This window comes from Nocardioides sp. 503 (assembly GCF_004522095.1).
Lineage (GTDB): Bacteria > Actinomycetota > Actinomycetes > Propionibacteriales > Nocardioidaceae > Nocardioides.
In genome coordinates, this window is record NZ_SPUI01000007.1 from 57,672 (window position 1) to 113,338 (window position 55,667).

The window sequence follows — 55,667 nt, forward strand, 5'->3', positions numbered from 1 at the left end:
TCTACAACCACCGCGACCCGGCCTCGACGAGCGACACCTACACCTACCTGGTCTCCATGAAGCTGCGCTACAACAGTCTCCGGCTGGCCGGCTTCAAGCCCGACGGTGCCTCGTGCCCCAACAAGGTGCGCAAGGCCTGGTCGCAGATCAGCATCGAGGCGCATACGCGCGGGTACAAGTGCAGCTTCAACCCCTCGGTCAGCAGCTTCATCGGCTTCCCGGCGAGCTTCGACCTGGGGCTGGAGATCTGGCCCAGCTGTGACACGAAGGCCAAGACCTTCCTCAAGTTCAGCTCAGAGACGAAGCGCCGCGCGGCTCTGCTGCGCAACGACGACGCGGTGCTCTCCTACGTCGGCCAGGAGCGCACCTTCCTGAAGCCGAACAAGAAGATCGCCTGGAAGTGCTACGGCGTGAACTTCGGCTTCCAGATCACGGTGGGCAATACGACGAACAGCGCGAAGTCCCGGTCGTCCCGGGTCCGGATCTGCCCCAACTGGCGGGGGAGCGTCGCGGGTTGGTGAGGTGGGCGCCCGCACCACCTCGGCCAAGGTGACGAGCACGCCCACTCCCTGTGACCCGCGCATCCCTGACCCGAGTCGGCTGGCCGACTCCCGGCCAGAGGGGCGACGCGGTGGGGGTCACTCGTCCCGAGGCACCCGGTGCGTCTCCGCCGACCCCGGGACCACCTGGCCGTCGATGAGGAGCTCGGAGGTGTACTCGCGCAGGTCTCGTGGGATCTCGAAGGGGGCGAACCCCGCGCCGTCGACCGGGTAGACAGCCAACGTCTCGGAGTAGTCGTCGGCCGTGATGCGCACCCCGGTGACGTCCGGGTGGACGGCGTAGACCCAGACGAAGGAGTCGCCGACCGCGACGCCGGAGTCCGTGTAGAGCGCCGGCCGCGCGAGGTAGCGCGTGGGGTCGATGCGGTGGCCGCACGGGAGGCCGATGGTGTCGCCGTACTCGTAGAGCGTGGTGTTCCACTCGCTGCCGAGCAGGTTCTCCCGCTCCTCGATCAGCTCGACGCCGGTGAGCGGCTCCCCGCAGCTGGTACGAGTGGTCTCGGCGAGCAGGTAGCGGCTCCCGTCCACGCTGCCCGACATCACGACCTGCTCGGGCGGGATGGTGTCGACGTACTCCGGTCCCTGCCGGACGACCGCTGCCGCAGCGAGCGTCACGGGGACGGCGACGGCGACGATGCCGAGGCCGATCCATCGCCCGCGGTGCGACCTCCGCACGACCGGGGCTCGCCCGGCACCGAAGGCCTGATCCTCGGTGACCGTGCCGGCCACCGTGCGGAGCGTGCGCCGCAGTCGCTGCTCGACGAGGTCGGGATCCAGGAGCGTGTTCATGAGAGTGCCCTTCGGAGGTGGTCCAGAGCCCGGCGGTGGTCGGAGCGCACGGTGGCGGCCGGGCGCCCCAGGACGGCAGCGACCTCGGTCAGGGGCAGGTCCTCGTAGTAGTGCAGTACGACGACGGCGCGCTGCGTCCACGAGAGCCGGGCGAGCTCGGCCCAGGTCTCGTCGATCTCGGGCGGCAGGTCCACGGCGGGGCGTTCGGGTGGCCGCGCCAACAGACGGAAGCGCCGACGCTGTCCGTCCTTGACCTGGTTGACGACCGCGCGCTTGAGGTACGGCAGGGGGTCCCGCACCTGGTCCCACCGCTCGTGGGCCGAGGCGAACACCGCCTGGACGGCGTCCTCGCTCGCGTCGTGGGAGCCGCACATCAGGTAGGCCAGACGCAGCAGCGTGAGCCGGTGCTGGCGGTACGTCTCCTCCAGGTCGGGGCCCGGGTCCTGCGCGGATGTCGTCATCACGCCCACTCTGTCGCCGAGGAGGTGGAGAACGTTGCACCCGTCGCCCGTGTGGGGTGACCGGACACGTCTCCAGCACCGCATCGACGTGTTTACACGCCCGGCATACAACGCCGCGGAACCCGTCGGTGGCGGAAACCTCGGCGCTCCTCGGGCGTAATTCCGCATCCCTAACCTGAGCCGGCTGGCCGACTCCCGGCCACAGGGACAACGAGGAGTAACCGTGCGGGTACCGCCCTCCACGCGTTGGCGCCGTCTGGCGCTGCTGCCGCTGATCGCGGCCTTGATCTCACCGGTGGCGGGGGTGACGGCGGCCTCCCAGGCGGCCGCGCCGATCGCCCCGGTCGCCGCCGCCCCCGGCGGCGAGCTGCCGGACCCGATGGGCCGGGGCGGCTACACCCCGGCTGTCATCCAGGAGAGCAAGCTCGGGCTGGCCTCGCTCCAGGAGCCGAACTCCGCCGGCAACGCGCCGACCGCCGGCTCCGCGCAGGCGCCGGAGCAGCTGGAGATCCGCGGACAGCTGTACTACCCGGCCGACCGCGCGGAGCCCTCGCCGGTGCTGGTGCTCGTGCACGGCAACCACGGATCGTGCGACGCGGGCCAGAACTCCACCACCGCGACCTGCTCGGCGTACAAGCGCAACGAGGCCGGCTACGCCTACCTCGCGGAGAACCTCGCCACCTGGGGCTACACGACCTTCTCGGTCTCGCAGGACCAGATGATGATGCGCCAGGACACCGCCAAGGGGAAGGGCATGCACCAGCGCCGTCTCCTCATCGCCGCCACGCTCGACGCTCTCAGCGCGGCCAACGCCGCGGGCGGGCTACCCGTCGACGAGCACACCACGATCGGCACGACCCTCGTCGGCAAGCTCGACCTGACGCGGATCGGCCTCATGGGCCACTCGCGCGGTGGTGACGGCGTCACCAGCTTCATCGACTACAACCGGATCCGCACCGACGGGCCGCGCTACCCCCTGCGCGGCGTGATCTCGCTGGCGCCGGTCGACTACGAGCGCAAGGCGCCGTACGGCGTGCCCTACATGACGATCCTGCCGTTCTGCGACGGCGACGTCTCCAACCTGCAGGGCGCCCGCTTCTACGAGCGCAGCCAGTACATCAACGGTGACGACCCGTTCCCGCGCATCCAGTCCTCCCAGCTCGGTGCGATCCACAACTGGTACAACTCCGTCTGGTACGCCGACGGTGACGCGGACGGGACGAACAACAACGACGCGGCGTGCGGCAACAGCGCGCCGTTCTCCGCCACCAACGTCCACCCGAACAACATCCGCCTCAGCGGTGCGGCCGACCCCGCGGTGCCGGCCAAGAACTACGTCAAGGACAACAGCGCCACCTACGACCCGCTGGTCAACACCAAGATCTCCGGCGACCCGGCGCGGATGGGCGACCAGGAGAAGATCGGGCTGGCCACCATGTCGGCCTTCTTCCGGCGCTACGTCGGCGGCGAGGGTGCGTTCGACCCCTACCTGACCGGTGAGCTCTCCGACACCGACTCCCACCTGCAGCTCCCGGCCACGGCCTGCCCGACGAGCACGTCCGGCACCCGGATCCCCTGCAAGGAGTACGTGTCCACCAGCTACTTCCCCGGGGCCGACGAGCGCGTCGACGTGATCCGTCCGGAGGTCGCGAACCCGCTCGGGCTCAACGCCCTGGGCGGGACCCTGAGCGGCAGCGGATTCGCCTACCCCTACCTCGACAACGGCGCGGTCGCCCTGCCGAAGAAGACGGCCGGCGGCTACGACTGGTGCAACCCCGAGCCCGACCACTTCGCGCCCGCGCAGCTGGGTCTCGGCACGCAGCCCACCGGCGCCAAGGCGTGCCCGCTGCCGGGCAAGGCCGAGCTCGGCGGCCAGAACGCCATCCGCGAGAACGCCCCGGTCAACCACTCCTACGGTCGCCAGCTGGCGCTCGCCTGGGAGCCGGGCCAGGACGCGCGGCTCACCGCCGACATCCCCGCCGCGTCGCAGGACGTCAGCGGGCTCAAGGCGCTGACGATGGGTGCGGACGTCAACTTCTTCGACCTGCGCAACCCCGGCGCCGACAACCGCGGCGACAACACCCGCACCGGCACGTCGCCGGACTTCGCGTGGCCCAACGAGAAGCCGACGTCGTACGACACCACGTCGACGACGCAGGACTTCGTCATCGCACTCACCGACACCGCCGGCCACGAGGCCACGGTCAAGGCCGGGGACGAGCGCTGGGGCAACGCCCTGCACATGTCGACGGGCACCAACACCGCCAACACGCACATCGTGCTGGACCAGATCCGGGTCCCGCTCAGCGAGTTCGCCGCCCAGGGCGTCGACCTCACCAAGGTGGACGAGGTCGAGCTGCGCTTCGGCGAGGAGGGGACCCCGCAGTCGGGCTCCATCCAGCTGGCCGACCTGCGCTTCCAGGAGGCGGCGGTCGACGAGCCGCTCGTGCTCTCCGACGGCACGGCGGTCGACCAGGGCGCCGGTCACGGCGCGCCGGCGACCGGCCCGGACCCGGCCGCGTTCCTCACGGCCTACGACAACACCCCGGGCAACGTGAAGCTCAACGACACCGTGGGCGACCCGTTCTCCGCCACCTCCTGGGTGGTCGACGACGACAAGGCCCAGTGCCCGACCGCGAGCTTCGGCTCGATCCAGGAAGCGGTGGACTTCGCCGCCCCCTGGGACACCGTCGTGGTGTGCGAGGGACGCTACGAGGAGTCCTCGACCCCGGTCTTCGGCCCCGGAAACCCTGTGGCCACGGGCGCGATGAACGGCCTCACGATCACCAAGCCCCTGAAGATCAAGGGCGCCGGCGCCGACAAGGTCACGATCCTGCCCGACCAGTCCCTCGACTCGCTGGCCGGCGTCACGCCGTACCTGCGTGACGGGGGCGGCAACGTCATCACGGTGTCGCGGCAGTCGCTGGGCTCGACCGACACCAACGAGCTGTTCGTCGACATCTCGGGTGTGACGGTGACCGCCGGCAGCACCTACGCCGAGGCCGGCATCGGCTACTTCAACGCGGCCGGCCGGGTCTCGGAGAGCGTGGTCGGCCCGATGCGGGTCGCGACGTCGGCCGACGAGCTCGAGGAGAGCCCGCACGGCTGGGGCATCGTCAAGACCGGCACGATCCTGGGCTCCGGTCCGGGGACGGTCGAGACCGAGCTGACCGTCACCGACAGCGTCGTCACCGGCTACCAGTCGGGCGGCATCCTGTTCGACGGTGCCCGCGGCAAGGACGGCGGCGCGGACAACGTGGTCCGGACCGGCATCGAGCAGCACGGCTACGTCGCCGACACGGTCGTCAAGGGCAAGGCCAACGGCCTGTTCCCGCAGACCGGGATCGAGTACACCAGCGGGTCGGACGGGTTCGTGAGGAACAGCCGCGTCACCGGCAACTACTTCAGGCCCGCCCCCGCCCAGTCGTTCGGCATCCTGCTGCGCGACGCGGGCTCGGTCACCGCGACCGGCGACATCATCACCGGCAACGGGTTCGCCGCCTACAACGCGAACGCCGACGGGACGGCGGTCCGCGAGGGCGCGCCGTTCGCGCTGCAGGCGAGCTTCGTGGGCCAGGGCAACCCGGTCCCGGGTGGACCGGCCGACCCCTCCGCCGGCACCGAGGCCGTCTCGGGGCCCGACACCACCTCGGCGGCGACCGTCACCACCCCCGGGCGTCTCTCGACGCCGCCGGGGAGCGTGCCGACCACGGCCGGAGAGGTGACCGACGAGGAGGCGGTGGCCTCCCTCGTCGACCCGCTGGGTGGCTCGCAGGTCAAGGTCGGGGAGACGGTGTTCCCCCTGGTCCGGGCCGCGGACGACTTCGCGGTGCGCTCGGCGGCGCTGCTGGTCGACGGTGAGCAGGTGGCGGTGGCCGACACGGCGCCGTACTCCTTCACCTGGACGCCGGGCACGGCGGACGCCGGGAAGGAGATCACCTTCACGACGGTCGTCACCGACTCCTCGGGCCAGGAGACCACCTCCGAGGGGCTCACCATCGAGGTGGCCACGAAGGAGGTGCCGCCGGTCCGCCCGACGCTGGCGCTGGGCGCGGTGACGAAGGACAAGAAGAAGGGCACCGCCACGGTGCGCGTGAGCGTCAACACGGCCGGCGCCGTCGCCTTGTCCGGCCCGAAGGTCATCGGTGTGCTGCGTCGGACCGCCGGGGCGGGCACGTTCGCCGTGCCCGTGCGGCTCAAGCCGGCGGCGCGCAAGGTGCTCAACACCCGAGGCCGCTACCGGACCACCGTCACGGTGGTGTTCCGCGCGGCGTCGGGCGGGGCCGTGACCCGCAAGAAGGTCGTGCTGCTGATCAAGAAGTAGCGCGACGCAGGTCCGAGAGTGCTGCGGGGGAGGGGTCCGACAGGGCCCCTCCCCTGCGGCGTCCGCGGGGTCCCTAGGCTTCGCCCGACCGCCCCCGACCAGGAGATCCCCGTGGCCATCAAGGTGAAGAGGCGCCGGTCCCCGGACGCGCCGAAGACGAGGTGGTGGGTCGCACTCCTCATGGTCGTGGGCCTGCTCGCCGGCCTGGTGGGGCTGGCCGTCGCCGGCCGCTGGTGGGCCATGACGGTGGCGCCGTGGCTCTACCTCGCCGCGGACGCCGACCACGCGCGGCTGGTGGCGATCCTGGTGACCCTCTGGGCGGTCTTCCCACTGGGGTGCCTGGGAGTCGCTCGAGTCTTCAAGCGCCACGGGCGGGTGGGGGGCTGGGCCGCGGTCGTGGCGCTGTCGCCGGTCGCCCTGTTCCTCTGGGGCACGATGCCTGGCCGCAACAACGGCGGTCGTCTCGCCCGCTCCCTGAACGAGGCGGTCGGCGGTGGCCTCGCCGACACCGGCGAGGTGTTCACGTCCATGGCGCTGGCCGGGCTGCTGGGCAACTTCGCGATCGTGCTGCTCGCGATGTCGATCCTCGGCTCACGCCCATCGTGGTGGCGGCGGTCCGTCGCGGCGGCGGTGCTGGTCGTCGCCTGGTCGGGCATCGGCCTGCTGGTGCTGCAGATCGTCGGTGACACCGAGCCGCGCGGCGCCTGGCTGGATCGGACGGCGGCGCAGGTCGACGGTGGCGACGAGGGGCTCACCGGGGACTTCCCCATCGGCATCGACGCCTCTGTGCTGGAGGTGGTCGACTGCGACACCGCCGCGTCCGCGCTGCGAGTCGCCGGCGACGTGCCCGAGCTCGCCGGCTGTCGCCAGGCGCTGCTGGTGTCGGCGACAGGCCGCTACGACGAGGGCGGGCAGCGGAGGTCGTCGGGGGAGCTGGTGGCCGTCGTCCTCCAGACCCGGACCGAGGGCCAGCTCGAGGACCTCGACGAGGCGCTGGACGGCGTCGAGCTGGTCGAGGGTGCGGGACTGCCGCAGGCGCCGGGGGCGACGCTGGCCACGGAGGCCACGCGCGCGCTGTCGCTGGTGGTGGCCGCCGAGGACACCGGGGACATCCCGCTCCCGTCCGAGGGGGCCGGGCTGCGCCCGCTCACCCGCGCCCTGGCGTACGTCGTCATCGGGACGGCGACGGGCTTCTACCTGGCTCCGCCGGACGAGCCGCCGGCGTCGCCGTCGCCGTCGTCGTGAGCGGACGGGTCAGCGGAAGGTGACCCCGCCGCAGCTGCAGTCGAACTGGGAGACCGACAGGCCGCCGTCGTCGTAGTCCACGGTGCTGAGCATCCATTGGTGCTCGTGTCCGCGGACGTCGACGGCGGCGGCCATCGCCTGGTCAGGCACGTGTCGCTCCGGGCTCAGATCTCGGTGCGGCGCTCGCTGACGGTCTGGCTGCCGTCGGGGTGGACGGTGGTGGCGGTGCTGCGGGCGCGGCGTCCGCTGTTCATCGTGACGGCCGAGAGGATGATGACGCCGAGTCCCACCAGCGCACAGATCCAGCCCACCATCTGCAGGTCGACCTCGTTGATGCTGTCCTGGACGGCCAGCGCCAGGACGAGTCCCACGACGAGGAGAAAAGCTCCGAGTCCGTATCCCATGTCGAGCTCCCTTGCTCCGTGGTCCCTTCCGTGGGACCAACCCCGGCCGGATACCCGGTCGCCCGTCCAGTGAAACATCGATAGAGGCCTCTGACCAGGCAAGATGCGGGTCGGCGCGCCGCCGGTGGACTAGCCCACCGGCGGGAGGTCGTCCAGGCACAGGGCGAGCAACCGGCCCGGGCGGCGCTCGGTGAAGACCTCCCAGCCCTCCTCGAAGGACACCTGGAGCAGCCGTCCGTGCCGGCGGACGAGCGCGGAGCGGGGCTGGACGTCGGCGTCGAAGTCGACCTCGACGCAGTCGTGGCGGTCCATGGCGCGCAGCAGGGCGCCGGTGGGCCGGCGCGCCTCCACCGTGCTCGCCGGCGGCTGCCCCGCAGGCCCCTCCGGGCCGGTGCCCCCGACGAGACCGAAGCCGAGCGCGACGACGGCGACCAGCACGACGGACTTGACCACGGTCAGCGCGACGGCGTGGCGTGGGGGCGGTCTGCGTCCCATGTCGGCACCTCCCGCCGCTCGCTCTGCAGTCCAACGAGGGATCCGAGGCGGGGTCACGGGGGTCACGGACCGACGCCGACCCGCCGTCGCTGCCGTCGTAGGCGAGGATGAGGCATGACCTGGTTCGCCTCACCCGCCGATGCCGCCGAGCGACTGACCGCGTCGGGCTACCTCGCCGACGCGGCCACCGCCACCACCACCTTCCTCGCCGGCGCTCTCGAGAAGCCGATGCTCATCGAGGGGCCCGCCGGCGTGGGGAAGACCGAGCTGGCCAAGGCCGTGGCGCGGGCGACGGGCGCCGAGCTGGTGCGGCTGCAGTGCTACGAGGGGCTCGACGAGGCGCGCGCGCTCTACGAGTGGAACTACAAGAAGCAGCTGCTGCGCATCCAGGCCTCGTCGGGCGACCAGGAGTGGTCGGCCACCCACGACGACATCTTCACCGAGGAGTTCCTGCTCACGCGGCCGCTGCTCACGGCGATCCGCCGCGAGGAGCCGACCGTCCTGCTCATCGACGAGGTCGACAAGACCGACGTGGAGGTCGAGGGGCTGCTGCTCGAGGTGCTCTCGGACTTCCAGGTGACGATCCCCGAGCTCGGCACGGTCGCCGCCGTACGTCGCCCGCTGGTCTTCCTGACCTCCAACGCGACCCGCGAGCTCTCCGAGGCCGTCAAGCGGCGCTGTCTCTACCTGCACCTGGACTACCCCGACGCCGAGCGGGAGCGCGAGATCGTCGCCTCGCAGGTGCCCGGGCTGGACGACAAGGTCGCCGGGCAGCTGGTCGCGACCGTCGGTCGGCTGCGCGAGCTGGAGCTGAAGAAGGCGCCGTCGATCGCGGAGTCCGTCGACTGGGCACGCACGCTGATCGCCCTCGAGATCCGCGACCTGGACGACAAGGCCGTCAACGACACCCTCGGCGTCGTGCTCAAGCACGCCTCCGACCACGACCGGGCGATCCGCGAGCTCCGGCTGAAGCGATGACTCCCGGCACCGGTCCGGCGCCGGCCGCCTCGGGGCTGGTCGACCGCCACATCGCCTTCCTCGAGGCGCTACGAGGGGCCGGCCTGCCCGTCTCGCTGGCGGAGGACCTGGACGCGATCGCGGCGCTCACCGCGCTGGACTGGTCCGAGCGCGTCGTCATCCGCGACGCCTACGCCGCCACGCTGGTCAAGCGGCAGGTGCAGCGCCCGACGTTCGAGGCGCTGTTCGACATCTACTTCCCGCGCCTCGTCGGCGCGGGCGCGGCGCCGAGCGACGAGGACGCGGCGGGGGAGGGGCCGGGCGCGCGCGACAACGCCCAGGCGCTCGCGTCGTTCCGCGAGGACCTCGTCGAGGCGCTCACCGCCGATGACGAGCAGCGGCTGCTACGGCTGGCCGCCGAGATGGTCGGGCGCTTCGGCGCCATGCCGGGGCGTGGCCCGGGCCTGTCGTCCTGGTCGGCGTACACCGCGATGCAGCGGGTCGCGCCGCAGGAGCTCCTCGACCGGATCATGGCGGCGCTGCTCGCCGAGGGCCGCACCGAGGAGGAGGCGCAGCGCACCTCGGGCCGCCGCATCGGCGCGTTCACGCGTCGCGTCGAGGACGACGCCCGGCGCCGGATCGCGGAGGAGAAGGGCCCCGACCACGTGGCCACCGTGGCGATCAAGCCCAGCATCGACCGGCTCGACTTCACCGCGGCCCGCAAGTCCGACCTCGAGGAGATGCGCCGGGAGATCTACCCGCTCGCGCGCCGGCTCGCGACGCGGCTGACCCAGGAGCACCACGCGCGCCGACGCGGGCCGCTGGACTTCCGGCGTACGGTCCGGGCCTCGATGTCCACCGGCGGGGTCCCCCTGGTCACCCACCACAAGCCCAAGCGGCCGCACCGCACCGAGCTCGTCGTCCTGTGCGACGTCAGCGGCTCGGTCGCCAACTTCGCGCAGTTCACGCTGCTGCTGGTCTTCGCCCTGCAGGACCAGTTCCAGAAGGTGCGTGCGTTCACCTTCATCGACCACGTCCACGAGGTCACCCACCACTTCCGGCCCGGCGCCGACGTCGTGGACGTGATGGCCGACCTCGCGGCGAGCACCTCGCACGCCGCCCTGTGGGGCCGCACCAACTACGGCCGGGCGCTCGCGAAGTTCGAGGAGTCGCACCCCGATGCCCTGGGTCCCAAGTCGTCGCTGCTGATCCTGGGCGACGCCCGCTCCAACTACAGCGACCTCCACGCCGACGTGCTGCAGCGCCTCGCCGACTCCACCCGGCACGCCTGGTGGCTCAACCCCGAGGCGCGGCGGCACTGGGGGACCGGCGACTCCGCGGCGCCGACGTACGGCGAGATCGTGCCGATGGTCGAGTGCCGCAACCTCACCCAGCTCGCCGAGTTCGTGCACGACCTCGCGATCTGATCGAGGCCCTAGCCCGCGAGGTAGCCGAGCGACTGGATGCGGGAGATCTCGGCGCGGAGCTCGGGGTGCGTGGCGGTGTCGGCCGCGCGGCCGCCGGTGACGTAGATGCTCTCGCCGTTGCGCCCGGCGCTGTCGAAGACCACCGTGAGCCGGTTGCTCGCGCCCGCGCTCATGAGCGAGCCGAGCACGGCGACCGGGTCGGAGCGGTCCTCCAACGACAGCACGCGGGTGCCGTCGGGGATCCGCGGCACGTGGGCCGACGGCGCCCCGGCGGTGACGACCTGGTCGATCACGAACGCCGTCGAGGGCAGCCCGGCGGCGACCTCGGCGGCCGTCACCCCGCCCTGGGCGGACCCGACCAGCATGACGTGGGCGGCGGTGTCGCCCTCCACGGCGGACTCGATGGCCTGCAGCACCTGCGCGGCGTACTCCGTGCGGTCGCCGCCGACCAGCCGCAGCCGGCGCCCGTCGCCGGTCGAGGGGCCGGGGAGGTAGGCGATGTAGCGGCCCTCGGTGACCTTGTGGACGACCACACTGGTGGCGGCGTGCTCGAGCGCGGACATCAGGTCGGCCAGCGTGCGGGGAGCCGCCGCGTCGGCGACGAGCGGCTCGGCCGTCGGCGTGGCCTCGACGAGGCCGCCGGCGGTGTCGCGGAGCGCGGCCCCGAAGTCGGCCGCCAGGGTCGGCACGCCCATGGCCCGCAGCCCGCCTCGGCCGGCGAGGCGGCCCTCCTCGCCCGACAACACGCCGGAGGTGAGCAGCGAGCGCATCTGGAGGCCGTCCAGCAGCCCGCCGCCGCCGCTGGTGACGTGCTCCATGAGCTCGGGGTTCTTCTCCGCCAGCTCGTTGAGGTACGCCGCCACGCCGTCGCGGTCGAGCGCGTCGGTCTCGATCAGGCCGGCCGACACGATCGCGCCGCCGAGCGCCACCTCGGGCGCGAGGTAGCCGATCGCGCGCCCGGCGATGGAGCCGAGGGTCTGGTAGGCCGCGACCTGCAGCTCGTCGATCCAGCGGTAGGTCAGCACGGTCGCGCGCAGGACCAGGGCGTCGGCGTCGAGCTCGATGGAGCGGGTCAGCAGGCCGCGGGTGCCGGTGGTCGCCGTGCGGATGTCCTCCTCCGCCTGGGCGTGCGTCGCGGGCGAGAGCTCGGCGGACGCCACGAGCTCGGGGTCGTCGACGATGTCGGAGCCGAGCCTGGCGCGCTCCCGCATCTCCTCGCCGGCCGAGTCGAAGTGGTCGGCCAGGCGCATCATGCGGTCGTACTTGTCGGCCAGGTCGAGGGCCTCGGCCTGCGTGGTCGGGACCTCGCGCTCCTCCCGGGCGGCGGCGGCCGTGACCGACTCCTGGCTTGTCTCGTCGTCGTTCATCGGGACACCTCCGCGAGGACCGGGGCCAGGTGGGGGGCGAGGTCGGCCGCGTCGACGCGCTGGACGCGCACGCGCAGGACCTCGTGCTCCAGGTGGGGACACAGGGCGCGCCAGCCGTCGGCCAGCAGCACCCACGAGACCACCCCCACCACGGTGGTGGACTCGGTCGAGACGTCGGCGACCATGCCGCGCAGGCGCCCCTGGGTCTCGCCGACCAGCGCGGTCAGGATCGCCACCAGCTCGGACTCGCCCAGCGCGCGGCCGGCCGCGTCGCGGGCGGCCTGCGAGTGCTGGGAGGCGAGGACGGGCAGCAGGTCGTTGCGCGAGGCCGCGGCCGCCTCGACGGCGGCGTCGACCAGCTCGTAGGGAAGGTCGACCTCGTCGGGCACGACGGAGTCGCGCAGCGCGAGGTCCTCGGGGACCACGGCGACCCGGGCGAGCTCGGAGGGCCAGTGGGCGGTGGGGAACCACGCCAGCTCGAAGACGATCCCGTCGACGGTGGCCAGGGTCGCCACCGCGTCACCGGCCTGCCGGTGCCAGGACTTGGCCTGCACGGAGTCGGCGGTGACGTCGAGGTCCAGCGCCAGGGTCGGGGTGGCCAGCAGGCCCACGGCGCCGACGAGGCCCTCGTCGACCACGCCACCGACCATCAGCCCGCGCCGGCCCAGCGAGTCGGAGCCCTCGTGCAGCGTGGCCACCGCGTCGGCGTACGCCTGGTCCTCGGAGGTCCCGCGCGTCTGGCCGAGGCGGCCCTCCAGGGGCGGCGCCTCGGGCGGGGCGGCGAGGTCGAACGGCAGCGGTGCGCCGCCGGCGTGCTCGGCGACCAGGCGCAGCTCGGCCAGCGTCAGCGTGGCCCGGCGGGGGAGGGCCTCGAGAGTCCCGACCGGCGGGGGCGGAGGCGTGCTGAGGTCGATGGTGGTCATGTGGTCCTCGAGTCGTCGCGGAGTCCGGGCAGCTCGACGGTCAGCCAGTCCCGGTGGCCCGGGGGCGGCAGGGTGACGGCGGCCAGGGCGAGGTCGTCGGCGTCGGCCACGCGGCGTACGGCGGCGTCGGCCTCCTCGTTGGCGGCCTCGACCTGGGCCACCCGGGTGCGGGCGTCGGCGACGAGCGAGGCCGCGGTGCGCTCCCGCTCGGCGATCGCGTCCTGCAGCGTGGTGACGTCCTGGGCGTGCCGGTCCAGCGAGTCGGCGGCGGTGTCGTGGGCGCCGGCGACCGCCCGCAGGTGGCCGGCCCGCTCCTGCACGCGCAGCCGCATGCTCTCGGCCGCCCGGCCGGTCCAGCCGAGGCTCTCGGTCTGCGCGACCAGCTGGTCGGCCAGCATCCGCACGTCGACGGCCTGCTCCCGCAGCTGGTCGGCGCGCCTGCGCAGCACGTCGGTGTCGCCGTACATCGTCACGCCCTCCGCCTGGCTCCGCCTGGTTGGTGCTCTGCCTGTTCGTGTCGTTCTGCGCTTTCCCTCGTTGAACTCTCCCGAAACGCTTCTGCGCGCCCGATCATGGTGTCGCCCGTCACGAAGGAGTCCCCATGCTGCGCTCCGCACCCGCTCGCGCGCTGGTCCTCGCGCTGGTCCTCACGCTGGGCGCCGCCCTCGGGCCGCTGTCCGCGCCCGCCGAGGCCGCGGCGGCCGTCGCCGCCGAGCCGCGACCCGCGGCGGTGTCCAAGCACGTGCGGCGCGTCGTGTTCGTCGGCAACAACTGGGAGGGCACGGCGGACGTGCTCGACCCGAGGACCTTCCGCCGGGTCGCCCGGATCGACGTCGTGCCCGACTACGCCGCCCGCATGCAGGAGATCGCGACCAACCCCTACCGGCTCGCCTACTTCCTGGCCATCCGCGAGCTCATCGGCGAGGGCAACGACCAGCTCGTCGACGACATGTACTCCTCACGCGACGGCCGCCTCGTCGTGGTCTCGCGCCCGTCCTTCGGTGACGTGGTCGCGATCAGCCTGCGCACGAAGAGGATCGTCTGGCGCTTCGCCGTCGCCGGGGTGCGCTCGGACCACATGGCGATCTCACCGGACGGCCGGCGCGTCGTGGTGAGCGCGTCCACGGGCAACGTCGTGCACGTGCTGCGCGTGGCGGACGGCAAGGAGGTGGGCCGCTTCCCCTCGGGCGGCTCCCCCCACGAGAGCGTCTTCATCGACGGCGGCCGCCGCATCCTGCACGCCAGCATCGGCATGGTCTACAGCCCGCTCGACGACCCGGCGCTCGACGCCACGAAGGACGACCGGGTGCTGCAGGTCGTCGACGCCACGACGTTCAAGGTCGTGCGCCGCTACGACCTGCGCAAGGCGCTCGACGCGCGCGGCCTGGACCAGGTCAGCACGGCGGTCCGCCCGATGACGCTCTCGCCGAACGAGAGGAAGATCTACCTGCAGCTGTCCTTCTTCCACGGCTTCGTCCAGCTGGACCGCCGTACGGGCCGGATCACCCGCGTACGCCGCCTGCCCAACCTGGTCCCGAACACCCCGCGCGAGCAGTACCTGCTCGACTCCGCCCACCACGGCATCGCCATGGACCCGACGGGCAAACGGCTGTGCGTGGCCGGCACGATGTCGGACTACGCGACGGTCGTGGACCCGCGCACGGGCCGGCACAGCCGTCTCATCAAGCGCGGCCTCAAGCCCTACTGGGTGACCCCGAGCTGGGACGGGCGCTACTGCTACATCTCCTGGTCCGGCTCCGACACGGTCTCCCGGATCAGCTACCGCACCGCCCGCGTCGTCAGCACCACCAAGGTCGGCGACCACCCCCAGCGCGTGCGCAACGGCGTCGTCCGCCGTGGCCTCCTCGCCCGCCTCGGCCACGCCACCTCGTCGGCCCCCACCCGCACCTCTCCCCTCTCCGCCTGGGAGCGCCCTGCGGGCGGATGAGCGCGCCGCCGGGATAGTCCCTCACGTCCGAGTGCTTTGAGAGACCTCCTACCCACGAATTTGTGAGGGACTATCCCGACGAGGCGAGCTAGGTCCAGTCGCGGCGGAGGCGGTCGAGGGCCTGCTCGATGTCGGTGCGGGGGCCGGCGAAGCTGAGCCGGACGTAGTGGTGACCCTCAGTCGTGTCGAAGTCGACGCCGGTGGCGAGCGCGACGCCGGTGCGGGCCAGGAGGTCGTGGGTGAAGGTCATCGAGTCCTGGGTGAGGTGGCCGACGTCGGCGTAGACGTAGAACGCGCCGTCGGCCGGCGCGAGCCGGGTGACGCCGAGGCCGGGGAGGGCGTCCAGGAGCAGCCGGCGGTTCTCCGCGTAGCGGCGCACGTGGCCGTCGAGCTCGGCGTACGTCGCGTCGTCGAAGGCCGCCAGGCAGGCGCGCTGGGCGATCACCGGCGGGCAGATCGTGAAGTTGCCGGTGAGGACGTCGACCGCGCGCCGCAGCCGCTCGGGCACCAGCATCCACCCGATCCGCCAGCCGGTCATCGAGAAGTACTTGGAGAAGCTCGAGAACACCACCGCCTCGCGGCTGGTCTCCCACGCCGAGCGCGCGAGCGTCTCGCCGCCGTCGAGGCCGGCGTACTCGATGCCGTGGTAGATCTCGTCGGAGATCAGCTGGACGGCGTTGTCGTCGCACCACCGCGCGATCGCCGCGAGCTCGGCGGGCAGGAGCATGGTCCCGGTCGGGTTGGCGGGGCTGGCGACCACGACCCCCTTGAGCGGCGTGCGCTCGTGGGCCTCGGCGAGCCGGGCCACCGTCGGCTGGAAGCGGGTCCCGGGACCGGTCGCGATCTCCACGACCTCGCAGCCCAGGGCGCTGAGGACGTTGCGGTAGCAGGGGTATCCCGGCCGCGCCATCGCCACGCGGTCGCCGACCTCGAACGCCGCCAGGAACGCCAGCAGGAAGCCACCGCTCGAGCCCGTGGTCACCACGACGTCGTCGGCGGTGACCTCGATGCCGTGCGTGCGGCGGTGGTGACCCGCGATCGCCTCGCGCAGCTCGAGGATCCCGGTCGCCGGCGTGTAGCCGAGCGGGTCGCCGCTGCCCAGCAGCCGCACCGCCTCGTCGCGCACCGGCGCCGGCGCCCCGCTGCTCGGCTGCCCGGCGAGGAGGTTGAGCACGTCGCCGTGCGTGCGCTGGCGCCGCGCGGAGGCCTCCAGCAGGTCCATCACGTGGAACGGCGGCACGTTGGCGCGCTGCGCCACCAGGAGGCGGTCGGTCACGGAGGTGAGGCTAACCCCCCGTGGGTTGAGGAAGGCGCGCTGGCGCCTGTCTCGAAACCCCCGGAGGTGTCCCCGACGCCGCGTTCGTCTCACCGGGTTTCGAGACGGTTGCTGCGCAACCTCCTCAACCGCCGGAGGCGGCGCGACGGGCGGCGGCCACACCAGCCCGTCGACCGAAGAACGACCCCTCGCCGAGCTGGGTGCCGGAGCAGTAGCCCTTGCCGTCCTGGGCGAGGTTGGAGGCGCAGGCGCCGGCGGCGTACAGGCCCGGGACGACCGAGCCGTCGGGGCGCTGGGCCTCCCCGTCGACGGTGACCCGGATGCCGCCGAGGGTGAAGCCGGCGTAGAGGGCGTGGCCCAGGCGCACGTCGAAGACCGCCCACGGGCCGACCGACTGCGGCGCCAGCCAGTCGGGCGCCTTGTGGAAGTCGGGGTCCTCGCCGCGCGCGGCGTGCTCGTTGTAGCGGTCGAGCGTCTCCTGCAGCGTCGTCTCCGCGACACCGAGGGAGGTGGCCATCTCCGCGACCGTCTCGAACCCGTCGAGGAGCGGGACGAGCGGCATCTTGGGGTACTCCACGTGCTCGCTGTCGACGATGAGGTACGCCGCCGAGCCGGTCTGCTCCATCACGAACTGCGACGTGCGCGAGTGGTAGCTGTCCTCGGCCACGAAGCGCCGACCCTCCTGGTTGACCAGCAGGCCCTTCACGAGCACCGACGGCGGGTAGAGCGGCGCGGTGATGAACGGCTCGTCCATGTGCTTGAGCTCGGCGCCGACCGACTGGCCCAGCCGGATGCCGAGCCCGTCGTCGTAGGTCGAGCCGAGCGTGAAGAGCTTGGACCCGAGGGCCGGGGTGTGCTCTGCGACCATGTCGGGGTTCATCACGAAGCCGCCCGCGGCGATGACGACCGCGGCGGCTGCGACGAAGCCGGTCTCGTCGAAGGAGCGCCAGGCGACCCCGGCGACCGCGCCGGCGTCGTCGACCACCAGGTTGGTCGCGCCGGTCTCGTAGCGCACGGTGACGCCCGCCTCCGCGACCCGGTCGCGAAGCAGGTCCATGACGATCCGGGTGCCCTCGGTGTCGCCGGGCACCGGGACCTTGTGGCCACGTGGAGCCGGGCGCGCCTGCTCGCGGAATGGCCAGACCTTCTCGTTGCCGGTGAACATCAGCCCCTGCGTCCCGGGCTGGATCACCGCCTTCTCGGGGTAGAAGCTGCGCTCGAACTCGAAGCCCAGCGCCTCCAGCCAGTCGAAGTGCTCGACCGAGCCGTCGCAGTAGGCCCGGATCTTGTCCGGCTCGGGGTCCTTCGACACGGCGAGCAGGTAGTCGTACATCGCCTCGACCGAGTCCTCCTGGCCGGTCGCCTGCTGCACCGCGGTGCCCCCGCCGAGGTAGAAGTGGCCGCCGGACATCGACGACGTGCCGCCGTGCACGGCCGCCCGCTCGAGCAGCAGCACGGAGGCACCGGCGCGGGCCGCCTCCAGCGCCGCGCAGCCACCGGCGATCCCGAAGCCGACCACCACGACGTCGTACGACGCGACGTCGGCGGGCAGGTCGCCCGCAGGCAGGACGTCGGGGACGGCGGTGCCCTTGGTGCTCATGGAGCAAAGGTAGAACATGTTCCAGTTTCACGCGACGGCGACCGGTCCGGGCGAGGGGCGCCGCACCGATAGACTGCGTCTCCGCCGCCCCGCCAAAGCAGGACGAGGTGACATGAGCTTCGACGTCCACCAGCTCGACACGTTCCTGCTGCTGGGCTCGGGCGTCACGTTGCTGGCCGTCCTCGCGGTGCGGCTCTCCTCGCGCGCCGGCCTGCCCAGCCTGCTGATCTACCTGCTCATGGGCGTCCTGCTGGGCGAGCAGGGCCTCGGCATCGATTTCGAGGACGCCGAGCTCGCCCACGCACTCGGCTTCGCCGCGCTGGTCCTGATCCTGGCCGAGGGCGGGCTCACGACCAGCTGGCGCGAGATCAAGCCGTCGATGCGCATCGGCGTCTCCCTGGCCTCGATCGGGGTCGCGGTGTCGGTCGGCGTCGTCGCCCTCGGCTCGCACTACCTGCTCGGGCTGTCCTGGGAGACCGCGGTGCTGCTCGGCGCGGTGACGTCCGCGACCGACGCCGCCGCAGTGTTCTCGGTGCTGCGCACGGTGCCGCTGCCACGGCGGCTGACCGGCTCGCTGGAGGCGGAGTCCGGGCTGAACGACGCTCCCACCGTCGTCCTGGTGGTGCTGGTGTCGACGGGCGCGGCCGCCGACGAGGGCATCTGGCGGATGCTCCTGGAGATCCTCTTCGAGCTGTCCGGCGGCGTGCTGCTGGGGCTCGCCGTGGGCTTCGGCGGCGCCTGGGTCATGCGGCGCGCGGCGCTGCCCTCGTCGGGTCTCTACCCGATCGCGGTCATCTGCCTCACGATGCTCGCCTACGCCGGTGGCGCCGCCGTGCACGTCTCCGGATTCGCCGCGGTCTACGTCGCCGCGCTGGTGCTCGGCAACTCCGAGCTCCCGCACCGCGGGGTGACGCGCTCGTTCTCGGAGGGGATCGCCTGGGTGGCCCAGATCGGGCTGTTCGTCATGCTGGGGCTGCTGCTGTCACCCGGCCGCATCTCGCTGGAGACGGTGGGCCTGGCCGTGGCCGCCGGCCTGATCCTCACCTTCGTCGCCCGCCCGCTCTCGGTGCTCGCGAGTGCGGTGGTGCAACCGATGCCGTGGCGGGACCTGGGCTTCCTGTCCTGGGCGGGCCTGCGCGGCGCGGTGCCCATCGTCTTCACCACGATCCCGCTGTCGGAGGGCGTCGCCGACGCCGAGCAGCTCTTCGACATCGTCTTCGTGATGGTCGTGATCTACACCCTGCTCACCGGACCGACCCTGCCGCTGGTGGCGCGGGTGCTCCGCGTGGCCCGGCGGTCGGAGCCCCGCGACCTCGAGCTCGAGGCGGCACCGCTCGACCGGGTCGCGGCCGACCTGCTGCAGATCACGATCAGCCCGGCGTCGCTCATGCACGGCGTCGAGGTGGGCGAGCTGCGACTGCCGCCCGGGGCCTCGGTGTCACTCATCATCCGCGAGGGCGAGGCCAAGGTCCCCGAGCGCCGCTCGGTCCTGCGCCACGGCGACGAGGTGCTCGTCGTGACCCCGCGCAAGCTGCGCGAGCGCACCGAGGAGCGCCTGCGCCAGGTCAGCCGGGGCGGCCGCCTGGCCCAGTGGCTCGACGAGCCGGACGTCCGGGACTAGGTCGTCGGCCGGGTCACCGGGTTTCGAGACGGTTGCTGCGCAACCTCCTCAACCCCCGGGACGGACGAAGCTACTCGACCACGCCTGTGTCGGCGTCGGCCTCGGCGGGCGGGCTGCAGATCTCGCTGTCCTGGTCGGACTGGACGGCCTTGCGGCCCTGGGCGAGCTCGACGAAGTCGTCGCCGACGATGACGTTGACCCCGGGCAGGCCGCTCTCGGTGCGGACGACCTTGGCGCGCTTGCCGAGGTAGCTCTTGACCAGGCGCACGGCCGGGTTGTCGGGGTCGTCGGTCCAGATCTCGGCGAAGGGGACGTCGGTGCCGTCGGGGGCGTTGCTGATGCCGCCCTGCCCGAAGCCGCCCTCGGTGAAGAGCTGCATGGTGCGCCCGGCCAGGCCCTCGCGGGTGCCGGCGTTCGCGACGCTCACCGTGACCTGGTCGGGGTAGACCTTGGTCTCGGCGGGGATGTCGGTGGGCCGGCAGACCGGCACCTCCTCGGAGGTGGTGAACGGCTCGGTGACCGCCCCCCAGCCCCAGGCGACGCCCAGCAGCAGCAGGAGCGCGAGCACCCCGAGGGTGATCGCGGTGCGGAAGCGCGCGAGCGCGAAGGCGGGCATCTCAGCCTTCCAGACGGTGGACGCGGGCGTGCAGGACGTTGCGCTGCTGGAGGGCCGCGCGCAGGGCGCGGTGCAGCCCGTCCTCCAGGTAGTACTCCTCGTGCCACTCCACGACGTGCGCGAACAGGTCGCCGTAGAACGTGGAGTCCTCGTCGAGCAGCGTGGCGAGCTGGAGGGTGTCCTTCGTGGTGACCAGCTCGTCGAGGCGCACCTGGCGCGGTGGCACGGCCGCCCACGCGCGGGTCGAGAGGCCGTGCTCGGGGTACGGCCTCCCGTCGCCCACGCGTTTGAAGATCACGCCGCGACTATAAACGGCGCCGAGCCACGCCCTAGATTGGCGGCATGACGCAGACCCCCGAGGACGCCGCCCCGCCGAGTGCCGTCGACGGAGCGGTGGCCCAGGCAGTGGCGCCCGGCTACGCGTTCGAGGGGGCCGTGCTCGAGCTGGGAGGGCTCATGCTGGACGCCGAGACGCTCTCGGACGTCCGGATCCGGATCCCGCTCGCCATGGTCAACCGCCACGGCCTGGTGGCCGGCGCCACCGGCACCGGCAAGACCAAGACGCTCCAGCTGCTCGCCGAGCAGCTGAGCGCCCAGGGGGTGCCGGTCTTCGCCGCCGACATCAAGGGCGACCTGTCCGGGCTCGCGACCCCCGGTGCGCCCGGGGACAAGATCACCGCCCGGGCCGCCTCCGTGGGGCAGCAGTGGCAGGCGACGGGCTTCCCGGTGGAGTACTACGCCCTGGGCGGCGAGGGCACGGGCATCCCGCTGCGCGTGACGATGAGTGCCTTCGGGCCCACGCTGCTGAGCAAAGTGCTGGGCCTCAACGACACCCAGGAGTCGAGCCTCGGGCTGGTCTTCCACTACGCCGACCGGGCCGGGCTGCCCCTGCTCGACCTCGCGGACCTGCGCGCCGTCGTCGGCCACCTCACCAGCGACGAGGGCAAGGCCGACCTCAAGGACCTCGGCGGGCTGTCCTCCTCGACGGCCGGGGTGATCCTGCGCGAGCTGATCTCGTTCCAGGACCAGGGCGCCGATGCGTTCTTCGGGGAGCCGGAGTTCGAGTCGGCCGACCTGCTCCAGGTGGCGGCCGACGGCCGGGGGCTGATCTCGCTGGTCGAGCTGCCGAACCTGCAGGACCGGCCCGCGGTCTTCTCGACGTTCCTGATGTGGCTGCTGGCCGACCTCTTCCACGACCTGCCGGAGGTCGGCGACATCGACAAGCCCAAGCTCGTCTTCTTCTTCGACGAGGCCCACCTGCTCTTCGCCGACGCCTCGAAGGACTTCCTGCAGCAGGTCGCCCAGACGGTCCGGCTGATCCGGTCCAAGGGCGTCGGGGTCTTCTTCGTGACCCAGAGTCCCACCGACGTGCCCGACGAGGTGCTGGCCCAGCTCGGCTCGCGCGTCCAGCACCAGCTGCGCGCCCACACGCCCAACGACGCCAAGGCGCTCAAGGCGACCGTCAACACCTACCCCACCAGCGCCTACGACGACCTGGGCGGCGTGATCACGAGCCTCGGCATCGGCGAGGCGGTCGTGACCGTGATGAACGAGCGCGGCGCCCCGACGCCGGTCGCCTGGACCCGGCTGCGAGCGCCGGAGTCGCTCATGGGTCCCAGCGACCCCGCCGCCATGCAGGCCGCGGTCGCGGCCAGCCCCCGCCACGCCAAGTACGCCGAGGCGGTCGACCGCGAGTCGGCCCGCGAGAAGCTCGCCGTCCGGCTCGAGGAGGGAGCGCGCAAGCGCGAGGCCGAGCAGGAGGCCGCCGCGGCGGCCAAGGCCCAGCAGGCCGAGGAGAAGACCCAGCAGAGGGCGGGCCGGTCGACCCGCCCGCGCCCCGACGCACCCGCCCGGACCTCACGCCGTACCTCTCAGCAGGAGGAGGGCGGCCTGGTCCGGGACGTGGTGCAGTCGGGTGCGTTCAAGGACTTCATGCGCACGGCCGCCCGCGAGATCGCCCGTGGCATGTTCAAGACCGGCCGGCGCTAGCCCCGGAGATCAAGCCGGGACGGGAGTACGAGCGCCAGCGAGCACTCCCAAGGGAGCGACGAAGTCGCTCCCCCTTCACCGGAAGTACGAGCGCTAGCGAGTACTTCCAATGAAGCGACGAAGTCGCTTCACGCGGTCCAGCGGACGGCGTCGTCGACCAGGTCGGCCAGGGCGTGGACGCCGCGCAGGTCCTCGCGCTCGCCCATCAGGGCGGTCAGGCCGCGTGCGTGACGCAGCTTGAAGGCGTCGCGGCGCTCGCGGGCGGCATCGGTCTCTTCGGCGGTGACGATGTTGTCTGCCATCGGGGGTCTCCCTCTGTCTCTCGGTGCTGCGGGTGGTGAGACCACTGTGGCTGCGCAAGATGCCCGGGAGGTTGACCCCGAGTTACAACGAGGTCTCATGAGCCCCGCGGCGACGTGATCCGGCTTACATTGCTCGCTGTGACCGACTACGAGGACATCTGCCAGCTCAAGTACCGCTACCTGCGCACGCTCGACACGAAGGACTGGGAAGCCTTCGAGGCCTGCTTCCAGCCCGACGCCACGGGCGACTACAACGGCCTGGTCTTCGACGACCGGGCGGCGCTGGTCTCCTACATGAAGGAGAACCTCGGCGAGGGCATGATCACCATGCACCAGGTGCACCACCCCGAGATCACCGTCGAGGGCGACGAGGCCACGGCGCGCTGGTACCTCGAGGACCGCGTCATCGTCGAGGCCTTCCGCTTCATGCTCGAGGGCGCGGCCTTCTACTCCGATCGCTACGTGCGTACGCCGGAGGGCTGGCGGGTCGCGCACACCGGCTACCGCCGTACCTTCGAGCTCTCCTACAACCTCGACGACCTGCCCAGCCTCAAGATCAACGGCCCGGGCGTGCACACCCACACCTGAGCGGTAGTCCCTGACGTTCGTGTCATCAAGAGCGCCCTCAGACGACACGAACGTCAGGGACTACCTCGAGGGCTGACTCAGAGGGTGGGGTCGGTCCAGGCGGTCTGGATGACCTCGGTGCCGCGGTCGCGGGTGATGAGGCGTCCGCGGCCGGCGGGCAGCGGGATCGGGCGCAGGTTGCCGAGCAGGGGACCCTCGTCGGGGCTGCCGGAGAGCAGCAGTCCCGGCATGGCGAGGTCGCGCATCGACTGGATGACCGGCTCGTAGAGCGCGCGCGACGCGCCACCGGAGCGGCGGGCCACGACGACGTGCAGCCCGACGTCGCGCGCCTGCGCGAGCAGCGGCTGGAGCAGCGCGACCGGCGAGGTCTGCTGGGTCGCGACGAGGTCGTAGTCGTCGACCACCACGAACACCTCGGCCCCGGTCCACCAGGTCCGGTTGCGCAGCTGCTCGGGCGTCACGTCCGGGCCCGGGATGCGGCTCTCGAGGTACGTCGCCAGGTCCTTGATCGCCGGCGTGGCCTGCGTCGCGGACGTGAGGTAGTTGAGCAGGTAGTCCTCGGGCACCTCGCCCAGCAGCGAGCGCCGGTAGTCGACCACGACGAGCTGCGCCTGCTTGGCCGAGCGCGTCCGCATCACCTCGTGGATGTAGGTGCGCAGGATCGAGCTCTTGCCGGACTGCCCGTCGCCGAAGATCAGCAGGTGCGGCTCGGCGTCCGGGTCGAGGGCGACCGGGGCCAGCTCCTTCTCGTTGATGCCGAGCACGAGGCGCAGGTCCTCGGTGCCGTCGCGCTCCTCGTCGGCCACGGGGCCTGCGGCCACGCCGGCGAGCTCACGCAGCTGCGCCAGCTCGATGCGCTCGGGCAGCAGCCGCAGCTTGGGTCCGGCCGGGCCGCGCCAGGCGGTGGCGACGCGGCTGATCAGCTCGTCGACGCCGTCGCCCAACGACGCGGCGTCCGGGTCGCCGTCGATGCGCGGGAGTGCGCCGAGGAAGTGCAGCTTGCTCTGCACCAGGCCGCGTCCGGGCCGGCCGGTCGGGACCAGCTGGGCGATCTTGCGGTCGATCTCGGAGTCGAGCGCGTCACCCAGGCGCAGCTCCAGCCGGGTGCCGAACAGGTCGCGCATCGCGGCGCGGAAGTCGGCCCACCGCGCGGCGCCGGTGACGATGTGGAGCCCGAACGTCAGGCCGCGCGAGGCGAGCTGCTGGATCTCCAGCTCGAGGTCGTCGAAGTCCGAGCGCAGCGTGCTCCAGCCGTCGATCACCAGGAAGACGTCGCCGTAGCCGTCGTCGACGCGGCCCTGCGCGCGGCGGGTCCGGTAGGTCTCGATCGAGTCGATGCCGTTGGCGCGGAAGTAGGCCTCGCGCCGGTCCACCACGCCCGAGACCTCCGCCATGATCCGGCGTACGACGTCGGGCTCCGAGCGCGTGCCCACGCCCGAGACGTGGGGCAGCCGGGTCAGCGGCGCGAACGTGCCGCCGCCGAAGTCGAGCACGAAGAACTGCGACTCCTGCGGCGTGGTGGTCAGCGCCATGCTGGTGACGATGGTGCGCAGCATCGTGCTCTTGCCGCTGCGCGGGCCGCCCACGACGGCCACGTGCCCCGAGGCGCCGCTCAGGTTGATGGTCAGGGTGTCGCGGCGCTGCTCGCGCGGGCGGTCCACCGTGCCGAGCGGGACGACCAGCCCGCCGAGGGCGCGCCACTGCTGCGAGACGAGGCCCAGCTCGGGGTCCTCGCCGAGGTCGCTCATCAGCTCGTCGAGGGTGTCGGGGACGTCGAGCGGCGGCAGCCAGACCTGGTGCGCCGCCGGGCCGTGGCCGACCATGTGCTCGACGGCCAGGTCGAGCAGCGTCTCCTGGCTGTCCGGCTCGACCTCGGGCTGGACCTCCGGCTCGGGCTCGTTGACCTCGAGCTTGTGCACCTCGGAGATCGTGAACGGCAAGATGCCTTGGAGGTGCCCGCCCTCGTCGCGCCGGACCCGCACGCGCCCGGTGGCCGGCGGCCCCGAGACGTACGCCGCCTTGAACCGCGTCATCGAGGTCGGGTCGGGCTTGAGGAAGCCCAGGCCCGGCACGGCCGGCAGCTCGTAGGCGTCGGGCACGCCCAGCACCGCCCGCGACTCCTGGGCGCTGAAGGTGCGCAGACCGACGCGGTAGGACAGGTGCGACTCCAGCCCGCGCAGCCGGCCCTCCTCCAGGCGCTGCGAGGCGAGCAGCAGGTGCAGGCCGAGCGAGCGGCCGAGGCGACCGATGGCGACGAACAGGTCGATGAACTCCGGCTTGGCCGACAGCATCTCGGAGAACTCGTCGACGACGAGGAACAGCGACGGCATCGGGTCCAGCTCCTCGCCGGCGACCCGTGCCTTCTCGTAGTCGCGGATCGAGGCGTAGTTGCCTGCGTCGCGCAGCAGCTCCTGGCGGCGCACCATCTCCCCGGACAGGGCGTCCTGCATGCGGTCGACGAGCGTGAGCTCGTTGGCGAGGTTGGTGATGACGGCCGAGACGTGAGGCATCTCGGACATGCCCGCGAAGGTGGCGCCACCCTTGAAGTCGACGAGCACCATGTTGAGCTGCTCGGGGGAGTGCGTCATCGCGAGCCCGAGGACGAGCGTGCGCAGGAACTCCGACTTGCCGGAGCCGGTCGCGCCGATCACCAGGCCGTGCGGGCCCATGCCCTGCTGGGCGGACTCCTTGATGTCGAGGTGGACCAGGCCGCCGCCCTCGCCGAGGCCGATCGGCACCCGGAGCCGGTCGCGCGCCGGGCGCGGACGCCAGGCGGCGGCGGGGTCGAAGCGGCGTACGTCGCCCAGGCCCAGCAGGTCCATGAAGTCGGTGGGGCCGGTGATCTCGCCGGTGCTCACCGCCTCCGGGGCGCCGGAGCTCACGGTGTGCATGGGCGTCAGCCGGCGCGCGAACGCCTCGGCGGTGGCGAGGTCGCACTGGTCGCCCTTGGCGCGGATCTCCTCCTCGCGCAGCCGCAGCGCGACCACGGGGACCTTGTTCTCGTCGTCGATCGCCGGGCCGTCGAGCTGGATGCGCAGGCGGCTGGGGTCGTCGAGCTCGCCCCAGCGCGCGGGCAGGTCGAGCACGGTCACACCGTGCAGGCCGTCCGGCGGGATGACGTGGTTGCCCGGCGGGAGCTCGACGCCGTCGGTCACGAGCAGGATGTGGGGCGTGGCCGGCCGCTCGTCGGCGCCGAAGCGCGGACGGTCGCTGAGGTCGGGCGGCAGCAGGTTGGCCAGGTCGGCCAGCGACGTCGTGACCATCCGCATCGGCCCGACGGCGTCGCTCTGCTCGGCGCTGAGGGCGTGCGGCAGCCACTTGATCCAGTCCCAGTGGGCCAGGTGCATCTCCGAGGACAGCACGGCCAGGACCAGGTTGTCGGGGGAGTGGAACGCCGTGGCGGAGCAGATGATGGCGCGCGCGAGGCTGCGCGCCTCCTCCTCGTCGCCGCAGATCTCCACCCGGTCGAAGGCCCGCAGGTCGATCGAGGCCGGCAGGTCCGGCTGGAGCCGGTGGACGACGAGCAGCCGGTGCAGCGCGGAGGCGGCCGCCGGGTCGACCTCGTCGATCGGGGCGCTCTCGGGCGGCACCAGCTCGAGGGCGAGCGGCTGCGCGCAGAGGCCGTAGCGCACGTGCAGGAACTGCGGGTCGCTCGAGACGTGCTCCCAGATGCGGGAGCGCTCCTCGGCCATCGCCGGCAGGGAGGCCGGGTCGGGGTGGTGCCAGGTCAGCGCGCGGCGCTGCTGGTCGGCGGACTCGCGCGCGACCTTGCGGACGTTGCTGAGGTAGCGCAGGTACTCCGTGCGGGAGCCGGTGACCTGCTGCGCGCGCTGCTTCCGCTGACGGTCGACCTGCACGAGGATGAAGCCGACGGTGGCGAAGAGGAACATGCCGGCGGCGATGAAGCGGATGCCGTTGCTGCTGCCGGTCCGCGCGCCCATGGTCGCGACCAGCACGATCGAGCCGAGGCTGCCCAGCATCGGGATGGCGTTCATCATGACGCCGGCGGCGCCCTCGGCGGGCTGGATCTGGGGCGGCGGCTGCAGGACCAGCTGCCCGGTGGGCATCTCCGGCTCGTCCACCCGTGCCCCGCGAAGCGTCGTGCTCACGCTCAACCGTCCCCTTGCCGTCGACCGGTGGTGCCCGAGAGGGCCGGGCACCGCTCTCAGCGGTGGCTTGATGATAGGCGTACGTCAACGATTAGGCTGCCCACGACCGGACGGGCTCGTCCGGACCCTTCGGGAGGCGACGTGAGCGGGTCGGGCAACGGGGCGGCCGCGGGTGCGGCCGACGCGGTCGCGCTGACCGTGCTCGGTCCCTCCGGCGCGCTCGACCTCCTGGTGCCGGCCGGTGCCTCGGCCCACGACGTGGCCCTCGAGTACGCCGCCCAGGCCGGCGTCAGCGCCCCGCCGACGATCCACACGCGGGTGGGCGACCCGCTCGCCCCCGACGCCACCCTCGAGAGCGCCGGCATCGGCGCCGGCTCCCTCGTGGTCGCCCTGGCGGAGTCCGCCGCCCGCCCCACCGTGACCGGCCGCCGCCGCCGGGCGACGACAGGACCGGCGCCACGCCAGAGCCCGCCGGGCGCGCTCTCGGTGCTGTGGTTCTGCGTCAGCACGGCCGCCGCGCTGCTCGCCGGCTGGTTCGCCTCGCAGCAGGAGCCCTCCGAACAGCGCACCGCCACCGTCGTCCTGCTCGGCGTCGCCGCCGCGATCGGGGTGCTGCCGGTCGGTCGCTACGCCGCGCACCGGATCCTCGCCGCGCCCGCCTTCGCCGCGGCGGCGGCGTTCGTGGTGGCGTGGGACCCCGCACCCGAGCGGCTGCCCACGATCGTCGGTGTCGCCGCCCTCACCGGCGCGGTCACCGCCGCGGTGGCGCGCGCCCTCGACCGCCACTCCGAGGAGGCGTTGCGGGTCTGGGTGTCCGTGGGCATCGGCGTCTTCGTGGTGACCTGCGGCGCCGCGCTCCTCGACCTCCGGCCCCAGGTGGCGTGGGCCGTGCTGCTGGTCGCGGCCATGCTCGCCGCGCGGTTCGTGCCGATGCTGGCGATCGACGTGCCGGACCAGTTCCTGATCGACCTGGAGCGGCTGGCCGTCACGGCCTGGTCGGCGCGCGACCGACCCACCGGACGCCGTGGCCGGATCGTCGTACCCCCGCGTGCGGTGGAGGTCGTGGCCGTGCGCGGCACCCGCATCGTCACCGCGTCGTCGGCCGCGATCCTCGCGGTCACCGTGGTGTCGGCGCCCCTGCTGCTGGCCACCGCCACCCAGCGCCCCGACGCCCTCGGCGCGCGCTGCCTCGTGGGCTTCGCCGGCTGCTCCCTGCTGTTCGTCGCGCGCACCTACCGTCACGTCGCGGCCCGAGCGCTGCTGCGCGTGGCGGGCCTGGTGTGCGGGCTCGCGCTGCTGGTCCTCCTCTTCGACGTCCTGCAGACCGACACGCTGCTGGTGGTGGGGATCCTGGCCGTCGTGGTCGCCGCCCTGCTGCTGCTGGTCTCCGTGGCTCTCGGCAGGGGGTGGCGCTCGGCCTGGTGGTCGCGCCGGGGCGAGGTCGCCGAGTCGGTCTGCGGGTCCTTCGCCGTGGGCTCGCTCGTCGTCGCCGTGGGGCTCTTCCGGCAGCTGTGGGAATTGACAGGCTGAGGTTTAGGGGTCCTGCCTCCGGGTAGACACCTGCTTGTCCGGATCGCACGCCGAGAAGGACCACGAACCACCTGGCACCACTGCCACACGAAGAGAACCCACGATGCGCGGCGACATGCCGCCACACATGAAGGAGCAGGCGACATGTCGGAAAACTCCAACGAGTTCGGCCAAGGCGAAGGTGTACTCACCCGCGCCGCTGGAATGGTGGCGGACGCTCGCACCGACTTCAACAACATCAGCCGTCAGCTGACGGACCAGATCTCCTCGGTCCAGGGCCGCTGGGGCGGCCAGGGCGCCACGGCGTTCTTCGCCCTGCAGCAGGCGTGGACCGAGAAGCAGCAGACGATCGTCGACGCGCTCAACGAGTTCGAGAACTCCCTCGGCGTCACCGAGCGGGACAACGTCAACACCGACGAGTCCCAGGGCACGAACTTCGCCAACCTGACCCACAAGCTCGGCTGACCGCCGCACTCAGACCAAGGAGAACGATGATGAGCATGGATGGAATCAAGGTCAACCACGGCGCGGTCGACCAGGCCGCCGCCGACATGTACCAGAAGGTCAAGGACATCGACGACCGGATGAACCGTCTGGAGTCCGAGCTCGAGCCGCTGCGCAGCCAGTGGGTCGGTCAGGCCCAGTCGCAGTACACCGTCTCGAAGGCCAAGTGGGACAACGCGATCCAGGAGATGCGCGACCTCCTCGACAAGAGCAGCCAGACGGTCTACCAGTCCAACGCCGAGTACCAGGCCGCCGACAAGCGCGGCGCGGCGCAGTTCGAGATCTGATCTCACTGCCCGATGGACACGACGGCGAGGGGGCCGGCACCGCGAGGTGTCGGCCCCCTCGCCGATGCGGCCATCAGCCCTGTCCCGGGTCGGGACACCGCGACACGAGCGCCGGTGGACCGATGACGACGACGCCGCCCCCGGTGTGATCGACTGACGCCCGGCAGGGCGCGGACGGGCCGGTAGCATCCGGCTCGCTCGTGAAGGCCGGCCGCGGCCGGACCCACCTGCCGGCTCGCACAGTGACCGCTGCGAACACCTGAGGGAGAGACGATGACCCAGGCCCCGACCACATCCTCGGGACTGGTGCGGGTGACGGTGACGTCGGGCACGCGCCGGGTGGACCTCGTGCTGCCGGGCGCGGTGCCGGTGGCCGAGCTCGTCCCCGAGCTCGCCCGGAGCGTCGGCCTCCTCGACTCCAGCACCGTCTACGGCGGCTACCGCCTGGTCACCTCGGAGGGGCGTCGTCTCGCCCCCGACTCGGGGCTCACCCTGCAGGGGGTCGAGGACGGCGGGACGCTCACCGTCACGGCCGGCATCGACGAGGACCCGCCGCGCGTCTACGACGACGTGGTCGAGGCCATGACGGACGTCGTCGAGCGTGACCTCAAGCCGTGGCAGCCGGCGTCCGGGCGGCGGGCCGCGCTCACCGCGGCCGCGCTCCTGATGACCCTGGGCGCCGTGGCGCTGCTGATCCAGGACGGCCAGCAGCTCGCCGCCGTGGCCGCCGCGACGGTGGCGTTCGCGCTGGTCGCCGCGGCGATCGTGCTGTCGCGCGCCGAGCGCGAGGCCGAGGCAGCGGTCGCAGTGGCCTGGATGGCCGCCGGGTACGCCGCCGTGGCGGGGCTGATGCTCGCGCCCGACGGTCCGCTCTTCGACTACCCCGTCGCCTGCGCCGGCGCCGGCGCGCTGCTCGCCGGGGTGGTCTGCCTCGTGGGCCTCGGCGAGGGCCGCACGCTGGTGCTCCCGCCGGTCGTGGTCGGCGCGGTCTTCCTGGCCGTCGGCCTGCTGCTGCACGCCACCGACCTCCGGGCGGCGGCGGTGCTGACGGTCGTGCTCACCGTGGTCGTCATGATCGGCAGCGTGTTCCCCTGGCTGGCGCTCGGCGTCACCGGCACCTCGGTCGACCAGCTCTACTCCGACGCCGACATCACCGCCGACCCCGCCGACGTCGACCCCTCCCAGGTCGGGGCGGACGCTCGCGTCGCGCACGAGATCCTGGTCTCCATCTCCGGCACGGTCGGCCTGCTCCTGCTCGCGATCGCACCGCTCGCGGTCTCGCTCGGGCTCTTCGGGACGCTGCTGGCCGTCGACGCCTGCCTCATCGTCATGCTCCGCACCCGCCAGTACCGCACCGGCTCGGAGGTCCTGGTGGGCCTCGGCTCCGGCGTGGTCGGGCTGGTCTCGACGGCGGTGTCCCTGCTGGTGCAGTTCCCGCAGTGGCACCCGATCACGGCGGTGGTGCTCGCCGCGTCCGGTGGGGTGCTCCTCGCGTCCACGCTGCTGCCCGGCTCGCCGTCGGTCCGCCGGGGCCGCCTGGGCGACGTCCTCGAGAGCGTCGCGCTGCTCACCCTGCTGCCCCTGCTCGTCCTGGCCATCGGCGTCTTCGACGTGGCCCAGTCCGTCACCTCCCCGGGCTAGACGATGGCCACCAAGAAGGACCTCGTCGAGGCCTACTCGTTCAGCCGTCGCCGGCTCGTCACCGCGTTCGTCTCGGGCGCTCCCGGCGGCCGCGAGGTGGAGCCCACCAAGCCCGGCCGCACCCTGGTCGGGGGGCTGGCCCTCGCCGTCCTGCTGATGGCCGGCGCGGCCATCGCCGGGGTGCTCAAGCCCAACACCGACGTCCAGTGGGACGAGCCGGGGCTGATCCTGTCCAAGGAGAAGGGTGCGGCCTACGTCATCCTCGAGCCCGACGAGGACGGCAACGACCAGGTGCGTCCGGTCATCAACGTCACCTCGGCCCAGCTGATCCTGGGCGCGGACGTGAAGCCGAAGGTCGTGCCGCAGGAGAAGATCGACACCAAGATCCCCGGCGCCGACATCGGCATCCTGGGTGCGCCCGCCACCGTGCCCGACACCGACTACCTGGTGGAGAGTGGCTGGACCGCCTGCACGGGCGACGGGTTCGGGGTCAAGCTCGACGTCCGCGAGGACCCCGACGCCGACCCCGCCCAGGGTGCCGGGGCGGTCGTGGAGGCCGCCGACGGCTCCTTCTACGTCATCGGCCAGTCGGCGGCGGAGGGTGAGGAGACCGGCGCCTACCGCTACGCCCTCCCGAAGACCCCTGGCGTGGACAACGTCCTGAGAGAGCTGAAGCTGCCCTTCGTGGACGAGGCGCCCCAGGTGCCCACCGACTGGCTCGACCTGTTCCCCTCCGGCGGGGACCTGGCCTTCGACAGCTTCGGCCTCAAGGGCTTCGGCACGCCGTCGAAGGTCGCCGGCAAGGGCGGCCTGCCCGCCGACGCCAAGGTCGGGGACTACTTCGAGATCGAGGGCGTCCTCACGGTGGTCACGGCCACCAGCCTCGCCGAGTTCAGCCCGTTCGCCCGTGCCGTCTACCTCAACATCAAGACGCCTCGGCAGCCGCGCAACCTCGGGCTCACCGAGCCCCCCGACGTGCGGCGCCAGAAGCCCCCCTACTCCGCCGCGCGCTGGCCGGAGCTGCTGGTCACCGACACCCCCGCCGAGCCCTGCGCCCAGCTGGTGCCCGAGCGCGGCGAGAAGCCGCGGGTGCTGCTCGCCGGCTCGCCCGGGAAGGATGCCAGCGCCGCCGAGGTGGACCCCGCCCAGCACGACGTGTCGGTCCAGGAGGGCCGCGGCGCCTACGTCCTGTCCGGCGGCTGGGACTCCCCGGATGTCGGCGAGCCGTTCCTCGTCGACTCCAAGGGCTCCAGCTACGCGCTGCTCGGCACCGACGCCGTCACGAACCTCGGTTTCGAGACGTACGACGCGCCGGTGGTGCCGCGCAGCTGGATGCAGCTCTTCGACCCCGGGGCGGCGCTGTCGGTCAACGCCGCGCTGTGCCCGCCGGTCCGCCCCGGCGACACCGGGCCGCAGGACGACGACCCGGCTGCCGAGTCGGCCGAGGAGGGCCGCTCGTGCGAGTGACCGTCCCGCTGCGGGGCGCCGTCGTCGCCGGGCTGGCGCTCGGCTCGCTCGTGGTGGGCGCGGGCGCGCCGGCGTACGCCGCCGACGTGAGCTGCGAGGACGTCACGCTGCAGCAGACTCCCGCCGTCACCACGACGGCGCTCAGCGCTCCCGCGCGGCTGATGCAGGTCGCCGAGGCCCAGCGCATCGCGGCGCGCTCCGGCACCGAGCCGGGCGCGGGAGTCACGGTGGCGGTGCTCGACTCGGGCGTGGCCCAGTCCGACCGGCTCGAGCCGGTGCTCCAGGGAGTCTCGTCGGGCAAGAGCACCGAGCTGCTCGACCCCCAGGGCACGGCCGTGGCCGGGCTGATCGCGGGCCGCGGCAAGCCCGACCAGCCCATCGGCATCGCCCCGGGGGCCAGGATCATGGACGTGCGCGTCTACGACCGCAACCAGGCCAACGACCCCGCGGCCGAGCTGGAGCCCAGCATGGACCGGCTGCTGGCCGGTCTCCGTCAGGTCGCCGCCCTGCCACGGGGCGCCGTCGGCGTGGTCAACGTGTCGCTGACGCTCACCCTGCCCGAGGAGCTGCGCGACGACCTGCGCGACGTGCTCGCCGACCTGGCAGCCAAGGACGTGGTGGTCGTGGCCGCCACCGGCGACCGCCCCGAGGAGGGCCAGCCGCTCTACGCCGACTTCGGCTACGCCGAGCGCGAGGGCGAGGACGCCGGCAAGCCGCCGCCGGGCGAGGACGCCCGCGGGGGGACGTGGCCCGCCTCGGCTTCCAACGTCGTCGCCGTCAACGCCACCGCGACCTCCCTGGTCGAGGACGAGGTGGTGCCCGGCGACGCTGCGAACGAGGTGCTCCGCAGCTCCGCGACGGACGTCGCCGCGCCCACGCGCGACGCGGTCTCGCTCGGGATGGACGGCGCCAGCACCTGCCTGGTCAGCGACGTGTCGACGGTCTACGCCGCCGCCGAGGTCTCGGGGGTCGTGGCGCTGCTGCGCTCGACGTTCGACGAGTCCGCCCCGCAGATCGTGGCCCGTCTCACGAGCTCGGCCACCGGGTCGCCCACCTCCTCCAACGTCCTCACCGGGCACGGCGTGGTGCAGCCCGTGGAGGCGCTGACGCTGGCGAGCACACCGGGCAGGAAGGGTCAGCTGTCCCGCACGACGATCGTGGACGAGGGCAACGAGCGGGCGCAGGTGCCGCGGGAGAAGGTCGACGTGCTCGCCAGCACCAAGCGCAACGCCGTGTGGTGGGGGCTGCTCGCCGGCGGCGGTCTCGTCGTGGCGATGCTGCTGCGCCCGGTCCTCGCGCGCCGGCGCGACTGAGCGGCTCGTGGGCGGGAGCCGGCTGGGCCGTCGTCGCTAGGGTCGGGAGGTGACCAGCACCGACGCCGAGGACTTCCTCGCGGTCAGCGAGGAGCTCGAGGGCTTCCTGATGCTCTACCGGTTCGGGCTGGAGGAGATGCTGACCAAGGTCAACATCCTCAAGCAGGAGCTGACGCACACAGCCAGCTACGACTGCCCGATCGAGCACGTGACGTTCCGCCTGAAGCGCACGACCGCCCTGGCCGAGAAGGCCCGGCGCCTGGGCTGCACCACCCTCGACGACGTGCGCGAGCTGGTCTCCGACATCGCCGGCATCCGGGTGGTCTGCAGCTTCGTCAGCGACGCCTACACCGTGCTCGAGATGCTGAAGCGGCAGCCGGACGTGACCGTGGTCGAGATCAAGGACTACATCGCCGAGCCGAAGCCGAGCGGCTACAAGAGCCTGCACCTCATCGTGGAGATCCCGGTCTTCCTCTCCGACCGCACCGAGGCCGTGCGGGTCGAGATCCAGATCCGCACCGTCGCCATGGACTTCTGGGCCAGCCTGGAGCACAAGATCCACTACAAGTACCAGCGCGCGGTGCCCGAGCGGCTGCGCGAGGAGCTCGCCGGCGTCGCTGCCGCCACCGACCGGCTCGACCACCAGATGGAGCAGCTGCACCGCGACTCGCGACGCCCTGGCGCCTGAGGCGACGCGCTCAGCGTGGGGCCACGAGGACGCCTCGCCGGGTCACCCGACGAAGCGGTGCCGGGGTGGCGGGCCGCCGGCCTCCGCCTCGGTCTGGGCCCGGAGCAGCGAGCGGGCCATGGCCCAGATCACCGCCTGCGAGCGGCTGCTGACCCCGATCTTCCCGTACGCCGTCCGGATGTAGGTCTTCACGGAGTTGATCGACAGGACGAGGGTCTCGGCGATCTCCTGGTTGGAGTACCCGTGGCCGATCATGGCGATGATCTCGCTCTCCCGTCCGCTCAGGTGCGGGCTGCGCCGGTCGGCCGCGAGGTCGGCGGAGCGATCGAACGGGCTCGGTCGGAGGAGAGGGGATCGGGACATCGGAGACCTTCGTCGAGCCCTAGAGGGTGTTCCTGAGGTGGCTCCACCAGCCTCCTCCTGCCGCAGGACGGCGGACAGGGCAGAACCTATGCAACTTCGCGCACGTCCTGCATGAGTCTCGTCGTTCGGCCCACGCACGGCCGGCTCCCGTCGAGGACGGGAGCCGGCGGTGTGCTGCGAGTGGCGGAGGATAGGGGATTCGAACCCCTGAGGGCTTTCACACCCAACCCGCTTTCCAAGCGAGCGCCATAGGCCACTAGGCGAATCCTCCGCCGGAGACCCTACCGGGGCCGTGCCGGGCGGTGAAATCCGCTCCCCCCGGGTCCCGGTTCGCCGCCGTCGGTGGATCACCTAGACTCTGGGGCAACCCCCCGTGTGGCGGTATCTCGCTCAACTCCCCCAGGGCCGGAAGGCAGCAAGGGTCGGCGGGCTCTGCCGGGTGCACGGGGGGCCTTTTCACGTCACGCCCCCGCGCCTGAGCATGCGAAGGCGCGGATCCGGGCGCGACCCGTCTCGAGACCCAGTCGGTGACCGGAACGAGCCCGCACCGACCGCCGCACCCGCTGTGCAGCCGCCCGCTACCAGCTGTCGGACGCGGTGGTTAGGGTCTGTACGTGGAGTCACCCCTGGCGCTGTACCGCCGCTACCGCCCCGAGACCTTCCAGGAGGTCATCGGGCAGGAGCACGTGACCGAGCCGTTGCGGGCGGCGCTGGCCAACAACCGGGTCAACCACGCCTACCTCTTCTCCGGCCCGCGCGGCTGCGGCAAGACCACCTCGGCGCGCATCCTCGCCCGCGCGCTCAACTGCGAGCTCGCCCCCGTCGCCGACCCGTGCGGCGAGTGCGACAGCTGCGTCGACCTGGCGCGCGGCGGCCCGGGCTCGATCGACGTCATCGAGATCGACGCCGCCTCCCACGGTGGCGTGGACGACGCGCGCGACCTGCGCGAGAAGGCGTTCTTCGCGCCGGTGCGCAGCCGCTACAAGGTCTACATCATCGACGAGGCCCACATGGTGACGACGCAGGGCTTCAACGCCCTGCTCAAGCTGGTGGAGGAGCCGCCTCCGCACCTGCGCTTCATCTTCGCGACCACCGAGCCCGACAAGGTCATCCCGACCATCCGCTCGCGCACCCACCACTACCCGTTCCGGCTGATCCCGCCGCGCCTGCTGTCGTCCTACCTCACCGAGCTCTGCGCCCAGGAGGGCGTCAGCATCGAGGCGGCCGCCCTGCCCCTCGTGGTGCGCGCCGGCGCCGGGTCGGCGCGCGACACCCTGTCGGTCCTCGACCAGCTGCTCGGTGGCGCCGGGGCCGAGGGTGTCACCTACGCGCTGGCCAGCGGGCTGCTGGGCTACACCCCCGACACCCTCCTCGACGAGGTGGTCGACGCCTTCGCGGCCGGCGACGGCTCGGCGGTCTTCGGGGTCGTCGACAAGGTGATCGAGACCGGGCAGGACCCGCGCCGCTTCACCGAGGACCTGCTGCGCCGCCTGCGCGACCTGGTCATCGTCTCCGCGGTCCCCGACGCGCCCGCGAGCGGGCTGATCGACGTCTCCGAGGACCAGGGCGAGCGCCTGGTGTCCCAGGCGGCGCGCTTCGGCGCCGCCGAGCTCACCCGCGCGGCCGACCTGGTCGCGACCGGCCTGACCGAGATGCGCGGCGCCACCGCCCCGCGGCTGCTCCTGGAGCTCATCTGCGCCCGCGTGCTGCTGCCGGGCGCCGACCACTCCACCGACGGCGTCCTGGCCCGTCTCGACCGGCTCGAGCGCCGCGCCGCCATCAGCGGCACCCCGTCGCCCGAGCCCGCCGCGCCTCCGGTGCCCGCGCAGGACCGGCCGGCCCAGGCGCGCCCCGCGCCCCGCGAGCCGGAGCCCGTCCCGACCCCCGCTCCCGCCGTCACGCCCCCGCCCGCCCGCGAGCCGGTCTCGGCCACCCCGCCCGCGCCCACGGCCCCGCCCGTCCAGGTCGTCCCGGAGCAGCCCGCCGCCGACCCCGTCCCGGAGCCCGCAGCCGCCCCGGCGGCCGAGCCCGCGGCGCCTGAGGCACCCGCGGCGACGGCCGGGTCCAGCACGCTCTCGCTCGTCGACGTACGCCGGCTGTGGCCCGACATCGTCGAGGCCACCAAGCAGCGGCGCCGCGTCACCTGGATCCACCTCACCCAGCACGCCCAGGTCGTGGCGGTCGACGCCAGGACGCTCACCCTCGGGTTCTCCAACGGCGGGGCCCGCGAGTCCTTCGACAACGGCGGCAGCTCCGAGATCGTCCGGCAGGCGGCCATCGACGTCGTGGGCGCCGACTGGAAGGTCGAGACGATCGTCGACCCGGGCGCGTCCGCCGACGTGCCGCCGCCGGCCGCGGCGCCCACGCCCGAGCCCGCGCCCCCGCGACCCGCCCCGCCCGTCGCCCGCGACGAGGTCGAGGCCCCTCCCGCCTGGCTCAGCGACGACGACGGCGGCGACCCGCCCCGCGAGCCCGAGCGTCCCGGGCCCGAGTCGGTCAACGCCGCCCGCGAGGCCATCTTGACCACCCGGCCCGCCGGCGCCGACCGCAGCCAGGCCCCGGGCCTCGCCGAGGCCGACGCCGACGCGCACCCCGACGACCTGGACGCCGACTCCGACGAGCTCGGGGGCGCCGACCTGCTGGCGCGCGAGCTCGGCGCCCAGGTGATCGAGGAGATCCCCCACTCATGACCCTCCGCCGCCCGCACGACCACCGCCCCACCGACCACGAGGTGACCTCACGATGACGACCGAGAACCCGTTCGACGCCCTGGGGGGCGGCGGCTTCGACATGAACGCCCTCCTCCAGCAGGCCCAGCAGATGCAGGAGCAGCTCCAGTCCGCCCAGGAGCGGCTGGCCGACACCGTCGTGGACGGCACCGTCGCCGGCGGGGCCGTGACGGTCAAGGTCAGCGGCGTCGGCGAGCTCGTCGGCGTCGAGATCAAGGCCGGCGGCTTCGACGGCAGCGACGCCGACGACCTGAGCGACCTCTCCGACATGATCGTGGCCGCCTACCGCGACGCCAAGGCGCAGGTCGACGCGCTGGCCGCCGAGGCGCTGGGACCGCTCGCCGGGGGTGGCGGCCTGCCCGGCATGCCGTCCTCGGGCCAGCTCGGGTTCTGAGCGACCTTGTACGAAGGTGTCGTCCAGGACCTGATCGACGAGCTCGGCAGGCTGCCGGGCGTCGGTCCCAAGAGCGCGCAACGCATCGCCTTCCACCTGCTCCAGGCCGAGCCGGTCGACGTACGCCGTCTGGCCGACGTGCTGATGGAGGTCAAGGCGAAGGTCCGCTTCTGCTCGGTGTGCTTCAACGTCTCCGAGGACGAGCAGTGCCGCATCTGCCGCGACCCGCGCCGTGAGCCCGCGGTGCTGTGCGTGGTCGAGGAGTACAAGGACGTCGTGGCGATCGAGCGCACCCGCGAGTTCCGCGGGCGCTACCACGTGCTGGGTGGCGCGATCTCGCCGATCGACGGCATCGGTCCCGACCAGCTCCGCATCAAGGAGCTGATGCCCCGGCTCAACGACGGGGTGGTCACCGAGGTCATCCTCGCCACCGACCCCAACCTCGAGGGCGAGGCCACCGCGACGTATCTCACCCGCCTGCTCAGCCCCATGGGCTTGCAAGTCACGCGCCTGGCGAGTGGACTTCCGGTGGGCGGCGACCTCGAGTACGCCGACGAGGTCACCTTGGGACGAGCTTTCGTAGGAAGACGGGCAGCCGAATGAGTGAGAAGACCATCGACCACGCGACGGAGGACTTCGCCCAGTCGATCGCCGACAGCGTCGAGAGCTTCCTGATCGCCCTGCGCGCCATCAGCCGGGAGGCCACCTCCGGGCAGGCCATCTCGCTGCTGCTCCTGGAGATCAGCCAGGTGCTGCTCGCCGGCGCCCGGCTGGGCGCCCAGCAGGACTTCACGCCCACGGCCGACTACCAGCCCGACGTGGGCCCGGAGGCCGATCTCGACGAGATGCGGCTGCGCCTTGCCGAGCTGCTCGGCAACGTCGACACCTACAGCTTCGTCTTCGACCCCTACGTCCCCGACGTGGTCGAGAGCCAGCTCTCCGACGACCTGACCCAGATCGCGAGCGACCTCGAGAACGGCCTGCGCCACTACCGCCTCGGCGACGTCGCCGAGGCGCTGTGGTGGTGGCAGTTCTCCTACGTCGCCTCCTGGGGCAACCTCGCGGGCGCCGCGCTCAACGCGCTGCTGTCCGTGGTCTCCCACGACCGCCTCGACGTCGACAACGACGAGGAGATCGAGCAGATCGTGGCCGCCGAGGCGGTCTTGGACGGCGACCCGGTCTGACCTGCGCACTCGGTAGGATCGGGGTAGTCCTTCCCCGATCCCAGGAGTGAGCCCGGTGGGCATTGTCGTGCAGAAGTACGGCGGTTCGTCTCTGGCCGACGCCGGCCGCATCAAGGAGGTCGCGCGCCGCATCGTCGAGTCCAAGAAGGCCGGCCACGACGTCGTGGTGGCCGTCTCTGCGATGGGCGACACGACCGACAACCTGCTCGAGCTCGCGGAGGGCGTCAGCCCGCTGCCGCCGGCACGCGAGCTGGACATGCTGCTCACCGCCGGCGAGCGGATCTCGATGGCGCTGGTCGCCATGGCGATCTCCGACCTGGGGTTCACCGCGCGCTCGTTCACGGGCTCCCAGGCCGGCGTCATCACCGACTCCGCCCACGGCCGGGCCAAGATCATCGACGTCACGCCGGGGCGGATCTCCGCGGCCATCGCCGAGGGCCACATCGTGATCGTCGCCGGCTTCCAGGGCGTCAGCCAGGACACCAAGGAGATCACCACCCTCGGACGCGGCGGCACCGACACCACGGCCGTCGCGCTGGCCGCCGCGCTCGGTGCGGCGTACTGCGAGATCTACACCGACGTCGACGGTGTGTTCACCGCCGACCCCCGCATCGTGCCCACGGCGCGGCGCCTCGAGCGGCTCTCCTACGAGGAGATGCTCGAGATGGCGGCCTCGGGCGCCAAGATCCTGCACCTGCGGTGCGTCGAGTACGCCCGCCGCTACGACATGCCGGTCCACGTCCGGTCCTCCTTCTCGCACAAGGAGGGGACGTGGATCACCCCCAGCCAACCAGGAGAAGTCCCCATGGAGCAGGCGATCATCGCGGGCGTGGCCCACGACCGCAGCGAAGCCAAGATCACCGTCGTCGGCGTTCCGGACAAGGTGGGCGAGGCGGCCCGGATCTTCGAGGCGCTCTCGGCGACCGAGGTCAACATCGACATGGTCGTCCAGAACGTCTCCGCCGCGTCGACCGGCCTCACGGACATCTCGTTCACGCTGCCGCGCGCCGACGGCCAGCAGGCGATGAGCGCCCTGGCCCGCATCCAGGACGAGGTCGGCTACGAGCAGCTGCTCTACGACGACCGGATCGGCAAGGTCTCCCTGATCGGGGCCGGCATGCGCTCGCACCCCGGCATCACCGCGAAGTTCTTCGCCGCCCTCGCCTCGGCCGGCGTCAACATCGAGATGATCTCCACCTCGGAGATCCGGATCTCCGTGATCGTCCAGGAGGCCCAGGTCGACGAGGCCGTGCGCGCCACGCACACGGCGTTCGAGCTGGACGCCGCCGAGGTCGAGGCGGTCGTCTACGGCGGGACGGGGAGGTAGTCATGGGTGTCCGCATCGGCATCGTCGGGGCGACCGGCCAGGTCGGCGTCGCCATGCGCCAGATCCTCGAGCAGCGCGGGTTCCCCGCCGACGAGGTCCGCTTCTTCGCCTCCGCGCGCTCGGCCGGCACGGTGCTGCCGTTCGCCGGTCGCGAGATCACCGTCGAGGACGCCGCGACGGCCGACCCGAGCGGTCTCGACATCGCGCTCTTCTCCGCGGGCGCGACGACCTCCCGCGCGCTGGCCCCGGCCTTCGCGGCCGCCGGCGTGACCGTGGTCGACAACTCCTCGGCGTTCCGCATGGACCCCGACGTCCCGCTCGTGGTCTCCGAGGTCAACCCGCAGGACATCGAGCACGCCCGCAAGGGGATCATCGCCAACCCCAACTGCACGACGATGGCCGCGATGCCCGTGCTGAAGCCGCTGCACGACGAGGCCGGGCTGGTGCGGCTGATCGCGTCGACCTACCAGGCCGTCTCCGGTTCCGGCGTCGCCGGCGTCGAGGAGCTGGCCGGTCAGGTCGCCGCAGCCGGCGACAAGGCGCGCGAGCTCGCCTACGACGGGGAGGCCGTCGCCTTCCCCGACCCGGTGAAGTACGCGCGCACGATCGCCTACAACGTGCTGCCGCTGGCCGGATCCATCGTCGACGACGGGCTCAACGAGACCGACGAGGAGCAGAAGCTCCGCAACGAGTCGCGCAAGATCCTCGGCCTGCCCGACCTGCTGGTCTCCGGCATCTGCGTGCGGGTGCCGGTCTTCACCGGTCACTCGCTGGCGATCAACGCGGAGTTCGCCTCGGCCATGACGCCGGAGCGCGCGCGCGAGATCCTCGCCTCGGCGCCGGGCGTCGAGCTCTCCGACGTACCGAACCCCCTGCAGGCCGCCGGCAAGGACCCGTCCTACGTCGGCCGGCTGCGCCGGGACCCGGGCGTGCCGGACGACCGCGGCCTCGCGCTGTTCGTCTCCAACGACAACCTGCGCAAGGGCGCGGCCCTCAACACGGTGCAGATCGCGGAGCTACTCGCGCGCCGCTGACTGCCGCTCGTCCTTCGCCGCGCGCTCCTCGACAGGAGCGGCGGGCTCCTTCGCGGGTTCGATGAAGGTCGTCGTGACCCAGTAGGAGAGCAGGTGGGTCAGCACGCTCACGAGCGGGATGACGACGACCATCGACCAGTGGTCGAGGACGTCGATGAGGAACAGCAGCGCCACGACCGCGGTCATGCCGGTGGCGAGGAAGCTGGTGCTCGTGGCGTCGGGCACGGCGAAGCGGCCCATCAGGACCGAGCCCACCAGGATGGCCGCGACGAAGATGAGGGCCAGCAGCGGGAAGCCCGCGCGGCCGCACGAGGTCGTGCCCTGCACGGCCTCGCAGCCTCGGAGCGCGAGGTAGGTGCCGCCCACGAGCACCAGCCCGACCAGCACGCCCGTCACGGCCGCGGCGACGCGGCCCGGCAGCGGCTCGCGGGGCGGACGCGGTGCCTTCGGCTCCTTGACCGGCTTCTCTGCCTTGACGGGCTTGGCGGTCTTGACCGGCTCGGCCTCCGTCGCCTGCCTCGAGGCCTTCGCCGCGACGGGGGCGGCCGGGACGTCGGCCGGGGAGGCGTCGGGCTCGACCTCGTCCGCGAACAGCGGCGGAGCCGGCTCCTCCTCCGCGAGCGTCACGGGGTCGGCGGCGACCGGCTCCGGCGCGACGACCTGGGTGGGCTGCTCGTCCGCGACCGGCTCGACGGGCTCCACGACCTCGGTCGGCTCGTCGGCCTCGATCACCTGCGTCGTCTCGGCATCGACGGCGACCGGCTCCGGCTCCGGCGTGGGCTCGGGCTCGGGCTCCGAGACGGGCTCGGGCTCCGAGACGGGCTCGGGCTCCACCTCGGGCTCGGTCGCGGCTTCGGGCTCCGGGGCCGCCTCGGCCTCCGGCTCAGGGGCGGGCTCCGGCTCGGCAGGGGGCTCCGGCTCCGGCGGCGGCGCCGCCGGCGTCGCGTCCTCGGGAGCGGCGCCCTTGCGGCCCTTCTTGCGGCCGAACAGGCGGGGCGGCTCGAGCCGCGCCGACGCGTCCTGCTGGTCCTCGTCTGACATGCGGGCAGTCTGCCACGGCGACGTCTCCACGGCCCGGAACGACGAGAACCCCGGACCGCAGGGTCCGGGGTTCTCGGGTTCCACTGGTCGGGCTGACAGGATTTGAACCTGCGGCCTCCTCGTCCCGAACGAGGCGCGCTACCAAGCTGCGCCACAGCCCGATCATGGGCTCGTTCCCCGTGAAGGGAGGTGAGCCCACAAGCACGGGAGCATACCCGAGCGCCGAGCGCCCCTCGCAATCGGTGGGGGTCCCGGGGACGGTGCTGCGTCAGGTCCGGGGGACCAGGGTGAGCAGGCTCGCCTCCGGGCGGCAGGCGACCCGGATCCGGGCGTAGGGGCTGGTGCCGAGACCGGCGCAGACGTGGAGCCACGCGGAGCCCGGGTCGCCCGGTCGGGAGTCGGCGGGGTGGCGGTGCAGGCCCCTGGCTCGGGCCGGCTCGAGGTCGCAGTTGGTGGTGAGCGCCCGGCCGCCCGGCAGGCACACCTGGCCGCCGTGGGTGTGCCCGGCCAGGACGGCGTCGTAGCCGTCGGCGGCGTACTGGTCCAGCACCCGGAGGTACGGCGCATGGGCGACGCCGAGCCGCATGTCGGCGGTGGGGTCGGCCGGCCCGGCGACCAGATCGAGCCGGTCGTAGCCGAGGTGCGGGTCGTCCACGCCGGCGAAGGCGAGCGTCGTCTCCCCGACGGTGACGGTGTCCTTGCGGTTCGTCAGGTCGCGCCAGCCCGCGCCGGTCAGTGTCTGGCTCAGCAACGGCCACGGCAGCTGCGGCACGTGGACGTGGCGCTTGCCGGTGTCGGGCAGCAGGTAGCGCAGCGGGTTGCGGAAGGTCGGCTCGTAGTAGTCGTTGGAGCCGTGCACGAACACTCCGGGCACGTCGAGCAGCGGTCCGAGCGCGTCGGTGACCACCGGCACGGAGTCGCGGTGCGCCAGGTTGTCGCCGGTGTCGACCACCAGGTCAGGCTCCAGCGCGGCGAGCCCGCGGAGCCACTCCTGCTTGCGGGTCTGGGCGGGCGTCATGTGGATGTCGCTGAGGTGCAGGACCTTCAGGGGTCGCTGTCCGCGGGGCAGGACCGGCAGCTCGTAGCGGCGCAGCGTGTAGGCCCGCGCCTCCCAGGCGGCGTACGCCGTCAGCCCGGCGCCGGCGAGGGTCCCGGCTCCCAGCAGGTGCGGGAGAATCCGGAGGCTGGGCATCCGCCCAGGCTGCCACAATGGTCCTCATGAGTGCTCTCAAGGACCGTCTGCGTGCCGACCTCACCACCGCCATCAAGGGTCGTGACGAGGTGCGCTCCTCGACCCTGCGCATGGTGCTGACCGCCATCACCAACGCCGAGGTGGCCGGCAAGGAGGCCCGCGAGCTCTCCGACGACGACGTCATCGGCGTGCTGTCGAGCGAGGCCAAGAAGCGCCGGGAGGCCGCGACCGCCTTCGCCGACGGCGGCCGCGCCGAGATGGCGGCCAAGGAGAAGGCCGAGGCGGCCGTGATCGCCGACTACCTGCCCGAGGTCCTCACCGCCGAGGAGATCTCGTCCCTCGTCACCGCGGCGATCGAGCAGACCGGCGCCGCCGGCGAGGGCATGCGGGCCATGGGCAAGGTCATGGGCATCGTCACCCCCCAGGTCAAGGGCCGCGCCGACGGCGGTGCCGTCGCCGCGGAGGTACGCCGCCAGCTCGGCTGACGCCGCACCGGCCCGCCCACGGGGCCAGCGATCGGGTCAGCGACCGCCGCGGCCCCCGCGTCCGCCCTTGGGCCGCTTGCCGGTGGAGGTGTAGATGACGACCGTGTCGCCGCTGGCGAGCTCGACGCCGGCCTCGGGGTCGGTGTAGGCCACGGTGCCCTTGGGGTAGTCGGAGGCCTTGGCGCCGGCGACGTTGACCGTGAAGCCGAGGTTCTCCAGCTCGTTGCGGGCGTCGTCGACGCTCATCCCGCCGACGTCGGGGATCCCGGTCAGGACCCCGCGGATGTCGGAGCTGCTCGGCTTCTCGAAGTCCTCGTCGTCGAGCCACTGCTCGATGACCTTCATCGCGTCGCCCCACATGGGGCCGGCCAGCGTGGAGCCGGCGGCGGAGGCGACGTAGGACGGGCCGACGGTCTGCCCGTTGAGGGTGATCTTGGTGCCCTCCTTGTTGGCGCCGGCGATCATCGAGGCGGTGGCGAGGTTGGGGGTGTAGCCCACGAACCACACCGCCTTGTTGTCCTGGATGGTGCCGGTCTTGCCGGCGGCCGGCTGCGCGGTCTGGATGTTGGCGCTGTAGCCGAAGCCACCGGGCTCGAGCACGCCGCGCAGGACGTCGTTGACCGCGTCGGCCACGGGGCTCGGCATCACCTGGGTGCAGCGCGCGGGGTACTTCTTCAGCGCGTTGCCATTGGGGTCCATGATCGCGGTGACGGGGCGGGCGTCGCAGTGCAGCCCGCGGCCGGCGAACGTCGCGTAGGCCTCGGCCATCTCGAGCGGGCTGACGTCGGCCACGCCGAGCGTGAACGCCGGGATCATCTCGGTGTCGGGGTCGGTGAGCTGCACGCCCATCTTCTTGGCCAGCGTGAAGGGCTCGCAGATGCCGGTGCGCTGCTCGAGCTGGGCGAAGAACGTGTTCACCGACAGGCGCGTGCCCTGGTAGAGGTCGAAGTTGCCGGAGCTGGTGGAGTTCTGCGGCTTCCAGATCTCCGAGCTCGCGTAGCTCTCCCCGTCGCAGACCTCGAAGTCGCCCTGGTCGAGGAAGACCTGCTGGGGCGAGTTGATCCGCTCCGACAGCGGGATGTCCTGGTTGACCGCGGCCGCGAGGACGAACGCCTTGAAGGTCGAGCCGGCCTGGAAGCCGTTGGAGTCGCCGTACTGCGAGGGCACGACGAAGTTGAGGTAGGACTCGCCCTCCTTCTTCTTGCGGCCCATCGGTCGCGACTGGGCGATCGCCTTCACCTCGCCGGTGCGGGGCTCGACCATCGCGAGCGCGCCGATGGCGTCGTTCTCCTTGTAGACGTGGGAGCGCACGGACTCGTCGGCGGCGTCCTGGAAGCGGAGGTCGACCGTGGTGCGGATCGTGAGGCCGCCGGACTTGAGCAGGCGCTCGCGCTCCTCGGCGGTCTTGCCCAGCGAGCGGTCCTTCATCAGGTAGTTGAGGACGTAGTCGCAGAAGAACGGCGCGCGCGAGTAGACGCAGCCGTTGCGGGTCTTGCGCACCTCGAGCCGCAGCCCGCGCTCCTTGGTGCGGTCGGCCTTCTCCTGCGGGATCACGTTGAGCTGGGCCATCCGGTCCAGCACGATGTCGCGCCGCTGCTTGGTGCGGTCGGGGGAGTTGGTCGGGTCGAACTTGGTGGGGTTCTGGACCAGGCCCGCGAGGACGGCCGACTGGTTGAGGTTGAGGTTGCGCGCGTTGACGTTGAAGTAGTGGCGCGCCGCCGCCTGGATGCCGTGGGCGCCGTCGCCGAAGTAGGCGGTGTTGAGGTAGCGCTCCAGGATCCAGTCCTTGGTGTGGCTCTCCTCCATCGCGATGGCGTAGCGCAGCTCGCGCAGCTTGCGGGCGTAGGTCTGGTCGATCGCCGCGGCCTGCTCCTCGGGGGTGTCCGCCTGGCTGAGGAGGGTCAGCTTGACCAGCTGCTGGGTGATCGAGGAGCCACCCTGGACCACGCCGCTGGAGGCCGAGTTGGTCAGCAGCGCGCGCAGCGTGCCCTTGAGGTCGAGCGCCCCGTGCTCGTAGAAGCGGTAGTCCTCGATGGCGACGATCGCCTGGACCATCGTGCGCGAGACCTGGTCGAGCGAGACGTTGACGCGGTTCTCGTCGAAGATCGTGGCGATGGTCTCGCCCTTGCGGTCCAGGATGCGCGTCTTCTGCGGCAGGTCGTCGGCCTCGAGCTCGGTCGGCAGCTTGTCCATGCTGTCGGCGACGTTCTCCGTGGCGACGCCCAGGACGGCGGCGAAGGGGATGGCGAGGCCGGCGACGACGACGCCGAGGACGGCGGAGACCGCCACCATCACTCCGAGGTGGGACAGCACCTTGGAGGAGGAGAGACGCTCAGAGCGGGGGCGAGGCATGGCCCCTAGGGTACGGGAGCGGCGGGAGCGGGCGATTTCCTCGCGGCCGCACCCCCAGGGCCATGCTGAGGAGCATGGACTAGTCATTTGTGACTATAAGAGGTGGGCCGACTAGGCCTTACGGTGCGACCCGAACGTCCTTTACTTTGAGCGCAATGGGATCGGGCCGGTGAGGCGTCATGGGGACGCACCACCACCCGAGGATGTGGGGACATCGATCATGTGGGTAGAGGACTGGGCGCCGCGCGCCGCTTGCAGGACCACGGCACCGGACCAGCTGTTCGTCCGTGGCGCCGAGCAGAACAAGGCCAAGCAGCTGTGCTCGGGGTGCCCGGTGCGCACCGAGTGCCTCGCGGAGGCGCTGGACAACCAGATCGAGTGGGGCGTCTGGGGAGGCATGACCGAGCGCGAGCGCCGGGCCCTGCTGCGCCGTCGTCCCGCCGCCTCGTGGCGCACGGTCCTCGAGACCGCCCGCGCCGACATCGCGCAGCCGGTCCCGGTCTGACCCGACGCCGCGCCTGAGCCGACCCGCGAGGGGCGGCTCAGCCCTGGCGTACGGCGAGCAGCTCGCCGACGCGCCGCAGGCCGTCGAGGTCGTGGACGTCGCCGGCGAGCGCCGGGACGACCGCGGTCGCGACCTGCGGGTGCGCGGCGTCGAAGCGCCGCCGCAGGCGGGCCTCCCGCTCCACGAGGCGGGTCTGGTCGGCGTGCAGGCGCAGCATGCCCGCCGTCGACGAGTGCGGGTCCTCGCGCCGCAGGCGCTCGGCCGCCGCCATCGCCTCGTCGGCCGACACGGTGCCTGCCGGCACCGGGCTGGCGCGGTTGACGATGAGCCCGGCCAGCGGCATCCGGTCCTCGCTGAGCCGCTCGACGAAGTAGGCCGCCTCGCGCAGGGCGTCGGGCTCCGGCGCGGCGACGACCAGGAAGGCGGTGCCCTCGGCCTGGAGCAGGGCGTAGGTCTTCTGCGCGCGCTGGCGGAAGCCGCCGAAGACGGTGTCCAGCGCCGCCACGAACGTCTGCAGGTCGCGCAGCACCTGCGCGCCGAGGATTCGGGTCATGGCGTTGGTGATGATGCCCAGACCCGCGGTCATCAGGCGCGCCGGTCCGCGCGCCGGCGCGAGCATCAGCCGGATGAACCGGCCGTCCAGGAAGCTCGACAGCCGCTCGGGGGCGTCGAGGAAGTCCAGCGCCGAGCGCGAGGGCGGGGTGTCGACGACGATCAGGTCGTAGGTGCCGTCGGCGACCGACGTGCCGTGGATCTGCCCGAGCTTCTCCATCGCCATGTACTCCTGCGTGCCCGCGAACGAGCTGGAGAGGGCGATGTAGAAGGGGTTCTGCAGGATCTGCGCCGCCTTGTCGGGGCTCGCCTGGCTCTCGACCACCTCGTCGAAGGTGCGCTTCATGTCCAGCATCATCGCGTCGAGCCGGCCGCCGTCCGCCGTGTCGATGTCGGCGACGGGGCGCGGGGTGTTGTCGAGCTCGGCGATGCCCATCGACTGCGCCAGGCGACGCGCGGGGTCGATCGTCAGCACGACCACCTTGCGACCCCGCTCGGCCGCACGCAGGGCGAGCGCCGCCGACGTCGTGGTCTTGCCGACGCCGCCGGAGCCGCAGCACACGATGATCCCCGTGGCGGGGTCGTCGAGAAGGGCGTCGACGTCGAGGGCCGGGGCGCGGGTGCCGCGCGGGCCGACGCGGGTGCGGCTCTTGGTCATGAGCTCATCCCCTGCGCCCGCAGGCTCGCGGCCAGCTCGTAGAGCGCGCCGAGGTCGACGCCCTGGGCCAGCCGGGGCAGCTCGTAGGTCGGGACGCCGAGCCCACCGACCAGCACGCGCTGGGAGTCCTCGAGCGCGCGGCGCTCCGCGTGGTCGCGGGCCTCGGCGAGCAGGCCGTCGACCAGGCCGGTGTCGGCCTCGATCCCGGCGGCCTCGAGGTCGGAGGCCACGCGGGCGCGGTCGAGGGTGCCGGCCCGGGCGACGGCGAGGTCCTCGGCCGAGAGGTCCTGGGGTCGCACGAGGTTGACGACCACCCCGCCCACCGGGAGGTCCGCCTCGCGCAGCTGGGCGATGCCGTCGGCGGTCTCCTGCACGGGCATCTCCTCCAGGACCGTCACCAGGTGCACCGCGGTCCGCGGCGAGCGGAACAGCGTCATCATCGTGTCGGACTGCGACTTGATCGGTCCGACCTTCGCCAGGCCGGCGAGCTCGTTGCTGACGTTGAGGAACTGCACGATGCGACCGGTGGGTGGGCCGTCGAGCACGACGGCGTCGTACTGGATGGCGCCCTTGTTGCGGCTGTTGCGCTGGACCGCCTCGAAGACCTTGCCGGTCAGCAGGACGTCGCGCACGCCCGGAGCGATCGTGGTGGCGAACTCGATGACGCCGAAGCGGTCCAGGGCGCGGCCGGCGCGACCGAGCTTGTAGTAGAGGGAGAGGTACTCCAGCAGCGCGGCCTCAGGGTCGATGTGCAGCGCGTGCACGACACCCGGCTCGCCGTCGGCGCCCGGCAGCCCGGTGGTGAGGCGCCGCTCCTCGGGGGGCAGCGGGTCGACGTCGAACATCCGAGCGATGCCCTGGCGGCCCTCGACCTCGCAGAGCAGGACGTTCTTGCCGCTGTCGGCGAGCGCCAGGGCGAGCGCCGCGGCGACCGTGGACTTGCCCGTGCCGCCCTTGCCGGTCACGACGTGCAGTCGCACCTTCGGCCAGTCGCTCACACCTCAGAGCCTAGTGAGTCGGCCCAGCGGCGGGATCGGCCCTAGCGGCGCAGCATGCGGGTGAGGTCGTGCGCGGCCTGGAGGAGGACGGCCCCCAGCTCGCGCCGGCGGTCCTCGCCGAAGCGCTGCTCGATGCCGGTGAGGCTCAGCGCCCACGCGGGCCGGTCCTGGCCGTCGAAGACCGCCGCCCCCATGCCCCAGCTGCCGGGCACGATCAGGCCCGGGTTGACTGCGTAGCCCTCGCCGCGGGTCGCGGCCACCCGCTCCCTCACCCGGTCGGCGCGGTGCTGCTCGCCGTACGACGCCGCCAGGTCGGTGCGGGCGAGGAAGTCGTCGACCTCGGGGTCGGGCAGGTAGGCCAGCACCGCCATCCCGGCCGACGCCACGCCCAGCGGGAAGCGGGTCCCCTCGGCGAGCACGTGGGAGCGGATCGGGAAGCTGCCGTCCTCGCGGACCAGGCAGATCGTCTCGTCGCCGCGGCGGGCGGAGAAGAACGCGCTCTCGGCCGTGGCCACCGCCAGCCTGCGGACGACCGGCTGCGCGAGCGCCGTGACGTCGTAGCGGGCGGAGGCCGCCGCGCCGAGGAGGTAGAGCTCGGGCCCGAGCAGCCACCGCCCGGTCGCCTCGTCGCGCTCGAGCAGGCCCTCGGCCTGCAGGGAGGCGAGCAGCCGGTGCGCCGTGGGGCGGGCCAGCGAGGTGGCCCGGGCGAGCGCCGAGGTCGACGCGCCGTCGGGCTCACGGGCCGAGACCGCGCGCAGCAGGGCGCCGGCGCGGCCCACGACGTCGACCGGGGCGTTCACTGGATGGACGCTACCGGAGGCGGTGGTCCACTGTGCGAGTGATGCGCGTCTGGTGGGTGGCCACCCGTTGACGGGCGGGACCCGGATGGATTGGATCGGCCCATGGACAAAGTGGTCACCTCCGCGGCCGAGGCCGTGGCCGACATCCCCTCCGGGGCGACGCTCTCGGTGGGCGGGTTCGGACTCTGCGGGATCCCGTCCGTGCTCATCGACGCGCTGCTCAGCGCCGGCGTCGACGAGCTCGAGGCGGTGTCCAACAACTGCGGCGTCGACGACTGGGGCCTGGGCCGGCTCCTCGCCGAGCGTCGGATCCGGCGGATGATCTCCTCCTACGTCGGGGAGAACAAGGAGTTCGCGCGCCAGTACCTCTCGGGCGAGCTCGAGGTCGAGCTCACCCCGCAGGGCACGCTCGCGGAGCGGATGCGTGCCGGCGGCTCCGGCATCCCGGCGTTCTTCACCGCCACCGGGTCGGGCACGCAGGTCGCCGACGGCGGCCTGCCGTGGCGCTACGACGACGCCGGCAACGTCGTCGTCTCCTCGCCGCCCAAGCAGATCCAGACGTTCGAGACCGCCGAGGGTCCGCGCGAGTTCGTGCTGGAGCACGCGATCGTGGCCGACTTCGGCCTGGTGCGCGCCTGGAAGGGCGACCGCCACGGCAACCTCGTCTACCGCGACTCCGCCCGCAACTTCAACCCGCTCGCGGCGATGTGCGGACGCGTCACCATCGCGGAGGTCGAGGAGCTCGTGGAGCCCGGCGAGATCGACCCCAACCACGTGCACACCCCCGGGGTCTTCGTGCAGCGCGTCGTCGCGCTGACGCCCGATCAGGCCGCCGACAAGCGGATCGAGAAGCGCACCGTGCGCACCCGAGCGGCAGGAGCCGGAGCATGAGCTGGACCCGCGAGGAGATGGCCGCGCGCGCGGCCTCCGAGCTGACCGACGGCTCCTACGTCAACCTCGGGATCGGCCTGCCGACCCTGGTGCCCAACTACGTCGACGACGACGTGGAGCTCGTGCTCCAGTCGGAGAACGGCATCCTCGGCGTGGGCGCCTACCCCTGGGAGGGCGAGGAGGACGCCGACCTCATCAACGCCGGCAAGGAGACCGTCACGCTGCGGCGCGGCGCGAGCTTCTTCGACTCCGCCACGTCGTTCGGCATGATCCGCGGCGGCAAGATCGACGCCGCGATCCTCGGCGCGATGCAGGTCTCGGCCCGCGGCGACATCGCCAACTGGATGATCCCGGGCAAGATGGTCAAGGGCATGGGCGGCGCGATGGACCTGGTCCACGGCGCCAAGCGGGTGATCGTCCTGATGGAGCACGTCGCCAAGGACGGCACCTACAAGATCGTCGAGGAGTGCTCGCTGCCCTACACCGGCCGCGGCGTCGTCCAGCGGATCATCACCGACCTGTGCGTCATCGACGTGACCCCGGAAGGCCTGAGGCTCGTCGAGCTGGCTCCCGGTGTCACCGAGGACGAGGTCCGCGAGAAGACCGAGCCCGCGCTGCTGTAGCACGGCGGCTTCCCGGCGGATGGGGGGACAGTCCGCCGATGTCACGTAGCGGACGGGCTGTCTCGTCACCAGGGCATGGACACCACGACGCACACGGCGGCAGCGGGAGTGCTCACGGCAGCGGCGGTCTACGTCGGCGCGTGGGCCTCGCTGGCACCCCGCTCCTTCTACGACGACTTCCCCGGGCTGAACCGGATGTGGGTCGGGGGCGACGGGCCCTACAACGAGCACCTCGTCCGCGACGTGGGCGGGCTGTACCTCGCGCTCGCGGCGGCCGGCCTCCTCGGTCTGCTCTGGGGCGGGTCCCACGTGACGACGCTGCTCGGCGCCGCCTGGACGGTGTTCTCCGTGCCGCACCTGGGCTACCACGGCCACCACCTCGCCGAGATGGACACCCTGGACGCCGTCGGCAACGTCGTGACGCTGGGTGGGACGCTGGTCCTGGCACTGCTCCTGCTCGTGCCGGCGCGGAAGGAGGCGCAGCGATGAGGATCGCCGTGGCCGGTGGCACCGGCGTCGTCGGCCGCCACGTCGTCGAGGTGGCCCGCGAGCGCGGGCACGACGTGGTCGTGCTGTCGCGCTCGGAGGGCGTCGACCTGACCACCGGCGCCGGGCTGGCCGAGCGGCTGGCTCGCGTCGACGCCGTCATCGACACCGCCAACCAGGCGGCGCAGAAGCGGGTGGACTCCGAGGCGTTCTTCGGCGGCGTGACCCGCACCCTCCTGGACGCCGAGGCGGCCGCCGGCGTGCGCCACCACGTCGTGCTCTCGATCGTGGGGATCGACGACGTCGACTCTGGCTACTACGCCGGCAAGCGACTGCAGGAGCGCCTCGTCGCCGAGGGGCCGGTGCCGTGGAGCGTGCTCCGCGCGACCCAGTTCCACGAGTTCGCCGAGCAGGCGCTCCACTTCATGCGGGTCGGGCCGTTCTCGCTGGTGCCGCGGATGCTCAGCCAGCCGGTCGCGGCTCGCGAGGTGGCCGAGGCGCTGATGGCCCTGGCCGAGGGCGAGCCGGCCGGCCGGGCTCCCGAGCTCGCCGGCCCCGAGCGGCTCCAGGTGGTCGACCTCGCCCGCCGGGTCGCGCGCGGGCGACGCGTCGTCCCGGTGCGGGTGCCGGGCGCCGCCGGGAGGGCGATGCGCTCCGGCGCGCTGCTGCCCCAGTCCGACGGCCCCCGCGGCACCCTGACCTTCGACGCGTGGCTGGCCGGCCGGTGACCGACCTCCTCGCGGCGGCGTACGACGCCGAGCGGCCCCGGCTGGTCCGCGTCGCCTACGCCATCCTCGGCAGCCACGCCGAGGCCGAGGACGTGGTCGCGGACTGCTGGCTGCGGCTGGTCGGCGCCGACGAGCGCGAGTCGGTGCGCGACGTCGCTGCGTGGGCGACGGTGACCGTCGCTCGAGCGGCGCTCGACGTGCTCCGCTCCGCGCGCGTGCGCCGGGAGTCGTACGTCGGTCCGTGGCTCCCCGAGCCCGTCGTCGTCGTCCCCGATGCCGCCGACCGGGTCAGCCTGGACGACTCGGTGCGCTACGCGCTGCTGGTCGCGCTGGAGCGGCTGACACCCGCGGAGCGGACCGCGTGGGTGCTGCACGACATCTTCGAGATGCCCTTCGACGAGGTCGCCGAGGCCGTCGGGCGTACGCCGGTCGCAGTGCGCCAGCTGGCCCGCAGGGCGCGGCAGCACGTCGCCGACGGCACACCCCGGGTCGCGGTCGACGCCGGCACCCACGACCGCGTGGTCGGGGCCTTCCTCGGCGCGGCCGCCGGGGGAGACCTGGCCGGGCTGGTCCGCCTGCTCGACCCGTCCGTCGTGCTCACCAGCGACGGCGGCGGGGTCGTCAACGCCGCGCGCCGGCCGGTGCTCGGTCCCGACCGCGTGGCCCGGTTCTTCGCCGGCGTCGCCCGCAAGGAGGGTCAGGTGGAGATCGTCGAGATCAACGGCCGTACCGGCCTGACCTTCCGCGTCGGCGGCCGGCTGCACTCGGTCGTGTCGTTCACCGTCGACGGCGAGCAGATCACCCGCATCGACATGGTTCTCGCGCCCGACAAGCTGGCCGGGGTGCCGTCCGCGCCGACCGCCTGAGGGTCGCGGCCGCAGGTCAGCTCCCGACGAACGTGCACAGGTCGTCGCCGCCCCTGTGAACGCGGTCGCGTCAGCAGACCTTGGCAGTTGCGCCAGGCTGGCTGGCGACCACCCAGGAGTTCTCGTTCTTCGTCCACTGGAAGCTCACGGAGTAAGGGCCCACGCCGACGCCGTTGATCCCTGTCTCGTCCCACGAGTGACCGAACTTGGCGAAGCCGTACACGGTCTTGCACTTGCCCGACTTCTTGAAGCTGATCACCTGCTGCCCTCGAGCAGAGTTGATGGCTACGCCAATCCCGGAGCCGTCGCATCCCGTCCGCGTGGCCTTGTCCTGGAACCGGTAGCCCACTCCCGATGCGTTGGCGTCGGCGGCGTTGGCAACGGTCCACGACTTGCCGCCGGAGTACATCACGGTCAGCGAGTAGCCCGTCAGCAGCAGCCCCTTGTTGAAGCTCGTCCCGAAACCGTCGTTGCCGCCGAGATTCCTCCACCCGCACGTGGAGGACATGCCGTCGTTCTTGTACGACTCGTTGACCCACTTCCACTTGCTGATCGCGTAGTAGCGCGCCGCTTGGCGGTCCCAGTAGATGCTCGGCGGAGTCACCTTGACCGCTGAGTTCGAGCTCCTGAGATGCGCGCCTCGGTCGCCGGCGGTCCCGTGGTCGATACGGACAAGACAGAGCTTCGAGGCGAGTGACCTGTCGATGGCCCGCTCCGAGAATCCGCGGGCGGTCAAGCGCGCCACGAGGCCATCGACGACCGTGGCCCCCCTCGTGGCGGGAGGCGAGTCGCAGGCGCCACGCGCACTGTCGGGCGCTGCCGAGTGCGCCGGCACGGCCACCAGAGTCATCGCTACGCAGCTAGCAGTCGCGGCGGCAGCCTGAACAAGCTTGAGGCAGATACGCATGTGCATCCTTCCGAGAGAGGACACGTCATGGGTCCCGTCGGGGCGACCCTGGGGCGCGGCACTGGAACGGCAGTCTTGGTCGGGGGGTCCCAGCGTGTCAAGCATCCGAGCCAGGCCGCTCAGCCCTTCGGAGGCTGGGCCCGCGCGGTGGCGCCGCCGCGCTCGACCCAGGCCAGGAGCTCGGCCTCGGGGCCCAGCACCTCGGGGCCGACTCGGAGCCAGGCCGCGCCGACCGCCTGAGGGTCGCGGCCGCAGGTCAGCTCCCGACGGTGGCGTCCTCGTTGCGGGTGCTGATGAAGAGGTCGGTCGTCAGCTGGATGTGAGCCGTGATCAGGCGGTCGCAGGCGTCGGCGTCGCGGGCGACGGCCGCCTCGGCGATCATCCGGTGCTCGCCCTCGACGTCGCGGGGAGAGCTCACCTCGCCGGCGCGCGACCAGCAGCGGTAGACGTCGAAGATCGAGCGGAGCTTGGCGGCCACGTCGGTGAGGTAGGGGTTGCCGCAGCCCTGGAGCAGGACCAGGTGGAAGCGGTCATGCAGGGTCATCCACTCCTGGTTGAGGTCGCCGTCGACGTAGCGCGGTGTGCGTGCCAGCGCGTGGTGCGCGGCGACGACGTCGGACTCCCAGGAGACGTCCCCGACGCCGGTCGCCTGGCGCAGGACCATGGTCTCGATCGCGATCCGGGCGCGGGTGAGCTGCTCGAGGTCCTCCACCGAGACCGACACGACGCGGTAGCCGAGCTGGGACTCCGAGGTGGCCAGCCCCTGCTCGACGAGGCGGGGCAGCACCTCGCGCAGCACGCCGGTGCTGACCTGGTAGCGCTCACCGAGGTCGGCGAAGCCGAGCTTGGACCCGGGCTCGACGTGGCCGTTGAGGATGTCGTTGCGCAGTCGCAGCATCGTCGCATCCGCGCGGGTGAGGCCGGTGGTCCGAGGCATACGAGCATTCAAACGGTTTGCGGCAAACGGGTCAAGTTTCGAAATTCTCTTGACATGTCCTAACGCCTGGGTGTTTCGTGATCGGCGTCACTCCGATGGCCGCCGACGACCGGGGCCAGTGGCACCGACGACCAGGAGGGCCCATGCGCCTCGCATCCAAGCTCGGCCGAGCAGTGTTGGTCTC

At 72.4% G+C, this 55,667-nt stretch carries 53 protein-coding genes, 2 tRNA genes and 1 other RNA gene (2 of these 56 cut by a window edge); 31 read left to right on the top strand and 25 right to left on the bottom strand.

What is annotated here, in order from left to right:
• Positions 1-521, top strand: the 3' portion of a protein-coding gene (locus tag E4622_RS18780) for a hypothetical protein (protein WP_134740987.1). It extends 181 nt beyond the left edge of the window; the window shows 521 of its 702 coding nt (coding positions 182-702); its start codon lies off the left edge, out of view; its stop codon occupies positions 519-521.
• 117 nt (positions 522-638) lie between these two features.
• Here E4622_RS18780 and E4622_RS18785 read toward each other — a convergent pair whose 3' ends face one another.
• On the bottom strand, positions 639-1,349 hold the full coding sequence (locus E4622_RS18785) for a hypothetical protein (protein ID WP_134740988.1): 711 nt from the start codon (positions 1,347-1,349) through the stop codon (positions 639-641).
• Positions 1,346-1,810 (bottom strand): sigma-70 family RNA polymerase sigma factor, encoded by a 465-nt coding sequence (locus tag E4622_RS18790; protein ID WP_167736098.1) that lies wholly within the window; start codon positions 1,808-1,810, stop codon positions 1,346-1,348. Before E4622_RS18790 ends, E4622_RS18785 begins: the two co-directional genes overlap by 4 nt.
• Positions 1,811-2,033: 223 nt before the next feature.
• On the opposite strand from E4622_RS18790, the gene E4622_RS18795 reads away from it, so the two are divergent.
• Positions 2,034-6,134, top strand: a complete 4,101-nt coding sequence (locus E4622_RS18795) for an Ig-like domain-containing protein (RefSeq protein WP_209021960.1) — start codon at positions 2,034-2,036, stop codon at positions 6,132-6,134.
• 111 nt (positions 6,135-6,245) lie between these two features.
• Positions 6,246-7,379, top strand: a complete 1,134-nt coding sequence (locus E4622_RS18800; RefSeq protein ID WP_134740990.1) for a hypothetical protein — start codon at positions 6,246-6,248, stop codon at positions 7,377-7,379.
• A 9-nt stretch (positions 7,380-7,388) separates the two neighbouring features.
• On the opposite strand, the gene E4622_RS22905 is transcribed toward E4622_RS18800, so the two are convergent.
• From E4622_RS22905 to E4622_RS18810, 3 genes are all read right to left on the bottom strand, one after another.
• Positions 7,389-7,529 (bottom strand): hypothetical protein, encoded by a 141-nt coding sequence (locus E4622_RS22905; RefSeq protein ID WP_167736099.1) that lies wholly within the window; start codon positions 7,527-7,529, stop codon positions 7,389-7,391.
• Between the two features lie 14 nt (positions 7,530-7,543).
• Entirely contained in the window at positions 7,544-7,783 is a 240-nt protein-coding gene (locus tag E4622_RS18805) for a DUF6458 family protein (RefSeq protein WP_134740991.1), read from the bottom strand.
• Positions 7,784-7,912: 129 nt separating this feature from the next.
• Positions 7,913-8,278 carry a hypothetical protein gene (locus tag E4622_RS18810; RefSeq protein WP_134740992.1) on the bottom strand — a complete coding sequence of 122 codons (366 nt, stop codon included), beginning with the start codon at positions 8,276-8,278 and terminating at the stop codon, positions 7,913-7,915.
• 114 nt (positions 8,279-8,392) lie between these two features.
• Here E4622_RS18810 and E4622_RS18815 point away from each other — a divergent pair, with 114 nt between their 5' ends.
• Both E4622_RS18815 and E4622_RS18820 read left to right on the top strand, forming a co-directional pair.
• A complete protein-coding gene (locus E4622_RS18815) occupies positions 8,393-9,256 on the top strand; it encodes a MoxR family ATPase (protein WP_134740993.1) in 864 nt (287 codons plus the stop codon).
• The gene (locus E4622_RS18820) at positions 9,253-10,662 is read left to right on the top strand and encodes a VWA domain-containing protein (RefSeq protein ID WP_134740994.1); all 1,410 of its coding nucleotides are present in this window, start codon (positions 9,253-9,255) and stop codon (positions 10,660-10,662) included. Before E4622_RS18815 ends, E4622_RS18820 begins: the two co-directional genes overlap by 4 nt.
• A gap of 8 nt (positions 10,663-10,670) precedes the next feature.
• Here E4622_RS18820 and E4622_RS18825 read toward each other — a convergent pair whose 3' ends face one another.
• The 3 genes from E4622_RS18825 to E4622_RS18835 are packed head-to-tail and all read right to left on the bottom strand — an operon-like array spanning position 10,671 to position 13,425.
• A complete protein-coding gene (locus E4622_RS18825; RefSeq protein ID WP_134740995.1) occupies positions 10,671-12,029 on the bottom strand; it encodes a hypothetical protein in 1,359 nt (452 codons plus the stop codon).
• The gene (locus E4622_RS18830) at positions 12,026-12,952 is read right to left on the bottom strand and encodes a hypothetical protein (RefSeq protein WP_134740996.1); all 927 of its coding nucleotides are present in this window, start codon (positions 12,950-12,952) and stop codon (positions 12,026-12,028) included. The genes E4622_RS18825 and E4622_RS18830 overlap by 4 nt, the downstream gene beginning before the upstream one ends.
• Positions 12,949-13,425: a hypothetical protein gene (locus tag E4622_RS18835; protein WP_134740997.1), complete on the bottom strand. Its 477-nt coding sequence runs from the start codon at positions 13,423-13,425 to the stop codon at positions 12,949-12,951. Before E4622_RS18835 ends, E4622_RS18830 begins: the two co-directional genes overlap by 4 nt.
• A 128-nt stretch (positions 13,426-13,553) precedes the next feature.
• On the opposite strand from E4622_RS18835, the gene E4622_RS18840 reads away from it, so the two are divergent.
• Positions 13,554-14,900, top strand: coding sequence for a YncE family protein (locus tag E4622_RS18840; protein WP_209021961.1), 1,347 nt, complete (start codon positions 13,554-13,556; stop codon positions 14,898-14,900).
• An 88-nt stretch (positions 14,901-14,988) separates the two neighbouring features.
• On the opposite strand, the gene E4622_RS18845 is transcribed toward E4622_RS18840, so the two are convergent.
• Entirely contained in the window at positions 14,989-16,176 is a 1,188-nt protein-coding gene (locus tag E4622_RS18845) for a pyridoxal phosphate-dependent aminotransferase (RefSeq protein ID WP_134740998.1), read from the bottom strand.
• Positions 16,177-16,300: 124 nt separating this feature from the next.
• Complete coding sequence (locus E4622_RS18850; RefSeq protein WP_134740999.1) at positions 16,301-17,776, bottom strand: FAD-binding protein; 1,476 nt, start codon at positions 17,774-17,776, stop codon at positions 16,301-16,303.
• A 112-nt stretch (positions 17,777-17,888) separates the two neighbouring features.
• On the opposite strand from E4622_RS18850, the gene E4622_RS18855 reads away from it, so the two are divergent.
• Positions 17,889-19,397, top strand: coding sequence for a potassium/proton antiporter (locus tag E4622_RS18855; protein ID WP_134741000.1), 1,509 nt, complete (start codon positions 17,889-17,891; stop codon positions 19,395-19,397).
• A 70-nt stretch (positions 19,398-19,467) separates the two neighbouring features.
• Here the strand turns inward: E4622_RS18855 and E4622_RS18860 are convergent, their stop codons facing one another.
• Together E4622_RS18860 and E4622_RS18865 are read right to left on the bottom strand one after the other, a co-directional pair.
• Positions 19,468-20,013 (bottom strand): LytR C-terminal domain-containing protein, encoded by a 546-nt coding sequence (locus E4622_RS18860; protein ID WP_134741001.1) that lies wholly within the window; start codon positions 20,011-20,013, stop codon positions 19,468-19,470.
• 1 nt (position 20,014) lies between these two features.
• Entirely contained in the window at positions 20,015-20,311 is a 297-nt protein-coding gene (locus tag E4622_RS18865; protein WP_134741002.1) for a type II toxin-antitoxin system VapB family antitoxin, read from the bottom strand.
• A 44-nt stretch (positions 20,312-20,355) separates the two neighbouring features.
• Between E4622_RS18865 and E4622_RS18870 the strand changes: the two genes are divergently transcribed.
• Positions 20,356-22,002, top strand: coding sequence for a helicase HerA-like domain-containing protein (locus tag E4622_RS18870; RefSeq protein WP_134741003.1), 1,647 nt, complete (start codon positions 20,356-20,358; stop codon positions 22,000-22,002).
• A gap of 128 nt (positions 22,003-22,130) precedes the next feature.
• Here E4622_RS18870 and E4622_RS22910 read toward each other — a convergent pair whose 3' ends face one another.
• Positions 22,131-22,304 carry a hypothetical protein gene (locus tag E4622_RS22910; protein WP_167736100.1) on the bottom strand — a complete coding sequence of 58 codons (174 nt, stop codon included), beginning with the start codon at positions 22,302-22,304 and terminating at the stop codon, positions 22,131-22,133.
• 138 nt (positions 22,305-22,442) lie between these two features.
• Here E4622_RS22910 and E4622_RS18875 point away from each other — a divergent pair, with 138 nt between their 5' ends.
• On the top strand, positions 22,443-22,892 hold the full coding sequence (locus E4622_RS18875) for a nuclear transport factor 2 family protein (protein WP_134741004.1): 450 nt from the start codon (positions 22,443-22,445) through the stop codon (positions 22,890-22,892).
• A gap of 77 nt (positions 22,893-22,969) precedes the next feature.
• Here E4622_RS18875 and eccCa read toward each other — a convergent pair whose 3' ends face one another.
• Positions 22,970-27,001, bottom strand: a complete 4,032-nt coding sequence (gene eccCa / locus E4622_RS18880; protein ID WP_245156046.1) for a type VII secretion protein EccCa — start codon at positions 26,999-27,001, stop codon at positions 22,970-22,972.
• A 141-nt stretch (positions 27,002-27,142) separates the two neighbouring features.
• On the opposite strand from eccCa, the gene E4622_RS18885 reads away from it, so the two are divergent.
• The 7 genes from E4622_RS18885 (at position 27,143) to E4622_RS18915 (ending at position 34,431) form a co-directional block, all read left to right on the top strand.
• The gene (locus E4622_RS18885; protein ID WP_134741005.1) at positions 27,143-28,531 is read left to right on the top strand and encodes a hypothetical protein; all 1,389 of its coding nucleotides are present in this window, start codon (positions 27,143-27,145) and stop codon (positions 28,529-28,531) included.
• Positions 28,532-28,675: 144 nt separating this feature from the next.
• A complete protein-coding gene (locus E4622_RS18890; protein ID WP_134741006.1) occupies positions 28,676-28,996 on the top strand; it encodes a WXG100 family type VII secretion target in 321 nt (106 codons plus the stop codon).
• A 29-nt stretch (positions 28,997-29,025) separates the two neighbouring features.
• Positions 29,026-29,322, top strand: coding sequence for a WXG100 family type VII secretion target (locus E4622_RS18895; protein WP_167736102.1), 297 nt, complete (start codon positions 29,026-29,028; stop codon positions 29,320-29,322).
• 273 nt (positions 29,323-29,595) lie between these two features.
• Positions 29,596-30,963: a type VII secretion integral membrane protein EccD gene (gene eccD / locus E4622_RS18900; protein ID WP_134741008.1), complete on the top strand. Its 1,368-nt coding sequence runs from the start codon at positions 29,596-29,598 to the stop codon at positions 30,961-30,963.
• Between the two features lie 3 nt (positions 30,964-30,966).
• Positions 30,967-32,430, top strand: coding sequence for a type VII secretion protein EccB (locus tag E4622_RS18905; RefSeq protein WP_134741009.1), 1,464 nt, complete (start codon positions 30,967-30,969; stop codon positions 32,428-32,430).
• Entirely contained in the window at positions 32,421-33,743 is a 1,323-nt protein-coding gene (locus tag E4622_RS18910) for a S8 family serine peptidase (RefSeq protein WP_134741010.1), read from the top strand. Before E4622_RS18905 ends, E4622_RS18910 begins: the two co-directional genes overlap by 10 nt.
• Positions 33,744-33,792: 49 nt before the next feature.
• Positions 33,793-34,431: a GTP pyrophosphokinase family protein gene (locus E4622_RS18915; protein WP_245156047.1), complete on the top strand. Its 639-nt coding sequence runs from the start codon at positions 33,793-33,795 to the stop codon at positions 34,429-34,431.
• A gap of 42 nt (positions 34,432-34,473) precedes the next feature.
• On the opposite strand, the gene E4622_RS18920 is transcribed toward E4622_RS18915, so the two are convergent.
• Positions 34,474-34,794 (bottom strand): helix-turn-helix transcriptional regulator, encoded by a 321-nt coding sequence (locus E4622_RS18920; protein ID WP_134741011.1) that lies wholly within the window; start codon positions 34,792-34,794, stop codon positions 34,474-34,476.
• 181 nt (positions 34,795-34,975) lie between these two features.
• Positions 34,976-35,065 (bottom strand) — tRNA-Ser (locus tag E4622_RS18925).
• A 94-nt stretch (positions 35,066-35,159) separates the two neighbouring features.
• Here E4622_RS18925 and ffs point away from each other — a divergent pair.
• The 7 genes from ffs to E4622_RS18960 all read left to right on the top strand — a co-directional run bounded on the left by ffs (position 35,160) and on the right by E4622_RS18960 (position 41,462).
• Positions 35,160-35,250, top strand: an RNA gene (gene ffs / locus E4622_RS18930) — signal recognition particle sRNA small type.
• A gap of 158 nt (positions 35,251-35,408) precedes the next feature.
• Positions 35,409-37,484: a DNA polymerase III subunit gamma and tau gene (locus E4622_RS18935; protein ID WP_134741012.1), complete on the top strand. Its 2,076-nt coding sequence runs from the start codon at positions 35,409-35,411 to the stop codon at positions 37,482-37,484.
• A gap of 52 nt (positions 37,485-37,536) precedes the next feature.
• On the top strand, positions 37,537-37,917 hold the full coding sequence (locus E4622_RS18940) for a YbaB/EbfC family nucleoid-associated protein (RefSeq protein WP_134741013.1): 381 nt from the start codon (positions 37,537-37,539) through the stop codon (positions 37,915-37,917).
• 6 nt (positions 37,918-37,923) lie between these two features.
• Positions 37,924-38,520 carry a recombination mediator RecR gene (gene recR / locus E4622_RS18945; RefSeq protein ID WP_134741014.1) on the top strand — a complete coding sequence of 199 codons (597 nt, stop codon included), beginning with the start codon at positions 37,924-37,926 and terminating at the stop codon, positions 38,518-38,520.
• A complete protein-coding gene (locus E4622_RS18950; RefSeq protein ID WP_134741015.1) occupies positions 38,517-39,101 on the top strand; it encodes a DUF5063 domain-containing protein in 585 nt (194 codons plus the stop codon). Before recR ends, E4622_RS18950 begins: the two co-directional genes overlap by 4 nt.
• Before the next feature lie 55 nt (positions 39,102-39,156).
• On the top strand, positions 39,157-40,428 hold the full coding sequence (locus tag E4622_RS18955; RefSeq protein WP_134741016.1) for an aspartate kinase: 1,272 nt from the start codon (positions 39,157-39,159) through the stop codon (positions 40,426-40,428).
• 2 nt (positions 40,429-40,430) lie between these two features.
• On the top strand, positions 40,431-41,462 hold the full coding sequence (locus tag E4622_RS18960) for an aspartate-semialdehyde dehydrogenase (RefSeq protein ID WP_134741017.1): 1,032 nt from the start codon (positions 40,431-40,433) through the stop codon (positions 41,460-41,462).
• Here E4622_RS18960 and E4622_RS18965 read toward each other — a convergent pair.
• From E4622_RS18965 to E4622_RS18975, 3 genes are all read right to left on the bottom strand, one after another.
• The gene (locus tag E4622_RS18965; protein WP_134741018.1) at positions 41,445-42,503 is read right to left on the bottom strand and encodes a hypothetical protein; all 1,059 of its coding nucleotides are present in this window, start codon (positions 42,501-42,503) and stop codon (positions 41,445-41,447) included. The genes E4622_RS18960 and E4622_RS18965 overlap by 18 nt on opposite strands.
• Before the next feature lie 84 nt (positions 42,504-42,587).
• Positions 42,588-42,664 (bottom strand) — tRNA-Pro (locus tag E4622_RS18970).
• Positions 42,665-42,771: 107 nt separating this feature from the next.
• Entirely contained in the window at positions 42,772-43,695 is a 924-nt protein-coding gene (locus E4622_RS18975) for a metallophosphoesterase (protein WP_134741019.1), read from the bottom strand.
• A gap of 26 nt (positions 43,696-43,721) precedes the next feature.
• Between E4622_RS18975 and E4622_RS18980 the strand changes: the two genes are divergently transcribed.
• Positions 43,722-44,180, top strand: coding sequence for a GatB/YqeY domain-containing protein (locus E4622_RS18980; protein ID WP_134741020.1), 459 nt, complete (start codon positions 43,722-43,724; stop codon positions 44,178-44,180).
• Positions 44,181-44,216: 36 nt separating this feature from the next.
• Here the strand turns inward: E4622_RS18980 and E4622_RS18985 are convergent, their stop codons facing one another.
• On the bottom strand, positions 44,217-46,532 hold the full coding sequence (locus E4622_RS18985) for a transglycosylase domain-containing protein (RefSeq protein WP_134741021.1): 2,316 nt from the start codon (positions 46,530-46,532) through the stop codon (positions 44,217-44,219).
• 220 nt (positions 46,533-46,752) lie between these two features.
• On the opposite strand from E4622_RS18985, the gene E4622_RS18990 reads away from it, so the two are divergent.
• Positions 46,753-47,037, top strand: a complete 285-nt coding sequence (locus E4622_RS18990; protein WP_134741022.1) for a WhiB family transcriptional regulator — start codon at positions 46,753-46,755, stop codon at positions 47,035-47,037.
• Positions 47,038-47,074: 37 nt separating this feature from the next.
• On the opposite strand, the gene E4622_RS18995 is transcribed toward E4622_RS18990, so the two are convergent.
• From E4622_RS18995 to E4622_RS19005, 3 genes are read right to left on the bottom strand one after another with little or no spacing between them, the layout of a single operon-like run.
• Positions 47,075-48,247, bottom strand: a complete 1,173-nt coding sequence (locus E4622_RS18995) for an ArsA-related P-loop ATPase (RefSeq protein ID WP_134741023.1) — start codon at positions 48,245-48,247, stop codon at positions 47,075-47,077.
• Positions 48,244-49,245: an ArsA-related P-loop ATPase gene (locus E4622_RS19000; RefSeq protein ID WP_134741024.1), complete on the bottom strand. Its 1,002-nt coding sequence runs from the start codon at positions 49,243-49,245 to the stop codon at positions 48,244-48,246. Before E4622_RS19000 ends, E4622_RS18995 begins: the two co-directional genes overlap by 4 nt.
• 41 nt (positions 49,246-49,286) lie before the next feature.
• On the bottom strand, positions 49,287-50,045 hold the full coding sequence (locus tag E4622_RS19005) for an IclR family transcriptional regulator (protein WP_134741025.1): 759 nt from the start codon (positions 50,043-50,045) through the stop codon (positions 49,287-49,289).
• Positions 50,046-50,147: 102 nt separating this feature from the next.
• Here E4622_RS19005 and E4622_RS19010 point away from each other — a divergent pair, with 102 nt between their 5' ends.
• The 5 genes from E4622_RS19010 to sigJ all read left to right on the top strand — a co-directional run bounded on the left by E4622_RS19010 (position 50,148) and on the right by sigJ (position 53,639).
• Positions 50,148-50,936, top strand: coding sequence for a CoA transferase subunit A (locus tag E4622_RS19010; RefSeq protein WP_134741026.1), 789 nt, complete (start codon positions 50,148-50,150; stop codon positions 50,934-50,936).
• Positions 50,933-51,559, top strand: a complete 627-nt coding sequence (locus E4622_RS19015) for a CoA transferase subunit B (protein WP_134741027.1) — start codon at positions 50,933-50,935, stop codon at positions 51,557-51,559. Before E4622_RS19010 ends, E4622_RS19015 begins: the two co-directional genes overlap by 4 nt.
• 75 nt (positions 51,560-51,634) lie before the next feature.
• Entirely contained in the window at positions 51,635-52,048 is a 414-nt protein-coding gene (locus E4622_RS19020; protein ID WP_134741028.1) for a hypothetical protein, read from the top strand.
• The gene (locus tag E4622_RS19025; RefSeq protein ID WP_134741029.1) at positions 52,045-52,773 is read left to right on the top strand and encodes an NAD(P)H-binding protein; all 729 of its coding nucleotides are present in this window, start codon (positions 52,045-52,047) and stop codon (positions 52,771-52,773) included. The genes E4622_RS19020 and E4622_RS19025 overlap by 4 nt, the downstream gene beginning before the upstream one ends.
• Positions 52,755-53,639 carry an RNA polymerase sigma factor SigJ gene (gene sigJ, locus E4622_RS19030; RefSeq protein ID WP_134741030.1) on the top strand — a complete coding sequence of 295 codons (885 nt, stop codon included), beginning with the start codon at positions 52,755-52,757 and terminating at the stop codon, positions 53,637-53,639. The genes E4622_RS19025 and sigJ overlap by 19 nt, the downstream gene beginning before the upstream one ends.
• 70 nt (positions 53,640-53,709) lie before the next feature.
• Here the strand turns inward: sigJ and E4622_RS19035 are convergent, their stop codons facing one another.
• Together E4622_RS19035 and E4622_RS19040 are read right to left on the bottom strand one after the other, a co-directional pair.
• On the bottom strand, positions 53,710-54,243 hold the full coding sequence (locus E4622_RS19035; RefSeq protein WP_134741031.1) for a hypothetical protein: 534 nt from the start codon (positions 54,241-54,243) through the stop codon (positions 53,710-53,712).
• Positions 54,244-54,802: 559 nt separating this feature from the next.
• Entirely contained in the window at positions 54,803-55,483 is a 681-nt protein-coding gene (locus tag E4622_RS19040) for a GntR family transcriptional regulator (RefSeq protein ID WP_134741032.1), read from the bottom strand.
• 143 nt (positions 55,484-55,626) lie between these two features.
• Here E4622_RS19040 and E4622_RS19045 point away from each other — a divergent pair, with 143 nt between their 5' ends.
• Positions 55,627-55,667 carry the 5' portion of a fumarylacetoacetate hydrolase family protein gene (locus E4622_RS19045; protein ID WP_134741033.1) on the top strand. The gene runs 814 nt beyond the window's last position, so the window shows 41 of its 855 coding nt (coding positions 1-41); the start codon lies at positions 55,627-55,629; the stop codon falls past the right edge of the window.

Bases quoted from the DNA above. Each gene is read 5' to 3' on its own strand.
- E4622_RS18855 (WP_134741000.1), top strand. From the start codon at position 17,889: ATGAGCTTCGACGTCCACCAGCTCGACACGTTCCTGCTGCTGGGCTCG.
- E4622_RS18965 (WP_134741018.1), bottom strand. From the start codon at position 42,503: ATGTCAGACGAGGACCAGCAGGACGCGTCGGCGCGGCTCGAGCCGCCC.
- E4622_RS18785 (WP_134740988.1), bottom strand. From the start codon at position 1,349: ATGAACACGCTCCTGGATCCCGACCTCGTCGAGCAGCGACTGCGGCGC.
- E4622_RS18980 (WP_134741020.1), top strand. From the start codon at position 43,722: ATGAGTGCTCTCAAGGACCGTCTGCGTGCCGACCTCACCACCGCCATC.
- E4622_RS19020 (WP_134741028.1), top strand. From the start codon at position 51,635: ATGGACACCACGACGCACACGGCGGCAGCGGGAGTGCTCACGGCAGCG.
- E4622_RS18985 (WP_134741021.1), bottom strand. From the start codon at position 46,532: ATGCCTCGCCCCCGCTCTGAGCGTCTCTCCTCCTCCAAGGTGCTGTCC.
- E4622_RS18840 (WP_209021961.1), top strand. From the start codon at position 13,554: ATGCTGCGCTCCGCACCCGCTCGCGCGCTGGTCCTCGCGCTGGTCCTC.
- E4622_RS19015 (WP_134741027.1), top strand. From the start codon at position 50,933: ATGAGCTGGACCCGCGAGGAGATGGCCGCGCGCGCGGCCTCCGAGCTG.
- E4622_RS18805 (WP_134740991.1), bottom strand. From the start codon at position 7,783: ATGGGATACGGACTCGGAGCTTTTCTCCTCGTCGTGGGACTCGTCCTG.
- E4622_RS18950 (WP_134741015.1), top strand. From the start codon at position 38,517: ATGAGTGAGAAGACCATCGACCACGCGACGGAGGACTTCGCCCAGTCG.
- E4622_RS18990 (WP_134741022.1), top strand. From the start codon at position 46,753: ATGTGGGTAGAGGACTGGGCGCCGCGCGCCGCTTGCAGGACCACGGCA.
- E4622_RS18995 (WP_134741023.1), bottom strand. From the start codon at position 48,247: ATGACCAAGAGCCGCACCCGCGTCGGCCCGCGCGGCACCCGCGCCCCG.
- E4622_RS18815 (WP_134740993.1), top strand. From the start codon at position 8,393: ATGACCTGGTTCGCCTCACCCGCCGATGCCGCCGAGCGACTGACCGCG.
- E4622_RS22910 (WP_167736100.1), bottom strand. From the start codon at position 22,304: ATGGCAGACAACATCGTCACCGCCGAAGAGACCGATGCCGCCCGCGAG.
- E4622_RS19040 (WP_134741032.1), bottom strand. From the start codon at position 55,483: ATGCCTCGGACCACCGGCCTCACCCGCGCGGATGCGACGATGCTGCGA.
- E4622_RS19010 (WP_134741026.1), top strand. From the start codon at position 50,148: ATGGACAAAGTGGTCACCTCCGCGGCCGAGGCCGTGGCCGACATCCCC.
- E4622_RS18850 (WP_134740999.1), bottom strand. From the start codon at position 17,776: ATGAGCACCAAGGGCACCGCCGTCCCCGACGTCCTGCCTGCGGGCGAC.
- E4622_RS18895 (WP_167736102.1), top strand. From the start codon at position 29,026: ATGAGCATGGATGGAATCAAGGTCAACCACGGCGCGGTCGACCAGGCC.
- eccD (WP_134741008.1), top strand. From the start codon at position 29,596: ATGACCCAGGCCCCGACCACATCCTCGGGACTGGTGCGGGTGACGGTG.
- E4622_RS18940 (WP_134741013.1), top strand. From the start codon at position 37,537: ATGACGACCGAGAACCCGTTCGACGCCCTGGGGGGCGGCGGCTTCGAC.
- E4622_RS18870 (WP_134741003.1), top strand. From the start codon at position 20,356: ATGACGCAGACCCCCGAGGACGCCGCCCCGCCGAGTGCCGTCGACGGA.
- E4622_RS18820 (WP_134740994.1), top strand. From the start codon at position 9,253: ATGACTCCCGGCACCGGTCCGGCGCCGGCCGCCTCGGGGCTGGTCGAC.
- E4622_RS18790 (WP_167736098.1), bottom strand. From the start codon at position 1,810: ATGACGACATCCGCGCAGGACCCGGGCCCCGACCTGGAGGAGACGTAC.
- E4622_RS18960 (WP_134741017.1), top strand. From the start codon at position 40,431: ATGGGTGTCCGCATCGGCATCGTCGGGGCGACCGGCCAGGTCGGCGTC.
- E4622_RS18825 (WP_134740995.1), bottom strand. From the start codon at position 12,029: ATGAACGACGACGAGACAAGCCAGGAGTCGGTCACGGCCGCCGCCGCC.
- E4622_RS18975 (WP_134741019.1), bottom strand. From the start codon at position 43,695: ATGCCCAGCCTCCGGATTCTCCCGCACCTGCTGGGAGCCGGGACCCTC.
- E4622_RS19025 (WP_134741029.1), top strand. From the start codon at position 52,045: ATGAGGATCGCCGTGGCCGGTGGCACCGGCGTCGTCGGCCGCCACGTC.
- E4622_RS18920 (WP_134741011.1), bottom strand. From the start codon at position 34,794: ATGTCCCGATCCCCTCTCCTCCGACCGAGCCCGTTCGATCGCTCCGCC.
- E4622_RS18810 (WP_134740992.1), bottom strand. From the start codon at position 8,278: ATGGGACGCAGACCGCCCCCACGCCACGCCGTCGCGCTGACCGTGGTC.
- E4622_RS18830 (WP_134740996.1), bottom strand. From the start codon at position 12,952: ATGACCACCATCGACCTCAGCACGCCTCCGCCCCCGCCGGTCGGGACT.
- E4622_RS18890 (WP_134741006.1), top strand. From the start codon at position 28,676: ATGTCGGAAAACTCCAACGAGTTCGGCCAAGGCGAAGGTGTACTCACC.
- E4622_RS18860 (WP_134741001.1), bottom strand. From the start codon at position 20,013: ATGCCCGCCTTCGCGCTCGCGCGCTTCCGCACCGCGATCACCCTCGGG.
- E4622_RS18905 (WP_134741009.1), top strand. From the start codon at position 30,967: ATGGCCACCAAGAAGGACCTCGTCGAGGCCTACTCGTTCAGCCGTCGC.